The sequence below is a fragment of the Rhizobium giardinii bv. giardinii H152 genome, assembly GCF_000379605.1.
GTDB classification, from domain to species: domain Bacteria; phylum Pseudomonadota; class Alphaproteobacteria; order Rhizobiales; family Rhizobiaceae; genus Pararhizobium; species Pararhizobium giardinii.
In genome coordinates this window covers 55,699-110,837 of record NZ_KB902691.1, presented here as the reverse complement: position 1 = coordinate 110,837, position 55,139 = coordinate 55,699, and the positions used below count along the sequence as shown (strand labels likewise).

The 55,139-nt window shown below is 61.1% G+C and carries 57 protein-coding genes, 1 tRNA gene, 1 other RNA gene and 1 pseudogene (2 of these 60 only partly in view); 39 read left to right on the top strand and 21 right to left on the bottom strand.

Going from position 1 to position 55,139, the window contains the following annotated elements:
* Positions 1-659: the beginning of a transketolase gene (gene tkt, locus A3AY_RS0122125; protein WP_018327868.1), read on the bottom strand. The gene continues 1,324 nt to the left of window position 1, outside the view; only the first 659 of its 1,983 coding nucleotides appear in the window; the start codon lies at positions 657-659; its stop codon lies beyond the left edge, outside the window.
* Between the two features lie 341 nt (positions 660-1,000).
* Here tkt and A3AY_RS0122120 point away from each other — a divergent pair, with 341 nt between their 5' ends.
* The 3 genes from A3AY_RS0122120 to ssrS all read left to right on the top strand — a co-directional run bounded on the left by A3AY_RS0122120 (position 1,001) and on the right by ssrS (position 1,899).
* Positions 1,001-1,273 (top strand): DUF4164 domain-containing protein, encoded by a 273-nt coding sequence (locus A3AY_RS0122120; protein WP_018327867.1) that lies wholly within the window; start codon positions 1,001-1,003, stop codon positions 1,271-1,273.
* A 31-nt stretch (positions 1,274-1,304) separates the two neighbouring features.
* Positions 1,305-1,679, top strand: coding sequence for a cell division protein ZapA (locus A3AY_RS0122115; RefSeq protein WP_018327866.1), 375 nt, complete (start codon positions 1,305-1,307; stop codon positions 1,677-1,679).
* A 60-nt stretch (positions 1,680-1,739) separates the two neighbouring features.
* A non-coding RNA gene (gene ssrS / locus A3AY_RS38110) (6S RNA) lies at positions 1,740-1,899 on the top strand.
* Positions 1,900-2,399: 500 nt separating this feature from the next.
* On the opposite strand, the pseudogene A3AY_RS35840 reads toward ssrS, so the two are convergent.
* Positions 2,400-3,316: pseudogene (locus A3AY_RS35840) on the bottom strand (LysR family transcriptional regulator).
* Between the two features lie 520 nt (positions 3,317-3,836).
* Between A3AY_RS35840 and A3AY_RS35835 the strand changes: the two are divergent.
* From A3AY_RS35835 to A3AY_RS0122080, 5 genes are all read left to right on the top strand, one after another.
* Entirely contained in the window at positions 3,837-4,448 is a 612-nt protein-coding gene (locus tag A3AY_RS35835; protein ID WP_051108396.1) for a 5-formyltetrahydrofolate cyclo-ligase, read from the top strand.
* A complete protein-coding gene (locus A3AY_RS0122095) occupies positions 4,426-5,250 on the top strand; it encodes a TIGR00282 family metallophosphoesterase (protein ID WP_026203711.1) in 825 nt (274 codons plus the stop codon). The genes A3AY_RS35835 and A3AY_RS0122095 overlap by 23 nt, the downstream gene beginning before the upstream one ends.
* A gap of 120 nt (positions 5,251-5,370) precedes the next feature.
* Positions 5,371-6,207, top strand: a complete 837-nt coding sequence (locus A3AY_RS0122090; protein ID WP_018327861.1) for an MBL fold metallo-hydrolase — start codon at positions 5,371-5,373, stop codon at positions 6,205-6,207.
* Between the two features lie 31 nt (positions 6,208-6,238).
* Positions 6,239-6,715: a hypothetical protein gene (locus tag A3AY_RS0122085; RefSeq protein WP_018327860.1), complete on the top strand. Its 477-nt coding sequence runs from the start codon at positions 6,239-6,241 to the stop codon at positions 6,713-6,715.
* A gap of 88 nt (positions 6,716-6,803) precedes the next feature.
* Positions 6,804-7,550, top strand: a complete 747-nt coding sequence (locus A3AY_RS0122080; RefSeq protein ID WP_018327859.1) for a YebC/PmpR family DNA-binding transcriptional regulator — start codon at positions 6,804-6,806, stop codon at positions 7,548-7,550.
* A 43-nt stretch (positions 7,551-7,593) separates the two neighbouring features.
* On the opposite strand, the gene A3AY_RS0122075 is transcribed toward A3AY_RS0122080, so the two are convergent.
* Positions 7,594-8,595 carry an LLM class flavin-dependent oxidoreductase gene (locus A3AY_RS0122075; RefSeq protein WP_018327858.1) on the bottom strand — a complete coding sequence of 334 codons (1,002 nt, stop codon included), beginning with the start codon at positions 8,593-8,595 and terminating at the stop codon, positions 7,594-7,596.
* Between the two features lie 172 nt (positions 8,596-8,767).
* Between A3AY_RS0122075 and ruvC the strand changes: the two genes are divergently transcribed.
* The 6 genes from ruvC to A3AY_RS0122045 are packed head-to-tail and all read left to right on the top strand — an operon-like array spanning position 8,768 to position 12,613.
* The gene (gene ruvC, locus A3AY_RS0122070) at positions 8,768-9,280 is read left to right on the top strand and encodes a crossover junction endodeoxyribonuclease RuvC (protein WP_018327857.1); all 513 of its coding nucleotides are present in this window, start codon (positions 8,768-8,770) and stop codon (positions 9,278-9,280) included.
* 55 nt (positions 9,281-9,335) lie between these two features.
* On the top strand, positions 9,336-9,602 hold the full coding sequence (locus A3AY_RS0122065; protein ID WP_018327856.1) for an AbrB/MazE/SpoVT family DNA-binding domain-containing protein: 267 nt from the start codon (positions 9,336-9,338) through the stop codon (positions 9,600-9,602).
* A complete protein-coding gene (locus tag A3AY_RS38105; RefSeq protein ID WP_083926016.1) occupies positions 9,580-9,999 on the top strand; it encodes a type II toxin-antitoxin system VapC family toxin in 420 nt (139 codons plus the stop codon). The genes A3AY_RS0122065 and A3AY_RS38105 overlap by 23 nt, the downstream gene beginning before the upstream one ends.
* A 13-nt stretch (positions 10,000-10,012) precedes the next feature.
* Entirely contained in the window at positions 10,013-10,630 is a 618-nt protein-coding gene (ruvA, locus tag A3AY_RS0122055) for a Holliday junction branch migration protein RuvA (RefSeq protein ID WP_018327854.1), read from the top strand.
* 39 nt (positions 10,631-10,669) lie between these two features.
* The gene (gene ruvB / locus A3AY_RS0122050) at positions 10,670-11,710 is read left to right on the top strand and encodes a Holliday junction branch migration DNA helicase RuvB (protein WP_018327853.1); all 1,041 of its coding nucleotides are present in this window, start codon (positions 10,670-10,672) and stop codon (positions 11,708-11,710) included.
* The gene (locus A3AY_RS0122045; RefSeq protein WP_018327852.1) at positions 11,711-12,613 is read left to right on the top strand and encodes a metallophosphoesterase; all 903 of its coding nucleotides are present in this window, start codon (positions 11,711-11,713) and stop codon (positions 12,611-12,613) included.
* A gap of 102 nt (positions 12,614-12,715) precedes the next feature.
* On the opposite strand, the gene A3AY_RS0122040 is transcribed toward A3AY_RS0122045, so the two are convergent.
* Genes A3AY_RS0122040 through A3AY_RS0122030 form a run of 3 tightly spaced genes read right to left on the bottom strand, consistent with a single transcriptional unit; the run spans position 12,716 to position 15,706 of the window.
* Entirely contained in the window at positions 12,716-13,603 is an 888-nt protein-coding gene (locus A3AY_RS0122040; RefSeq protein WP_018327851.1) for an NAD-dependent epimerase/dehydratase family protein, read from the bottom strand.
* A gap of 13 nt (positions 13,604-13,616) precedes the next feature.
* Positions 13,617-14,489 (bottom strand): glycosyltransferase, encoded by an 873-nt coding sequence (locus tag A3AY_RS0122035; RefSeq protein ID WP_018327850.1) that lies wholly within the window; start codon positions 14,487-14,489, stop codon positions 13,617-13,619.
* A complete protein-coding gene (locus A3AY_RS0122030; RefSeq protein ID WP_018327849.1) occupies positions 14,486-15,706 on the bottom strand; it encodes an NAD-dependent epimerase/dehydratase family protein in 1,221 nt (406 codons plus the stop codon). The genes A3AY_RS0122035 and A3AY_RS0122030 overlap by 4 nt, the downstream gene beginning before the upstream one ends.
* Before the next feature lie 122 nt (positions 15,707-15,828).
* On the opposite strand from A3AY_RS0122030, the gene ybgC reads away from it, so the two are divergent.
* On the top strand, positions 15,829-16,272 hold the full coding sequence (ybgC, locus tag A3AY_RS0122025) for a tol-pal system-associated acyl-CoA thioesterase (RefSeq protein ID WP_018327848.1): 444 nt from the start codon (positions 15,829-15,831) through the stop codon (positions 16,270-16,272).
* On the opposite strand, the gene ligD is transcribed toward ybgC, so the two are convergent.
* Genes ligD through A3AY_RS0122010 form a run of 3 tightly spaced genes read right to left on the bottom strand, consistent with a single transcriptional unit; the run spans position 16,273 to position 19,376 of the window.
* The gene (gene ligD / locus A3AY_RS0122020) at positions 16,273-18,900 is read right to left on the bottom strand and encodes a DNA ligase D (protein WP_018327847.1); all 2,628 of its coding nucleotides are present in this window, start codon (positions 18,898-18,900) and stop codon (positions 16,273-16,275) included.
* Between the two features lie 9 nt (positions 18,901-18,909).
* On the bottom strand, positions 18,910-19,080 hold the full coding sequence (locus tag A3AY_RS39340) for a hypothetical protein (RefSeq protein ID WP_018327846.1): 171 nt from the start codon (positions 19,078-19,080) through the stop codon (positions 18,910-18,912).
* A 26-nt stretch (positions 19,081-19,106) separates the two neighbouring features.
* Positions 19,107-19,376 carry a hypothetical protein gene (locus tag A3AY_RS0122010; RefSeq protein WP_018327845.1) on the bottom strand — a complete coding sequence of 90 codons (270 nt, stop codon included), beginning with the start codon at positions 19,374-19,376 and terminating at the stop codon, positions 19,107-19,109.
* Positions 19,377-19,692: 316 nt separating this feature from the next.
* Between A3AY_RS0122010 and tolQ the strand changes: the two genes are divergently transcribed.
* From tolQ to A3AY_RS0121940, 14 genes are all read left to right on the top strand, one after another.
* Positions 19,693-20,415 (top strand): protein TolQ, encoded by a 723-nt coding sequence (tolQ, locus tag A3AY_RS0122005; RefSeq protein WP_018327844.1) that lies wholly within the window; start codon positions 19,693-19,695, stop codon positions 20,413-20,415.
* Positions 20,416-20,442: 27 nt separating this feature from the next.
* Positions 20,443-20,895 (top strand): protein TolR, encoded by a 453-nt coding sequence (gene tolR, locus A3AY_RS0122000; protein ID WP_018327843.1) that lies wholly within the window; start codon positions 20,443-20,445, stop codon positions 20,893-20,895.
* A 9-nt stretch (positions 20,896-20,904) separates the two neighbouring features.
* Positions 20,905-21,978 (top strand): hypothetical protein, encoded by a 1,074-nt coding sequence (locus tag A3AY_RS0121995; RefSeq protein WP_018327842.1) that lies wholly within the window; start codon positions 20,905-20,907, stop codon positions 21,976-21,978.
* 39 nt (positions 21,979-22,017) lie between these two features.
* Positions 22,018-23,322, top strand: a complete 1,305-nt coding sequence (tolB, locus tag A3AY_RS0121990; protein WP_018327841.1) for a Tol-Pal system beta propeller repeat protein TolB — start codon at positions 22,018-22,020, stop codon at positions 23,320-23,322.
* 177 nt (positions 23,323-23,499) lie between these two features.
* Positions 23,500-24,027 carry a peptidoglycan-associated lipoprotein Pal gene (pal, locus tag A3AY_RS0121985; RefSeq protein ID WP_018327840.1) on the top strand — a complete coding sequence of 176 codons (528 nt, stop codon included), beginning with the start codon at positions 23,500-23,502 and terminating at the stop codon, positions 24,025-24,027.
* Positions 24,028-24,206: 179 nt separating this feature from the next.
* Complete coding sequence (ybgF, locus tag A3AY_RS0121980; RefSeq protein WP_018327839.1) at positions 24,207-25,202, top strand: tol-pal system protein YbgF; 996 nt, start codon at positions 24,207-24,209, stop codon at positions 25,200-25,202.
* A gap of 73 nt (positions 25,203-25,275) precedes the next feature.
* Positions 25,276-26,550: a tRNA lysidine(34) synthetase TilS gene (tilS, locus tag A3AY_RS0121975; RefSeq protein ID WP_051108395.1), complete on the top strand. Its 1,275-nt coding sequence runs from the start codon at positions 25,276-25,278 to the stop codon at positions 26,548-26,550.
* Positions 26,551-26,649: 99 nt separating this feature from the next.
* Positions 26,650-28,593, top strand: coding sequence for an ATP-dependent zinc metalloprotease FtsH (gene ftsH / locus A3AY_RS0121970; RefSeq protein ID WP_018327837.1), 1,944 nt, complete (start codon positions 26,650-26,652; stop codon positions 28,591-28,593).
* Positions 28,594-28,885: 292 nt separating this feature from the next.
* Entirely contained in the window at positions 28,886-30,238 is a 1,353-nt protein-coding gene (glmM, locus tag A3AY_RS0121965; protein ID WP_018327836.1) for a phosphoglucosamine mutase, read from the top strand.
* Between the two features lie 234 nt (positions 30,239-30,472).
* Positions 30,473-31,294 (top strand): outer membrane protein, encoded by an 822-nt coding sequence (locus A3AY_RS0121960; protein WP_018327835.1) that lies wholly within the window; start codon positions 30,473-30,475, stop codon positions 31,292-31,294.
* Positions 31,295-31,480: 186 nt separating this feature from the next.
* On the top strand, positions 31,481-32,290 hold the full coding sequence (locus A3AY_RS0121955) for an outer membrane protein (protein WP_051108394.1): 810 nt from the start codon (positions 31,481-31,483) through the stop codon (positions 32,288-32,290).
* A 152-nt stretch (positions 32,291-32,442) separates the two neighbouring features.
* A complete protein-coding gene (locus A3AY_RS0121950) occupies positions 32,443-33,621 on the top strand; it encodes a phosphoserine transaminase (protein WP_018327833.1) in 1,179 nt (392 codons plus the stop codon).
* 76 nt (positions 33,622-33,697) lie between these two features.
* On the top strand, positions 33,698-35,293 hold the full coding sequence (serA, locus tag A3AY_RS0121945; RefSeq protein WP_018327832.1) for a phosphoglycerate dehydrogenase: 1,596 nt from the start codon (positions 33,698-33,700) through the stop codon (positions 35,291-35,293).
* A gap of 92 nt (positions 35,294-35,385) precedes the next feature.
* On the top strand, positions 35,386-35,910 hold the full coding sequence (locus A3AY_RS0121940) for a GNAT family N-acetyltransferase (protein ID WP_018327831.1): 525 nt from the start codon (positions 35,386-35,388) through the stop codon (positions 35,908-35,910).
* A 7-nt stretch (positions 35,911-35,917) separates the two neighbouring features.
* Here the strand turns inward: A3AY_RS0121940 and A3AY_RS0121935 are convergent, their stop codons facing one another.
* Positions 35,918-36,823, bottom strand: a complete 906-nt coding sequence (locus tag A3AY_RS0121935) for a DMT family transporter (RefSeq protein ID WP_026203708.1) — start codon at positions 36,821-36,823, stop codon at positions 35,918-35,920.
* 553 nt (positions 36,824-37,376) lie between these two features.
* Here A3AY_RS0121935 and A3AY_RS0121930 point away from each other — a divergent pair.
* Together A3AY_RS0121930 and A3AY_RS0121925 are read left to right on the top strand one after the other, a co-directional pair.
* Positions 37,377-38,675 (top strand): adenylosuccinate synthase, encoded by a 1,299-nt coding sequence (locus tag A3AY_RS0121930; protein WP_018327829.1) that lies wholly within the window; start codon positions 37,377-37,379, stop codon positions 38,673-38,675.
* A 62-nt stretch (positions 38,676-38,737) separates the two neighbouring features.
* Entirely contained in the window at positions 38,738-41,170 is a 2,433-nt protein-coding gene (locus A3AY_RS0121925) for a hypothetical protein (protein ID WP_018327828.1), read from the top strand.
* Positions 41,171-41,248: 78 nt separating this feature from the next.
* Here the strand turns inward: A3AY_RS0121925 and rpoH are convergent, their stop codons facing one another.
* The 3 genes from rpoH to A3AY_RS0121910 form a co-directional block, all read right to left on the bottom strand.
* Positions 41,249-42,154: an RNA polymerase sigma factor RpoH gene (gene rpoH, locus A3AY_RS0121920; RefSeq protein WP_018327827.1), complete on the bottom strand. Its 906-nt coding sequence runs from the start codon at positions 42,152-42,154 to the stop codon at positions 41,249-41,251.
* Between the two features lie 268 nt (positions 42,155-42,422).
* Positions 42,423-42,680: a DUF2171 domain-containing protein gene (locus A3AY_RS0121915; protein WP_018327826.1), complete on the bottom strand. Its 258-nt coding sequence runs from the start codon at positions 42,678-42,680 to the stop codon at positions 42,423-42,425.
* Positions 42,681-42,838: 158 nt separating this feature from the next.
* Positions 42,839-43,861 carry an RluA family pseudouridine synthase gene (locus A3AY_RS0121910; protein ID WP_026203707.1) on the bottom strand — a complete coding sequence of 341 codons (1,023 nt, stop codon included), beginning with the start codon at positions 43,859-43,861 and terminating at the stop codon, positions 42,839-42,841.
* 31 nt (positions 43,862-43,892) lie between these two features.
* On the opposite strand from A3AY_RS0121910, the gene A3AY_RS0121905 reads away from it, so the two are divergent.
* Both A3AY_RS0121905 and A3AY_RS0121900 read left to right on the top strand, forming a co-directional pair.
* The gene (locus A3AY_RS0121905) at positions 43,893-44,276 is read left to right on the top strand and encodes a hypothetical protein (RefSeq protein WP_026203706.1); all 384 of its coding nucleotides are present in this window, start codon (positions 43,893-43,895) and stop codon (positions 44,274-44,276) included.
* Between the two features lie 13 nt (positions 44,277-44,289).
* Positions 44,290-45,117: a TrmH family RNA methyltransferase gene (locus A3AY_RS0121900; RefSeq protein WP_018327823.1), complete on the top strand. Its 828-nt coding sequence runs from the start codon at positions 44,290-44,292 to the stop codon at positions 45,115-45,117.
* A 6-nt stretch (positions 45,118-45,123) separates the two neighbouring features.
* On the opposite strand, the gene A3AY_RS0121895 is transcribed toward A3AY_RS0121900, so the two are convergent.
* On the bottom strand, positions 45,124-46,287 hold the full coding sequence (locus A3AY_RS0121895; protein WP_018327822.1) for a hypothetical protein: 1,164 nt from the start codon (positions 46,285-46,287) through the stop codon (positions 45,124-45,126).
* Positions 46,288-46,443: 156 nt separating this feature from the next.
* Positions 46,444-47,034, bottom strand: a complete 591-nt coding sequence (locus A3AY_RS0121890; protein ID WP_018327821.1) for a DUF1134 domain-containing protein — start codon at positions 47,032-47,034, stop codon at positions 46,444-46,446.
* 278 nt (positions 47,035-47,312) lie between these two features.
* On the opposite strand from A3AY_RS0121890, the gene chpT reads away from it, so the two are divergent.
* Positions 47,313-47,960, top strand: coding sequence for a histidine phosphotransferase ChpT (gene chpT / locus A3AY_RS0121885; protein ID WP_018327820.1), 648 nt, complete (start codon positions 47,313-47,315; stop codon positions 47,958-47,960).
* A gap of 112 nt (positions 47,961-48,072) precedes the next feature.
* Positions 48,073-48,435 (top strand): response regulator, encoded by a 363-nt coding sequence (locus A3AY_RS0121880; protein ID WP_026203705.1) that lies wholly within the window; start codon positions 48,073-48,075, stop codon positions 48,433-48,435.
* 223 nt (positions 48,436-48,658) lie between these two features.
* Here the strand turns inward: A3AY_RS0121880 and ctrA are convergent, their stop codons facing one another.
* Positions 48,659-49,357, bottom strand: a complete 699-nt coding sequence (gene ctrA, locus A3AY_RS0121875) for a response regulator transcription factor CtrA (RefSeq protein ID WP_018327818.1) — start codon at positions 49,355-49,357, stop codon at positions 48,659-48,661.
* 443 nt (positions 49,358-49,800) lie between these two features.
* Here ctrA and A3AY_RS0121870 point away from each other — a divergent pair, with 443 nt between their 5' ends.
* The gene (locus tag A3AY_RS0121870; protein ID WP_018327817.1) at positions 49,801-50,151 is read left to right on the top strand and encodes a hypothetical protein; all 351 of its coding nucleotides are present in this window, start codon (positions 49,801-49,803) and stop codon (positions 50,149-50,151) included.
* A gap of 99 nt (positions 50,152-50,250) precedes the next feature.
* On the opposite strand, the gene A3AY_RS0121865 is transcribed toward A3AY_RS0121870, so the two are convergent.
* Together A3AY_RS0121865 and sciP are read right to left on the bottom strand one after the other, a co-directional pair.
* Positions 50,251-50,532 (bottom strand): GNAT family N-acetyltransferase, encoded by a 282-nt coding sequence (locus tag A3AY_RS0121865; protein ID WP_026203704.1) that lies wholly within the window; start codon positions 50,530-50,532, stop codon positions 50,251-50,253.
* 142 nt (positions 50,533-50,674) lie between these two features.
* Complete coding sequence (gene sciP, locus A3AY_RS0121860) at positions 50,675-50,950, bottom strand: CtrA inhibitor SciP (protein ID WP_018327815.1); 276 nt, start codon at positions 50,948-50,950, stop codon at positions 50,675-50,677.
* Positions 50,951-51,476: 526 nt separating this feature from the next.
* On the opposite strand from sciP, the gene A3AY_RS0121855 reads away from it, so the two are divergent.
* From A3AY_RS0121855 to A3AY_RS0121845, 3 genes are all read left to right on the top strand, one after another.
* Positions 51,477-52,223, top strand: coding sequence for a helix-turn-helix transcriptional regulator (locus tag A3AY_RS0121855; RefSeq protein ID WP_018327814.1), 747 nt, complete (start codon positions 51,477-51,479; stop codon positions 52,221-52,223).
* A gap of 148 nt (positions 52,224-52,371) precedes the next feature.
* Entirely contained in the window at positions 52,372-53,595 is a 1,224-nt protein-coding gene (gene mnmA, locus A3AY_RS0121850) for a tRNA 2-thiouridine(34) synthase MnmA (protein WP_040669126.1), read from the top strand.
* A gap of 160 nt (positions 53,596-53,755) precedes the next feature.
* Positions 53,756-53,832: transfer RNA gene (locus A3AY_RS0121845), tRNA-Met, on the top strand.
* A gap of 97 nt (positions 53,833-53,929) precedes the next feature.
* Here the strand turns inward: A3AY_RS0121845 and A3AY_RS0121840 are convergent.
* From A3AY_RS0121840 to A3AY_RS39335, 3 genes are all read right to left on the bottom strand, one after another.
* A complete protein-coding gene (locus tag A3AY_RS0121840; protein ID WP_018327812.1) occupies positions 53,930-54,196 on the bottom strand; it encodes a flagellar basal body L-ring protein FlgH in 267 nt (88 codons plus the stop codon).
* 159 nt (positions 54,197-54,355) lie between these two features.
* Positions 54,356-54,751, bottom strand: a complete 396-nt coding sequence (locus A3AY_RS0121835) for a DUF1236 domain-containing protein (RefSeq protein WP_018327811.1) — start codon at positions 54,749-54,751, stop codon at positions 54,356-54,358.
* Positions 54,752-55,018: 267 nt separating this feature from the next.
* Positions 55,019-55,139: the 3' portion of a hypothetical protein gene (locus A3AY_RS39335; RefSeq protein ID WP_018327810.1), read on the bottom strand. It continues 47 nt past the right edge of the window; 121 of the gene's 168 nt are visible here — the last part of the coding sequence; its start codon lies beyond the right edge, outside the window; it ends in the stop codon at positions 55,019-55,021.

Here is a 55,139-nt window from a genome sequence, read left to right as displayed (position 1 = left end):
TTGTGGCCGTCGACGCGGATGGTGTTCCAGTGCACGGCCTGGAAACGGGCGATCTGGTCGGTCGAATCCGACAGCGAGACGGCGCCGTCGATGGTGATGTTGTTGTCGTCCCAGAAGAGGATCAGCTTGTTGAGCCTCAGGTGGCCGGCAAGCGCGATCGCCTCGTGGCTGATGCCTTCCATCAGGCAGCCGTCGCCGCAGAGGACATAGGTAAAATGGTTCTGCAGGTCGCTGCCGAACTCTTCGGCAAGCTTGCGCTCGGCGATCGCCATGCCGACGGCATTGGCAATGCCCTGGCCGAGCGGACCGGTCGTCGTTTCGATGCCCGACGCATGGCCGTATTCCGGGTGACCGGCGGTCTTCGAGCCGAGCTGGCGGAACTGCTTGAGGTCCTCCATCGTCATGTCTTCGTAGCCGGTCAGATGGAGCAGCGAATAGATCAGCATGGAGCCGTGGCCGGCCGACAGGACGAAGCGGTCGCGGTCTGCCCAGAGCGGCGCCTTCGGATCGAATTTCAGGTAGCGGGAGAACAGAACCGTGGCTACATCGGCAGCGCCCATCGGCAGGCCGGGATGTCCGGAATTGGCCTTTTCGACGGCATCCATGGAAAGGAAACGGATCGCATTTGCCATCCGGTCATGTTGTTCGCGAGAGATCATTGACTGTTCCGCTTGAGTTCGGTGGACAGGGAACGGTCTCTATCCTCCAAAGACCGTATTAAGAAAGCGGGTGACACATAGCACCTGCTTCGACGGAGTCAACAAATACGGCCATTTTGAGTGTCTCGGCAGAGCCTTTTTCGGCCGCGCTTCGTTGGAGAAGATCAGGTGGCCGCAAGCGATGCAAATCGGCTCGAAGGGGCGTGATCCACAGCTTCTGCGGACCTGCGAAGCCCTTGCCGTTGTGGAGACGTGCCGAATGGGTCTAAGAATGTAACCAGCTTGAAATACAGAGGCCGGACGGCGATTCGAGGCCGTCTGGTGTGTATCGGGAAAGCGTGATGGCGGCAGGAAAGACAGTCAAGGCAGCGATCGAGGAGTTGCGCAGCGCGGTCAGCAGCCTTGAAAATGCCATTGACGGGCGCTTCGACCAGGAGCGTAATCACAGTGAAATCGAAGGCGAAGTGCGTCGGGTCAATACCGATCGTTCACGACTGGCGCAGGAACTCGACCAGTCGCAGTTCCGGGCAAACCGTCTTGAGGAAGTCAACCGCGAAGTCTCGCGCCGTCTGGTGACGGCCATGGAAACGATAAGGGCAGTGCTGGACCGCTGAGGCGCGGTCCGTCTGCGGGCAGGTGACGGGAATGGCACAGGTAACGGTGACGATCGACGGCAAGGCCTATCGCATGGCATGCGAAGAAGGCCAGGAAGATCATCTGACGGACCTCGCCAACCGCTTCGACCAGTATGTCAGCCATTTGAAATCCCAGTTCGGCGAGATCGGCGACCTCAGGCTGACCGTCATGGCCGGCATCATGGTCATGGACGAACTCAGCGAAGTGAACCGCAAGCTGAAAAGCCTGCAGACGGAGGCGGACAATCTGAGGCAGGGACGCGATGCGACCGTAGCTGACCAGCAGAGGGCGGAGGAAGCGCTGGCCTCGGTGCTTTCGGAAGTCACGTCACAGATCCATGGCATAGCGGCGAAGCTCAGCGGTAAAGCTGCTTCCGCCAACTGAATTTTGAGAAGTTGGGCGTTGGCACTGGCGCAAGCCGCTGATGCCCTCTATATTCTGTGTCGCGGTCTGCGCTTCCCGACAGGACACCACAATCCCTGGGGCCATACTCGATCCAAAGGGAGCTGTCCCTGACCAGGCTCGTGGGCCTGGACACACGGTGCCCACCTACGTTTGTAGGCACCCAGGATCGTAAACAGTCCATCGGCTGTGTGGATCGCACCTATTTCCTTTTGACTTCAATGATTTCGGCTCGCGATCACACCGGTGTGACTTGCGGGTTTGTCCTGGTCGATCAATATCGGGCACATTCGCCTGAGAGTTTTTCGTAAGCGCGCGCCTCGAATGCTATACGCTCCGCTTGCTTTGCACTGCCACACTCTCGGGTTAGGATGGCAGCTTGTGACATCAGTTCGAACCTTTGACGGTAGTAGCGGCATCGGGAACCTGGCGTAGCAGAGGAGAGCTTGTATAACTCTTCATCTGACGCGAGCACCTTGCGATCACTATCTGCCATCCGTGCCGCGCAGGCTGGAAGTCGGGCGAAGTGATGCGCTACATAAATTAGCAAGAGCGCCAAACCCAGGACGCTTATCACAGATTTGATTGCTCGCTGACGGGCAGTGGGAGAGACGCCTTCACCCATAAGTCTGATAGTCCCTTCTGTTCTCTATCGCCGGTATGCAACGATTTCCGTCAGGCACTTTATTTCCTTAAAAATGCTCAGGCCTGTGCGGCCGCCGGAGCGCGGAACGCCTCGCGAATGGCGTTGGCCATGCTTTCGACGATCCGGTTGTTTGCGTTTCTCGCCCTTGTCTTCAGCACGACATTCGAAAAGTCGATGACATCGTATCCGTCCGCGGCTGTCAGTTCCCGGCATCCGGCGGGAATGCTGCTGCGGGAAAGGGGCGCGATGGCAAGGCCGGATGTCACCGCGGCGATCAGGCCGCTGCTCGTGCGGCTGATAAAGGCGACGCGGCTTTGGACCCCGCGTTTCTTCAGGCCCTTCAGCGCCAGAACGTCACACCATCCGCCCTTCAGATAGGTATAGCTGGCGATCGGCACGGGGTTGCGCTCGTGGATATGATGCGTATCCGACGTCACCCAGACGGTGGGATCGACCATCAGGACTTCGTTCTTCGTCTGGCCGCCGGGCTCGAAAACGACGGCGATATCGATTTCTCCCGCCTCGAGCGCCGCCAGATTGGACATCGAGACGCCCTGCTGCACCGTCACCTCGACGCCAGGGTGAATGGCGGCGAACGCGCCGAGCGCCTTCGGCAGGGTCGAATTGATGTATTCCTCCGAAATTCCGATCCTGACCGACCCGTCGAGAATCAGGTAGCCGGATGGACGCAGCCGTGTCGTCGAGAAGGGAGATGATGCGACGGGCGTTGTCGAGAAGTCGCGCGCCGTGTCCCGTGATATTGACGCCGCGCGATCCGCGCTCGAACAGCGGCTCACCAAGAATATCCTCCAGTTTCTTGATCTGCATGCTGACGGCGGATTGCGTCCGGCCGACCGTCTCGCCCGCCTTGGTGAAATTCCCACTTTCGGCCACCGCGACGAAGGTTCTCAGGAGATCGCTTTCAAGAGCCGGAAACATCGCATCTTCCATCAGATTTTCTAATGGTAGGCATGTTTGCAATTCGTTGGATTGATGTCAACGCGCGTCCGATACTCAGGCGAGAACACTGCGGAGTTTCGGACATGAAGCAGCACCATCTGAGGACAAGGCGACGGCTCGTCACAATGACAATCGACCTTTGGCGGGCGATCGAGCAATGGCGGGCCAGACGTCGGGTGAAGCAGGCCCTGGCGCAGCTAGCGCGGCGCGAGACCGTCCATCTGCTTGATGACATGGGAATCGAGCCGGCCGGTGTAGACTGCCGGCGGCGGGGCCAAAACGGCGAAAGGCACCGCTTCTGGATGCTATGAAATCAGGTTCATGCGGACGGCGCGAAAAACCGCTTCGGCGACGTTGCCGGCCTGGAGCTTTTCCATGGCCGTAGCGAAGGCGTCGTCGATCCGGTCGCGGGGTGTCCGGATCGAGAATGAGACGTCTTTCGTCGCAAAAAGTTGTACAGCCGACGCGGCGCGGTTTCCCTCTTATGGTTCGATGCACTAGAAATGGACATCGGCAGGCAAGAGGGCATGTGCATGACACCGAGAGAACTGAAGGCTGCGCTAAGAATGGAGCGACTGGCGCTGCGGGATGCGATGCCGCCGGAAGCGCGCATGAAAGCCAGCCTTAGGATGCTTGATCATGCCGGCGACATCATCGAGTTCGAGCCCGGGCAGGTGATTTCCGGCTTTTGGCCGATCCGCTCGGAAGTCGATATCCAGCCGCTGATGGAGCGCCTGCGCGAACGCGGCGCGCGGTTGTGCCTTCCCGTCATTCTCGACAAGAAAACCATTGTCTTTCGCGAACTCGTGCCGGGTGCTGCGATCGTTGAAACGGGTTTCGGCACGACCGGGCCGGGCGAGGATGCGCCGGTGCTTGATCCCGACATCATGCTGGTGCCGCTGTCGGCGTTCGACAGAACCGGTCACAGGATTGGTTATGGCGCCGGATATTACGACCGGGCGATCGAACGTTTGCGCCGGAAAGGCCATATGCCGAGACTGATCGGGATTGCATTCGACTGCCAGGAAGTGGCATCAGTGCCGGCGGAGCCGCATGACGTGGCGCTGGACGCCCTGCTGACCGAAAGCGGGCTCAGGATCTTCGGGCTAGGAATAAGCAAATATGAGACTTTTGTTTCTGGGTGACATGGTTGGCAAGACCGGCCGGACGGCGGTCTGGGACCGATTGCCCGGTCTGATCAGCGATCTGAAGCTCGATTTCGTCATCGTCAACGGCGAGAATGCCGCCGGCGGCTTCGGCATCACCGAGGATATCTTTCTCGAAACCATCAATGCCGGCGCCGATGTGGTGACCACCGGCAATCACGTCTGGGACCAGAAAGAGGCCGTTACCTTCTGCGAGCGGCACGACCAGTTCCTGCGTCCGGCCAATTATCCGGCAGGCACGCCCGGCCGCGGCTCCAATCTCTATTTCGCCCGCAACGGCGCGCGCGTACTCGTCGCCAATGTCATGGGCCGCGTCTTCATGCATCCGGAACTGGACGATCCCTTCAAGGCGGCGGAGGCCATTCTTGACGCCTGTCCGCTGAAGGAACAGGCGGACGCCATCATCTTCGATTTCCATGCGGAAGCGACCAGCGAGAAGCAGTGCTTCGGCCATTTCGTCGACGGTCGCGCCAGCTTCGTCGTCGGCACCCATACGCATGTACCGACGGCCGACCACCAGATCCTCAATGGCGGCACCGCTTACATGTCGGATGCCGGCATGTGCGGCGATTATGACTCGTCGCTCGGCATGGAAAAGGAAGAGCCGCTGAACCGCTTCATCTCGAAGATGCCGAAGGGCCGCTTCGAGGCGGCGTCCGGCCCGGCCACCATCTGTGGCGTCGGCGTGGAGATTTCCGATCGCACCGGCCTTGCGGAAAATATCGCACCGCTTCGGATCGGACCAAGGCTGGCGGAGGCCATACCGGCCTTCTGGGCTTGAACTGCCGCATCGTACGGAAGCCAATGACGCGATTGTGAGCGACCGCACACAATCGCCGCTGGACGTCGCGTTCGTCCTGCCTATCCTCAAGGTCCATGCAAATCCTTGACTGCGGGGTGCATGATGCTGCGATATCTCCTCCTCCCGTTTGCCGCCATCTCGCTGTTGTACTTTCTCTCGCCGATGCCGGCGCTTGCGCAGGGATCGGCCCAGCCGATCAGCCAGTGCCAGGCGATCGCGCAGGTGCTTCCCGATGTCGCCTTTGCCAGTTTCAAGCCGCAGAGCGCGTTGAATGCGCATTTGGCGAGCGACGAGGTGAAGATCACCTATATCGGCCATTCGACCTTCCTCATCGAGACGCCCGGCGGCGTGTCGATCGCGACCGATTATAGCGGCTGGTATGTGCCGCCGAAGACGCCGGACGTGGTGACGATGAACAAGGCGCATTCCAGCCACTACACGCTGACGCCCGATCCGGCGATCCAGCATGTCTTGCACGGATGGGGTGACGACGGCGATCCGGCGGATCACGACGTCGTCATCGGCGACACCTATATCCGCAATGTGACGACCGACATTCGCGCCGGTGGCGGGATGATGGAGCCGGATGGCAATTCCATCTTCATTTTCGAGGTCGCAGGTCTCTGCATCGGCCATCTCGGCCACCTGCATCATGAACTCGACGAGAGCGACTATGCCGAGATCGGCCGCCTGGACGTGCTGATGGTGCCGGTCGATGGCGGTCTGACGATGGGCGCGGAAAGCATGAGCCGGGTGGTGACGCGGCTGCGCTCGGCCCTGATCCTGCCGATGCACCGGCGCGGGCCGCCGGTCACGAATTTCCTGCAGATGTTCGGCGATACCTTCGACAGGAGTTTTGCGGTGGAAGCAAGCGTCAGCGTTTCGGTGCGTTCCTTGCCAAGGAAGCCCTTGATTTATATCCTGCAGGGCGTCTGACCTTCGGGGACACATTGTCAGGATCGATGGAATGAGATTTTTCGCCGTCTGTACGCTTGCCCTCCTTCCCATGACTTCGCTTGCTATTGCTGATGGCGCCCCGCCGCCGCGCATGCCGACGGCAGAAGGCGACAAGGTCGTCGCCGTGCAGGAAACGAAATCGTTCGGTCAGCGGCAAGAATTCGTGCTGCCATCCGGCAATATTGGCTGTGTCTATACGCCGGAGGGTGGAACGGAGGTCTACCAGCCAGCCGACGGCGGCCCGGAGCTTTCCTGCGACCGCGTCGCGCCGCGCTACGTTCGGGCCGCGCTGGCGCGAAACGGTGCGGCGACCCTCCTTCATGATGTAGGCGACCAGGGCTGCTGCTCCGCCGGCCCGGTGCTTGACTATGGTCAGACCTGGGCGGCAGGGCCTTTCTCCTGCCGCTCCACCCGCAGGGGCCTTTCCTGCGAGCGTAATGACGGCCACTCCTTCTTTCTCAGTCGCCGGCGGATTGAGGCCAACTGAAAAAAAGCCGCCCCTGCTGGACGCAAAGCGCCAATGAAACTATAAGGCGCCCAATTCCAAAACATGACAAATATGCGAAGAGGGCGCCATGGCCGGCCATTCACAGTTCAAAAACATCATGCACCGCAAGGGTCGCCAGGACGCGGTGCGGTCGAAAATGTTCTCCAAGCTCGCGCGCGAAATCACCGTCGCGGTCAAGGGCGGCCTGCCTGACCCGACCATGAACGCGCGCCTGCGTCTGGCGATCCAGAACGCCAAGGCACAGTCGATGCCGAAGGACAACATCGAACGCGCCATCAAGAAGGGCTCCGGCGCCGATGGCGAAAACTACGAGGCCGTACGCTACGAAGGCTATGGCCCGGGTGGCGTTGCCGTCATCGTCGAGGCGCTGACCGACAACCGCAATCGTACCGCCTCCAACGTCCGCTCGACCTTCACCAAGGCTGGCGGTGCGCTCGGCGAAACCGGGTCGGTTTCCTTCTCCTTCGACCGTGTCGGCGAAATCTCCTACAAGCTGTCGGCCGGCGATGCCGACACGGTGATGGAGGCGGCAATCGAAGCCGGCGCCGAAGACGTCACGACCGACGAGGACGGCCATTACATCACCTGCGGTTTCGAGGATATCGGCGAGGTCTCCAAGGCGCTTGAAGCAACCCTCGGCGAAGCCGACATGGTCAAGGCTATCTGGCGGCCCCAGAATACCGTTCCGGTCGATGAAGAACGTGCCCAGTCGCTGATGAAGCTGATCGACACTCTGGAAGACGACGACGACGTGCAGAATGTCTACACCAACTTCGAAGTCTCCGACGAAGTCATGGCCAAGCTTTCGGCCTGATCGAGCCCTTCTTCGAAAAGCCCGGTATTAGCCGGGCTTTTCGTTATGCGGCCTTCGCCAAGTCCCGTTGCGCCTCGGCAAACCGGCGTACGGATTTCAGCCGCGCCTCCATGTCGTAGATCGGCATCGAGATGATCAACTCGTCGGCCTGCGTTTCTCCGAGGAAGCGGTCGAGCTTCGTCCTGAGCGTTTCCGGGCCGCCGACGACCGCATAGGTCATCGCGTGATCGACGAAGATCTTTTCCGTCTCGCTCCACAGCCCGTCCATGGAGAAGACAGGCGGCGGAAACTGGCCGCGCGCATTGCGGCGCAGCGCGACAAAGGATTGCTGCATCGAGGTGAAGAGGTGGTTTGCCTCGTCATCCGTATCGGCGGCGACACCCATGATGCCGACCATGGCATGCGGATGGTCGAGATATTGTGACGGCTCGAAGCGCTCGCGATAGATCTCCAGCGCCGACATAAGCATATCGGGCGCAAAATGCGAGGCGAAGGCAAAGGGCAGGCCGAGCATGCCGGCAAGATGGGCGCTGAAATGGCTCGAGCCGAGCAGCCAGATCGGCACGTTGCTGTCGGCGCCGGGGATGGCGATCAGGTCCTGCCCCTCGTTGACCGGGCCGAGCAGCGCTTGCAATTCGACCACATCGTTCGGAAAAGTGTTGGCGCTCGTCTCCATGTTGCGGCGAAGCGCTGCGGCGGTGCGCATGTCCGTTCCGGGGGCGCGACCGAGGCCAAGATCGATACGGCCGGGATAAAGCGCTTCGAGTGTTCCGAACTGCTCGGCGATCACCAGCGGCGAATGGTTCGGCAACATGATGCCGCCGGAGCCGACGCGGATCGTCTTCGTGCCGGCGGCCACGTGGGAAATGACGATGGAGGTTGCGGCACTGGCAATGCCTTTCATGCCGTGATGCTCGGCCACCCAGAAGCGCTTGTAGCCCGCCGCTTCCGCTTCCTGCGCCAGTCGGCGCGAGTTCTGCAGGGCCTGGGACGCGTCGGACCCTTGCGTGATCGGCGAGAGGTCGAGGATGGAAAAGGGGACCATGATAAGCCTTTGATCAACGATTTTGATAAAAGCCTATGTAAGATCGAATTCCGTAAATCCAAGCCCGGCGGAGAGAGTGGGTGCAGGATCAGTTCTTGCTCGCTCATGCGAATGTTTTTGTTTTGTTCACATTTCGCTGGCAGCGTCCTGGTATCGGGAATAGGATTTCAGCATGCAAAATACGATTCGTATCATCGGCATCGATCCGGGACTTCGCCGCACCGGCTGGGGCATTATCGACACGCTCGGCAACTCCTTGCGCTTCGTCGCTTCAGGCACCGTCATCTCCGATGGCGACATGGACCTTGCTTCGCGCCTTTGCCAGTTGCATGACGGATTGGCGGAGGTGATCCACGGTCACAAACCGGACGAGGCGGCGGTCGAGCAGACCTTCGTCAACAAGGATGCGGTGGCGACGCTGAAACTCGGCCAGGCGCGCGGCATCGCCATGCTGGTCCCGGCGCGGGCCGGCTTGCAGGTCTCAGAATATGCGCCGAACGCAGTCAAGAAGGCGGTCATCGGCGTCGGCCACGGCGAGAAGCAGCAGATCCACATGATGCTGAAAATCCTGATGCCGAAGGCCGAATTCAAGGGCAATGATGCGGCCGATGCGCTGGCGATCGCCATCTGCCATGCGCACAATCGCGGTGCGGCGCGGATGCGGCTGGCGGCGCTGGCGGGTTGATTTGTTCTTGACTTGTTCCGTTTTGGCGGCTAAGTAATACTGCAGAGGTATTACCATGCGCGTCACTGAAAAAGGCCAGGTCACCATCCCGAAGGAAATCAGAGATCGTCTTGGCATAGTGCCGGGATCGGAAGTGGATTTCGTTGCGTCGGGTGACGGCGCATTGCTGGTACGCGTCGACAATCCCGAAGATCAAAATGTCATACGGGATTTCGACGACTGGGCTTCGCGCGTCAAGGGAACATTTGATGCCGGTGGCATGACGACGGACGAGTTTATGCTTTGGCTGCGGGGCGAGCGTGACGATCTCCACTCTCGTTGATACGAATGTTTTTATCGATGTTCTTGGTCCTGAAACGCCTATTCGCAATTGGTCGCTGGAGGCGTTGCGGCAGTCATTGCATAATGGAATTTTAATCCTTAGTCCCGTCGTCTGGTCGGAACTTGCCGCTTCGCCCATTTCCGAAGGCGAGTTGCTTGCCGCTTTGGGATGGCTGGATGCGAAGCGCGAAAATATACCCTTCGAAGCCGCTTTCCGTGCGGGAAAGGCGCATCGCGCCTATCGTCTCGCGGGTGGTCAGCGGGAAAGAACCTTGCCCGACTTCCTGATAGGCGCCCATGCAGATTGGCGGCGCTATCGTCTTTTGACGCGCGATGGAGCCAGATACAGTTCCTATTTCCCTTCCGTCGAACTGATCACGCCGGAGACCCACCCATGAAGGATTTTTCGCCATGATCGGCAAACTCAAGGGAACGATCGACGAGATCGGCGACGACCATGTCGTCGTGGATGTCCACGGCGTCGGCTATGTCGCGCATTGCTCGTCGCGGACATTATCCAGAATAGGCTCGCCGGGCGAGGCGGTCGTACTCTTCATCGAGACCTATGTGCGCGAGGACCAGCTGCGGCTGTTCGGCTTCCTGACGGCGCTGGAGCGGGAGTGGTTCCGGCTCTTACAGAGCGTTCAGGGTGTCGGCTCCAAGGTGGCGCTGGCGGTGCTCTCGGTTCTCACGCCCGGCGAACTGGCGAATGCAATCGCGCTGCAGGACAAGACCTCCGTGTCGCGGGCGCCGGGTGTCGGCCCGAAGGTCGCGGTGCGCATCGTGACCGAACTGAAGAACAAGGCGCCCGCCTTCGCCGGCGAGGCGGCGGCCAATATCGGTCTGAAGCAGGAGCTTGGCGAAGGTGTCGCCGCAGCGCCGGTGGCTGATGCGGTGTCGGCCCTCAGCAATCTCGGCTACTCGCGTGATCAGGCGGCAAACGCGGTAGCGGCGGCATTGAAGAATGGCGGCGAGGGCGCCGACAGCGCCAAGCTGATCCGGCTGGGGTTGAAGGAACTGGCGCGTTAGTGCGTTGCCATCGTGTCCGCGGCATGAGATTGAGTTTTTATGAGTGAAGCACCGAGACTGATCACACCGGAAAAGCGGGGCGAGGACCTTGATACGACGCTGCGTCCGCAATCGCTCGACGAGTTTACCGGCCAGGCGGAGGCGCGCGCCAATCTGAAAGTGTTCATCGAAGCGGCGAAGAACCGCGGCGAGGCGCTGGATCACGTGCTGTTCGTCGGCCCGCCCGGCCTCGGCAAGACGACGCTGGCGCAGATCATGGCCAAGGAACTCGGCGTCAATTTCCGTTCGACCTCTGGTCCGGTGATTGCCAAGGCGGGGGACCTTGCGGCGCTTCTGACCAATCTCGAAGACCGCGACGTGCTGTTCATCGATGAGATCCACCGGCTCAACCCGGCTGTCGAGGAGATCCTCTATCCGGCGATGGAAGACTTTCAGCTCGACCTGATCATCGGCGAAGGGCCGGCGGCGCGCTCGGTGAAGATCGACCTGTCGAAGTTCACGCTGGTCGCTGCCACCACCCGGCTCGGCCTGTTGACGACGCCGTTGCGCGATCGTTTCGGCATTCCCGTGCGGCTCAGTTTCTATACCGTGGAAGAACTGGAACTGATCGTTCGGCGCGGCGCCCGGCTGATGGGGCTTGGCATCACCGACGATGGCGCCCGCGAGATCGCCCGCCGCTCGCGCGGCACGCCGCGCATTGCCGGCAGGCTGTTGCGCCGGGTGCGTGATTTCGCCGAGGTGGCAAAGGCCGAAGCCGTGACCAAGCAGATCGCCGACGAGGCGCTGACGCGCCTACTGGTCGACAATATGGGCCTGGATCAGCTGGACAAGCGCTATCTCACCATGATCGCGCTCAATTTCGGCGGCGGTCCCGTTGGCATCGAGACGATTGCCGCCGGGCTCTCCGAGCCGCGCGACGCCATCGAGGACATCATCGAGCCCTACATGATCCAGCAGGGTTTTATCCAGCGCACGCCGCGCGGGCGTGTTTTGACCGCAAATGCATGGAAACATCTTGGATTACAGGTGCCCAAGGATCTGGAAGCCACCCAGTTCCGCCTGTTCCAAGAGGACGATTGAGTGATCACACGGCGCGGCTTTCTGAAATTTCTCGGCGGCGGTGTCGGCGGGATGATGGCGCTCGGCGGCTATTCCTTCGCCTTCGAGCCGCTTGTCCGGTTGAATGTCACGCGCTACACGCTGACGCCGCCGGGCTGGACGCCGGGACTGAAGCTGCGGGTGGTTGCCCTGGCGGACATTCACGCCTGCGAGCCTTGGATGTCGGCCAGTCGCATCGCGTCCATTTGCGCTCATGCCAACACGCTCGGCGGTGACGTCACGGTTCTTCTCGGCGACTACGCCACGGGCATGAATCTGGTGACGCGCTACGTGCATTCGGACGAATGGTCGAAGGCGCTTGCAACCTTGAGCGCGCCGCTCGGTGTCCATGCGATCCTCGGCAATCACGACTGGTGGGAAGACAAGGCCGCGCAGCAGATCGGTAGCGGCGACACGTTCGGGCACCGCGCGCTGCGAGATGTCGGCATCCCGGTCTATGGCAATCAGGCGGTCCGCCTGGAAAAAGATGGACATGGATTTTGGCTTGCCGGCCTTGAGGACCAGTTGGCCCTGCTGCCAGGCAAGAAGTGGAACCGCCAATGGATGACCGGGCTCGACGACCTCGATGGAACACTGGCGCAAGTCACCGATAATGCGCCGGTCATCCTGCTTGCGCATGAGCCCGATATTTTTCCCCAGGTCCCGAAACGCGTCTCGCTGACGCTGTCGGGGCATACGCATGGCGGGCAGGTGCGTCTTTTTGGCCGTTCACCGGTCGTGCCGTCGCGTTTCGGCGATCGTTATGCCTACGGCCATGTTGTCGAGAATGATCGAAATATCATCATTTCGGGTGGTCTCGGCTGCTCCATCGCGCCCATCCGCTTCGGCTCGCCGCCGGAAATCGTCGTTATCGATCTCGGATAACCTGACCCCATACATGAGTTTCTGCTCCCCTCGGCGGGTGAGACCACCCGCCTTGGTTTGTCGAAGACCTAAGGGCATTGGCAACCTCATGTATGGGATCAATTAAGCCAGCCGTTCGATCGTCCGGCGCAGCAGATCCCTGCCGCCGGGCTTCCAGCCCAGCGCTTCGATCTTGCAGGTTGCCATCCGGTTACAGGCGCTGCCATCCGCTGGTTCCGGCAGCGGATGCGGACAGTGGGTCACCCGCTGAAGCATGGAGAGGATTTCATGGTTGTCGGTCAGGATATCCGACAGGTTGAAGGTCTCGCCATTGATTCGCACGGCGTCGGCCTCCAGCATCAACCGCACAGCTTTGGCGACATCCTCGCCATGCACTTCCGTCGCGGCACGAGGGCAGACGGCCTTTCCCGACAGGTAGTTCTCAAAAAGTGCTGCCCATTTGTGTTTTCGGCCCGGCCCGGCGGGACCGTAAATCCCCGTGGCCCGCAGGCTGACGCCGACGAAGCCATGGCCGCAAAGCGCAAGCAGGCTGCGCTCGGCCTGCAGCTTTACCTCGCCATAGAGCGTATCGGGCTTGGCCTGCATGCCTTCGCTCAGCAAAGCGGCGCCTGCACGAAGACCGTAGGCGGCGCGGCTCGACAGGAAGACACAGCGGCGAACACCGGCATCGCGCGCTGCTTCAAACAGCCTTACGCTGCCGTCCAGATTGGCGCGACGAAATCGATCGGGGTCGCTTCCTTCGCCGCCGCGAAATTTTCCGGGCAGGTGATCGAAGGCGGCGTGGACGAAATAGTAGACGTTGTCGAAGGCCTCGATCTGGTCTCCTTCGGGATCGAGGATCAGCGGAACGAAGGGAACGTCCTTCGAAAAGAAGCCTGGTTCGGGCGCGGTGCGGCCGCCAACGGTGACCTTGTAGCCGCCCGCCAGCAGGTGCTCGACGATGAAGCGGCCAACATAGCCTGTGCCGCCGGAAACGAGAACGCGGGTCATGAGCTTCCTGAATTCAGTCCGGGTTTGGCGGGCCCGGATTCGGCAGATTGGCAATGTCCGGGAGGTTCTCGCCTGTGAAGAAAGCATGCCACAGGTTGACCAGCGGTCGCAGCCTTTGTTCCTTTGGATGGTCCTTTTCCCAAGGTTTTTCATATTGGTAGTGCAGTACGCCGATCGAAGCCCAATCCCACAGCTCCGGCATGTTGAACCAGACATATTGCAGCATGTTCATCGTGACAGGCAGGCCGTGCCAGTCGGGGAAGAACTTCTCAAGAAAGGTCTGGTCGGTGCGCGGCCAGAAGGCATCGGGCGCATCAAGCCGTGTCAGCATGGTTTCGAACGTCCGGCGTGACGGCTGGGCGACGAAGACGCCCGAGTTCAGCCTGTGAAAGTCGGCAAGGCTCTCATAGACGTTGGGGGCTGCGGAAAATTCGGGATAGGCGAAAAACCGGTCGATGTTCTTCAACACCAGCGCGTCGGCATCGATGAAGATGCAGCGGTCGTATTCCGTGAGTTGCCAGAGCCGCAGCTTGCAGAAGTTGTCGAGCGGCGAGTGGAAGTCGGGTTTGCGGCCCTTGGTGAAAGGGGCAGTGTCATGAACATTCTTGCGGCCATGACGTTCGTTGAAGGCATCCGACAGCGGCAGGAGGTCGGTGGCAGCCAGCCGGCACCCAAGCGCGATCAATGGCTCCAATGCCGACGCGTTCACTCCCCCCGTATGGAGTACGACAATATCCGCCAGGGTGTTCGTCAGCCTGATGGAGCGGGCAAGCGCGGTCGCTCCCATGGCGTAGTCGGCGTTCGTCACCAGCGTGACGAACGCATTGTGCGATCCGGCGGGACCGGAAGGTGTGATGCCATCAGGAACCAGACCGGATTGCGTCATGAAACCGATTTCAGCCTCCGGCCTTCCGGATCGTGGTTGATCTTGGTGGCGATGCCCTTGGTCCAGGCCGAAACGGCCGGAATGCGGCTGCGGTCGACGCGATAGGCATATGTCCTGCCAACGTCGATGATTTCCGCAAGCAGGCCATCCTGCAGCCTCGTTGGGTTGAGGCCGAGTTCATGGAACTTCTCGTTGCGGACGACGAGATCGTTTTCCGCAGCTTCCTTGCGTGGGTTGGGCAGCCAGGCGATTTCCGAGCCCGTGAGGCCGGCGATCATTTCCGCAAGATCGCGAATCCGGTGGGTCTCGGTCATCTGGTTGAAGATTTCGACGCGGGCGCCGCGCTGGGGCGGGTTCATCAGGGCCAGTTCGATGCAGCGCACGGAATCCTGGATATGAATGAAGGCGCGGGTCTGGCCGCCGGTGCCATGAACGGTCAGCGGATAGCCGATCGCCGCCTGGATGAGGAAACGGTTGAGCACCGTGCCATAGTCGCCATCATAGTCGAAGCGGTTGATCAGCTGTGTGTGGCGGCGGGTCTGCTTGGTGTGGGTGCCCCAGACGATGCCCTGATGCAGATCGGTGATCCGCATGCCGTCGTTCCTGGCGTAGAACTGGAACAGCAACTGATCGAGGCATTTGGTCATGTGGTAGATCGAGCCGGGATTGGCCGGATAGAGGATGTCCTGGGCGACGGTGCGGCCATCCTCAATCTCGATGCCAACCGGCAGATAGCCTTCCGGGATCGCCGCGCCGACGGTCGAATAGCCGTAGACGCCCATCGTGCCGAGATGGACCAGGTGGGCGTCGAGGCCGATCTCGACCAGCGCGTTCAACAGGTTGTGGGTGGCGTTGACGTTGTTGTTGACCGTGTAGTTCTTGTGGCGGTCGCTTTTCATCGAATAGGGCGCGGCGCGCTGCTCGGCGAAATGGATGACCGCGTCCGGACGGTTTTCCGCAAGCCAGTTTTTCAGCAACTCATAGTCGCGGGCGAGATCGATCAGGTGAAAATGGATGCGGCGGCCGGTCTCGGCATGCCAGATGCGGGTCCGTTCCTGGATGGAATCCATCGGGGTGAGAGACTGGACCCCGAGTTCCGTGTCGATCCATCGTCGCGAGAGATTGTCGAGAATGTGAATGTCATGCCCGGCGTCGGACAAATGCAGGGCCGTCGGCCAGCCGACGAAGCCATCACCGCCAAGGACAGCAATCTTCATGCAGCGAATCTCCTCACGTGGAAAATTATGTGACGGTGATAGGGATGGAATGTGACAGGACGACAATGCTTGCCAAACGGCGTTTGTTCCGCCACAGGAAAAGAAAACTTCCGAGGTTATGAATGACGTTGATCGCGCTTTCCGGCGAACTGACAGATCACGGGCACCGGCTGGTGCAGCGGGTCTATTACGAAGACACCGATTTCTCCGGCGTCGTCTATCACGCCCGCTACCTGCATTTCATGGAGCGGGCCCGCACCGACTATTTGCGGCTTTTGGGTGTCGAGCAGGCGACGCTGGCAATCGAGGGGGATGCGGAAGGTCTCGTCTTCGTTGTCCATCGCATGGAAATCGACTTCAAGGCGCCGGCGCGCATGGACGACATCCTGACGATCACCACGACGACGGAAAAGGCGGGTGGCGCCAAGATGGTGCTGGGCCAGGAAATACGCCGTGAGGGCACGCTTTTGATCGCCGCCAAGGTGATCATTGCCGTGATCAACGGGCAGGGCCGGCCGCGCCGGCTGCCGGAAGCGCTGGGCAAGAAGTTTTTGGGGCAGGGCTGATCAGCTCTCCGCACCCGCCGCTTTCAGCATTGCCTTGGTGATGCTCTGCTTCCAATCCCTGGCTTCGGCCCAGGGGTCATTTCCATTATCGATCCTGCCAAGGATATCTGGAATATGGAAGCTGTTGGCGGCGTCCAGGCCGGTGAGTTCCTCCCAGGTGACAGGTGTTGCGACCGGACCGCTTTTGCGGGCCCGGATGGAATACGGAGCGACGGCGGTTGCGCCGCGTTCATTGCGCAGCCAGTCGATGAAGATGCGCCCCTTGCGCTTCGCCTTCGACATGGTGGCGATATAGTGGTCGGGGTCCTGGTCGGCGATCCTGACGGACAACGCCTTGGCAAAGGCCTTGGCATCCTCCCAGGCGGCTTTGCGCGATAGCGGCACGATAATGTGGATGCCCTTGCCGCCCGAGACCATGGCAACGGATTTCAAGCCGATATCCTCGAGTGTCTCGCGCAGAGCGACGGCCGCGGTCTTCACCGTTTCGAACGTGACGCTCGGATCGGGATCAAGGTCGAAGACCAGGCGGTCGGCCGCGTCGAGCCTGTCGATGGTCGAGCCCCAGATATGAAATTCGATCGTGCCCATCTGCACGGCAGCGACGAGGCCTTTCGCGTCATCGACATAGAGGTAGTTCGCGACGTCGCCGTCCGATTCCTCGATCGGCACCTGGTGGATTTCGTCCGGGAATCCGTCGCCGGCATGTTTCTGGTAGAAACATTGATGGTCTGGACCCTGCGGGCAGCGCAGGATCGATGCCGGATGCCTGGCGGCAAACGGCAGCATCCGGTCGGCAACGACGCCGTAGTAGCGGGCAAGGTCGATCTTGGTGATGTCCGGATCCGAAAAGAGCAGGCGGTCGGCATGGGAAATGCGGATGCCGAGCACATCGCCTTCGGCATCGGTTTCCTTGCGCTTGGTCGTCGTCTTGCTCGTCGAGGCTGTTGAGGGCGCCTCGCGTTCGGCCGCGTTCTTCCGCACGGATTTCGTCGAGACGGGTTTTTCCGATTCCAGTGTCACGGCAGTCGCCTCCTTGTCCTCGCGCAGGCCCTCGAAGGCCCCGTGGCGGATGTGGCCATCATCGGTAAATTCGGTGAAATCGATCTCGGCGACAAGCTTCGGCTTGAGCCAGACGGCGCCACGCGCGATCTCGCGCGGCACGGCGTCGAAGGCCGGCTTGTCGATTTTCAGCTTCGCGAAACAGGACGCGAGATCAGCCATCATGTCCTCATCGAAGCCGGTCCCGACGCGGCCCTGATAGACGAACTTGCCCCCTTGATAGGCGCCGACCAACAGCGAGGCGAAGGCGCGGCCGCGTTTGTCAGACGGCGAGTAGCCGCCAATGACGAACTCCTGTCTTTTGGTGCATTTGATCTTCAGCCAACTGCCGACGCGTCCCTCGCGATAGGGCGCATCCGCCCGCTTGGCGATGATCCCCTCCTGGCCGGCCCTGCACATGGCCTGGAAGACCTTCTCGCCATTGCCCTGGACATGCTCGCTGTACTGCACCGACCGGCTGCCGCCCAGCGTCTCGATCAGCGTCTTGAGTACCCGCTTGCGCGCGGTCAGCGGCTTGCCGCGCAGGTCCTTGCCGTCAAGATGCAGCAGGTCGAAAGCATAGAAGCGCGTTTCGCCACCGCTCTTCAGCGCCTTCTGCAAGGCGGAGAATTTCGAGCCTGTTTCGGAAGCTGCGACCGCTTCGCCATCGATCAAAGCACTCTTGCAATCGAGCTTGGAGAAACCCTCGACGATGTCGGGGAATTTTTCCGTCCAGTCGAGGCCGGTGCGGGTGAAACAGGTGACACCCCCCTTGCCGATGGCGACCATCAGTCGGTAGCCGTCAAATTTTACCTCGTTCAGCCAGTCCTCGCCTGCGGGGGCCCCGGAGACGAGGGTCGCAAGCTGCGGCCTTTGAAACGCCGGTTTTGTGCCCGTCTGCATCTTTGCGCTCGGGCGGGGCGGCGCGTTCTCCGTAGCAACGGCACCCGCCTTGACGTTTTCGGCAGTGCTTTTGTTGGACTGCCAGATGTGGGCCTTCGTTTCGCCGCGGCCCGAAGCGATCTCCTCCATCGACCGGCCGGTCTTGACGCTGGTCGTGTTTTCCGTAAGCAGGCTTTCGCCGTCGGGGTCAGCGTCCTCGTCGTCCTCCTTGATCAGCAGCCAGTTCTCGCGTTTTTCTCCCTCGCGAGATTTCATGCGTACGAGCGTCCAGCCGCCACGCAGACGCTGGCCATGGATGTGGAATTTCAGCTTGCCTTCCTTCAGCCCTTCATCCGGGTCGTTGTCCGGCTCCCACCAGCCGGTATCCCACAGCATCACGGTGCCGCCGCCATATTGGTCTTCGGGGATCGTACCCTCGAAATCGCCATAGGCCAGCGGATGGTCCTCGGTGCGCACGGCAAGGCGCTTGTCTTGCGGGTTGATGCTCGGCCCGCGCGTCACGGCCCAGCTTTTCAGCACCCCCTTCCATTCCAGCCGGAAATCATAGTGCAGCCGGGTCGCATCATGTTTCTGGATCAGGAAAAGCTTGCCGGGCTTCGACCGCCGCGCCGCGCCCTTCGGCTCCGATGTCTTGGTGAAGTCGCGCTTGCGATTATATTCGATGAGGGAATGGTGCTGCTGAACCATGGCCGGGCCTCAAGCAGGTGATTTCCCGCCGCCACCTTCGCGGCTGTTTTTCAAGGCGGACATCGTCGCATCGAAGGGGACGGTGTCGGCCTTCCTGCCGGAAGTCGCGCTGAAGACTTCGGTGGGTATGGAGACGAGGGCGAAGGGCAACTGCCCTTTCAACAATGCACGCGATGCCATGTTTCCACCTTTTGAGTTCAAGCGGGCTAGTGCGGAATGTTCCTGGTGGTGTCGCGGGCGAGCAGGCGCTCGAGCGCTGCCACATCCTCACTGGTAATGACCGGCACGGGGTCGGAGATCATGGCCTGCAGCACGTCGGGCGATATCGCGTCATTCTCGATCGCCCATTCCAGCGCCTCGCGGGTCTCCCGCTCGGCCCGGAGTTGCGCATAGAGTGCAAGGATAAGACGGTCGCGGTGATCGAAATGCGGCCGTGCGGGACGTTTCGGCGATTTCTTCGGCGTGTTGGTGCTCATGGGCGGCTAACGCGGCGGGCGGTGGAAGGTTCCCCGAGCGGCCTGCCGTCTGCTTTCGCCCATCGCGATTGCAGTGCAATAAAGTAACGCTCCCTTAACCATAATGATGTCTTAATGCCCGTATTAGGGTTTTGTGCGGTGCACGTCATCCTTTCACCAAGATTGAACGCAAGAAGGCAGACAGGAAGCTTAACGATCGGCATGAGGCCGGTTATCGGCAGCTGCCGGGTCAATCTTGCAACAATGACGTTTGAGCTACCTGGCTGTGAGCATGAGACTGCTCTTGCCGGGTGTTTGGATTCGGGGATTTGAGACTATGGAACAGGTTGGATTGGCTGCGGCGACGACGGACGTAACGCTGTGGTCGCTTTTCATGGAAGCGGGCTTCGTCGTCAAGCTGGTCATGTTGGGGCTGATTGGTGCCTCCGTCTGGACCTGGGCGATCGTCGTCGACAAGACACTCAAATACGGCAAGGTTCGCCGCCAGCTGGACGCCTTCGAACAGGTGTTCTGGTCGGGTCAGTCGCTCGAGGAACTCTATCGGACGCTGTCGGATCGTCAGACTTCCGGCATGGGCGCGATCTTCGTCTCGGCGATGCGCGAGTGGAAGAAATCCTTCGAGCGCGGTGCCCGTTCGCCGATCGGCCTGCAGATGCGTATCGACCGGGCCATGGATGTCACGCTTTCGCGGGAGTCCGAAGCGCTTGAAGCGCGGCTCGGTTCGCTTGCCACCATCGGCTCGGCCGGTCCGTTCGTCGGCCTGTTCGGTACGGTCGTCGGCATCATGACCTCGTTCCAGGCGATCGCCGGTTCGAAGTCGACCAACCTTGCGGTTGTCGCGCCAGGTATCGCGGAGGCGCTGCTTGCCACCGCGATCGGCCTTCTTGCCGCTATCCCGGCGGTCATCGCCTACAACAAGTTCTCCGCTGACGCCGGCAAGATCACCTCCCGCATGGAAGGCTTTGCCGACGAGTTCTCGGCCATCCTTTCCCGCCAGATCGACGAGAAGCTGCAGCAGCCGCGCCAGGCCGCGCAGTAACCGGGCCCAAGAGACGGAGTATTTGCTATGGGTATGGCAGTAGGCGGATCGAAGGGATCGGGCGGCGGACGCCGCCGGCGCGGCCGCGGCAAGGCCATCATGAGCGAAATCAACGTCACGCCCTTCGTGGACGTGATGCTGGTGCTCCTGATCATCTTCATGGTCGCCGCCCCGATGATGACGGTCGGCGTGCCGATCGACCTGCCGGAAACGCAGGCAAAGGCGCTCAATTCCGAAACGCAGCCGATCACCATCTCCGTCAAGAGCGACGGCCAGGTCTTCCTGCAGGAAACACCGATCCCGGTCGAGGAAGTCGCAGCCAAGCTCGAGGCGATCGCCACGACAGGCTATAGCGAGCGCATCTTCGTGCGCGGCGACGCGACTTCGCCCTACGGCGTGATCGCCGACGTGATGTCGCGCATCCAGGAGGCCGGCTTCAAGAACATCGGCCTCGTGACCCAGCCGAAGAAGGACCAGTAGAGCGCTGCGATGAAGACCAGTCTCGTCACATCCGCTGTGCTGCACGCCCTGGTGCTGACCTGGGCGCTGGTTTCGCTCGGCAGTCCGGCAGATTTCGAGGTCGCCGATGTCGAGGCAATGCCTGTCGATATGGTCCCCATCGAAGAGTTGACCAAGCTGCAGCAAGGCGACAAGGAAGCGCCCAAAGCCGAAATACCGTCGGTCACGCCGACCAAGCGCCCGGATACCGTCGAAAACGCGGAGAATGTCGGCGAGAACAAGGTCGACATAAAGACCCCGCCCAAGCCGGATGCCAAGCCCAGCGACAACGTATCGGCAGCCGCACCGGAAAAGACAGAGAAGGCTCTGCCGACACCCGATCCGGCGAAGGAAGACAGCAAGGAAATTACCGAGGAAAAACCGGCTTCCGAACCTGCGACGGAAGTTGCTTCTCTTCCCGAGCCTAAGCAAGAGGTAAAGCCGGAGCCCAAGCCCGAGGAACAGCCGGTCGAGGAGCAGCCGGCGGAAAATCCTGAAGCCGAAGCGCTTCCGGACAAGATCCCGACGCCGGTGACTAAGCCGAAGGTCGAGAAACCCGCCCAGACCGCAAAGACGCCGGACCGCAAGAACGAAGAAAACAAGAAAGAGAAGAAGAAGGCCTCGTCCCAGAACGAGTCAGACTTCAATGCGGACGAGGTGGCGGCCCTGCTCAACAAGACGGACCCCGCGAACGGCGGTGCAAAGAGCGGCAAGACCGAGAAGGCATTCGGAGCATCCAAGACGACCGGCAACACGCTTTCGCAGAACGAGATGGACGCATTGCGCGGGCAGATCCAGAAGAACTGGAGCTCCTTTGCCGGCATCGAAGGCCTGGACGGCATGAAACTGACGGTGAGCTTCGAGCTCGACCCGCAGGGCAACATTGTCGGCGAACCCGAGGTGGAGACCACGGGCGGCTCGGAAACGGCCCGCCGGACGATGATCGGCAGCGTGCGCCGCGCTATCCTGAAGTCGCTGCCCTTCCAGGGCCTGCCGGCAGACAAATACGATTCATGGAGAGAGATGGTCGTCAATTTCGACCCGAGTTCCATGTCGATCCAGTGACATAAAATGAATGAATGAATGGCTGAAAGGCTTCGATATATGCTGAAACGCAACCTTTTCCGTTTTCTCGTCGCACTCGCGGCAGTGGTCACATTGTCGACCTCGCCTGTTTCCGCGCGCGTCGAACTGAACATCAACAAGGGCAATGTCGAGCCCATGCCGATCGCTGTCAGTGATTTCCTGCAGGGTGAACTGGGGCGGAAGATTTCCGACGTGGTCGCAGCCGACCTCAAGCGATCCGGCCTGTTTGCGCCGATCGACCGGGCCGCCTTCATCGAGAAGATCTCCAATCCCGATGCCGCTCCGCGCTTCGAGGACTGGAAGGTCATCAATGCGCAGGCGCTCGTCACCGGCCGCGTGACGCAGGAAGGCGATGGCCGCCTGAAGGCCGAGTTCCGCCTGTGGGATACATTTGCCAACGAACAGATGACGGGGCAGCAGTTCTTCACCCAGCCGGAAAACTGGCGCCGCGTCGCCCATATCATCGCCGATGCGATCTACGAGCAGATCACCGGCGAAAAGGGCTATTTCGACACCCGCATCGTCTATGTCGCCGAAAGTGGTCCGAAGACGGCGCGCAAGCGGCAGCTGGCGATCATGGACCAGGATGGCTTCAACGCCCGCGCGGTCACCAATTCCAACGATATCGTGCTGACGCCGCGCTTCTCGCCGAACAAGCAGGAAATCACCTACATGTCCTTCGAGGGCAACGAGCCGCGCGTCTACCTGCTGCAGCTCGAAACCGGACAGCGCGAAGTCGTCGGCAATTTCCCCGGCATGACCTTTGCTCCGCGCTTCTCGCCGGATGGCCAGCGGGTCATCATGAGCCTGCAGCAGGAAGGCAACGCCAACATCTACACGATGGACCTGCGTTCGCGCACGACGACGCGCCTGACCTCGACGGCTGCGATCGACACCTCGCCGTCCTATTCGCCGGATGGCAGCCAGATCGTCTTCGAAAGTGACCGCGGCGGCCGCCAGCAGCTCTATGTCATGAGCGCTTCGGGCGGCGGTCAGAACCGCATCTCCTTCGGCGACGGGTCGTATTCTACGCCCGTCTGGTCACCGCGCGGCGACCTGATCGCCTTCACCAAGCAATCGGGCGGCAAGTTCTCGATCGGCGTGATGAAGCCGGACGGTTCGGGCGAACGCATCCTGACGACGGGCTTCCACAATGAGGGCCCGACCTGGGCACCGAACGGCCGCGTGCTGATGTTCTTCCGCCAGAACGCCGGTGCCGGCGGGCCGCAGCTCTACTCGATCGACCTTACCGGCTACAACGAGCAGCTGATCGCCACTCAGGGCTTTGCATCCGATCCGGCCTGGTCGCCGCTGCTCGAATAGCGTTGCTGCGATGCGGCAAGAAAGTGGCGAGCCGCCGCTTTCTTGCCGCAAAGGGCTGATCTAGCAAGGCTTCACGCATATTTTGACACTCTGTTAACCATACCTGTTGAAAGTGGATTAACCGCTTCCGGTTACAGTCTGGCAACCCTGAATTTAGACATCCAAGGAGACCGGCCCATGAGCCGCATTCACGCCAAGGCCGAAGGCCGCATGCAAACCCTCGCTCGCAATCCGGTCATGGTTGCCCTCTTCATGACGCTCGCGATTGCCGGCTGCGCCTCGAAGAAGAACAATCTGCCGAACAGCGCTGGCGAACTCGGCCTGAACGCAGCGACGCCGGGCTCGGCGCAGGACTTCACGGTCAATGTCGGCGACCGCATCTTCTTCGATACGGACTCCACTTCGATCCGTGCCGACGCGCAGGCGACACTCGACAAGCAGGCCCAGTGGCTGCAGCGCTACCCGAACTATGCGATCACGATCGAAGGTCACGCCGACGAACGCGGCACCCGCGAATACAACCTTGCACTCGGCGCACGCCGCGCTGCCGCGACCCGCGACTATCTCGCTTCGCGCGGCATCCCGGCCGGCAAGATGAAGACGATCTCCTACGGCAAGGAAAAGCCGGTTGCCGTCTGCGACGACATTTCCTGCTGGTCGCAGAACCGCCGCGCCGTCACGGTTCTCGGTGGCGCCGGCATGTAATTGCCGACATTCGAAAAATCTTATGGAAGGGCGGTCTTCGGGCCGCCCTTTCTTTTTTGTCACACTTTCACCGAACTCCGTTGCTTTTTGAGGCCAATTGGAAAACTGTGCGGCAATCGCCCGGCGCCTGATTTGCAACGGTTGCGGGCGAGAGTGGATACACAAACGGGACACATGACATGAAACATTTTGTCGTGGCGGGATTGATCGGCCTCACCGCCTTTGCGGGTTTCGGGCAGACAGTGACCGCCATGCCGCTTTCCGCACTTTTCAACCGCGCAATCCATGGCGAGACCAAGTCGCCGGGCGGAGCGCCGCTGCTCAAGGTCCAGTCCAGCGAGATTGGACGCATCGGGCAGCTCGAGGAACAGATCCGCTCGCTCAACGGGCGTATCGAGGAAATGAGCTTCCAGCTTTTGCAGATGCAGGAGCAGATCCGCAAGTTCCAGGAAGACAACGAGTTCCGCTTCCAGGACCTGGAAAGCGGCAAGTCGGGCTCGACCAAGAAGAGCCAGGCGGAAAAGCCGGCGACAGACGACACTGCATCCGCCGGCTTGCCGGCAACGGATGATCAGGCAGCGGCAACCGATCCCAACGCAGGTTTGGGATCGGACACGACTGCGGGCGGTAACACGGGTGCTCCGCCGACGACGCTTGGCGAAATCGTCTTCGATGAGAACGGCAACCCTGTTGCGGCAAATCGAAACGCGACCAATCTCGAAGCCCCGCTTCCGGGCGTCGATCAGGGTATCAACGAGACACCCGACAGCCAGCAGCAGACGGCAGCGCTCGACAATCCCGGCGATCTCTATCAGTCCGCCTACGGCCATGTGCTGACCGGCGACTACAGCCAGGCCGAAAACGAATTCCGCGACTATCTGGACGTCTTCCCGAACGGCGAAAAAGCCGCCGATGCCAGCTTCTGGATGGGCGAGGCGCAATATTCGCAGGGCAAGTTCAACGACGCGGCAAAGACTTTCCTGAATGCGCACCAGAACTACGGCAAGTCGCCGAAGGCGCCGGAAATGCTGCTGAAGCTCGGCATGTCGCTCGCAGCCCTCGACAACAAGGACACAGCCTGCGCGACGCTACGCGAGGTCAAGAAGCGCTATCCCAAGGCGTCCCAGGCGGTGAAGGCCAAGGTCACCAGCGAACAGAGCCGCCTTGCCTGCTGAGGCAGATGGCGATGCGCCGCTCGCCGTCGTCGAAGCGGCCAGACAATTTCTCTCGACGTTCAAGACACCCTGCATGATCCTGGTCGCGGTATCCGGCGGCAGCGATTCGAAGGGGCTGCTGCTTGCGCTGCACGAAGCGATTGCGCGCGGCTTTTCCGCATTTTCCCTTTCCGCCTGCACCGTCGACCATGGCTTGCGTCCGGAATCCGCCAGCGAAGCACATGCCGTCGCGCAGTTTTGTGCGGGCAGGAATATCCCTCATTTGACGCGTCGCTGGCTGGGTGAAAAGTCGGCGACCGGTCTTCAGGCTGCCGCCCGCGAGGCTCGCTACGTGCTGTTGGCCGATGCAGCGGAGGAGGCGGGCGCGCAATGCATCGTGACTGCGCATACCGCCGAAGATCAGGCTGAAACCGTTGTCATGCGGCAAAGCCGCTCGCGTCCGGATGCGCCAGGCCTGGCCGGAATGGCGGATGGAATGCTTGTCGACCGTCGCGTCTGGGTGCTGCGGCCTTTTCTGAATCAGCGTCGGGCCGATATCCGCGGCTACCTCGCGCTGCGGGGCGAAGAGTGGTTCGACGATCCCAGCAACGCCAATCCTCGCTTCGAGCGGGTCCGGGTTCGCCAGGCGCTCCACGACGACACTCGGTCGACCACAGATCGCTTCATGGCGGCGACCGAAGCGCGGCGCCGCTCCAGCGCACGCGTCGCCGATCTGCTGGAGCGGCATGTCGCGGTCTTCGAGCGGTCTGTCGCACGGATCGATCCGGCGCTTGCCGGAGATATGTCAGATCCGGATTGGCGCCGTGCAATCCTGTCGCTCACCGCAGTCCTCGGTGGCAGGCGCCATCTGCCGGGGCGCGAGACGGCGGCCCGGCTTGCCGCCTTCCTGGCCGAGGGACGGGACGGCCGAATGACGGCCGGGCGGGTGGTTTTCGACCGCCGCCGTTCAGGTCTGTATCTCTATCGCGAGGCAAGGAACTTGCCGGAAATCGTCATTCGGCCTCGCCAGAAAGCGATCTGGGACGGCCGTTTCCTCATTTCCAATATCGGGCAAGAGCCGGTGGCAGTCGCCGGTGGTGTCGACGCCAGGGAATTTGCGGCGAGACCGATTGCCGCAGGTCTGCCGGAGGCGATCGTCAAGCGCGCGGCGAAATCCGCTCCGGTCTTCTCTAAGGTGGGCCAGGGCGCCTTGTCCTCTAAGCCCTTGGTCGAAACCAGTATCGGCTTGTACGACACCTTTTTGCCGCGTTTCGACCTGATGATGGCCAATAGCATTGCTGCGCTCTTTGGCCGTGACCGGTATCTTGCTCCTCCGGTTCACGATGTTTTGACGGAAAAGACAGGTTGAACCTGAGTTTACCTTGGCAAGCCGGTCGCGCAACCCTATGTTAGACATAACAATGCAGCCACAAATCATTGAGGGTTGCGACAGGTTCCGGGGAGTTCGATGAACCCTAATTTTCGAAATTTTGCCCTTTGGGCAATCATTGCCCTGCTGCTGATCGCGCTGTTCAGCATGTTTCAGCAGCCGACGGAGCGCACCGGGTCCAAGGATATTCCCTTTTCCCAGTTCCTGAAGGACGTCGATGGCAGCCGCGTCAAGGAAGTGCTGATCACCGGCAACAAGGTGATCGGCTCCTACACCGAAAGCGGCGCGACCTTCCAGACCTATGCGCCTGCGATCGACACGGCTTTGACCGAACGCATGGAAGCCAAGAACGTAACCGTGACGGTTCGCCCCGAAACCGACGGATCCTCCGGCTTCCTGAGCTATGTCGGCACTTTGCTGCCCATGCTTCTCATCCTCGGCGTCTGGCTGTTCTTCATGCGGCAGATGCAGGGCGGCTCGCGCGGCGCAATGGGCTTTGGCAAGTCCAAGGCGAAGCTGCTTACCGAAGCGCACGGCCGCGTGACGTTTGACGACGTTGCCGGTGTTGACGAAGCCAAGCAGGATCTCGAGGAAATTGTCGAATTCCTGCGCGATCCGCAGAAGTTCCAGCGCCTTGGCGGCCGCATTCCGCGCGGCGTTCTGCTCGTTGGGCCCCCCGGCACCGGTAAGACGTTGCTTGCCCGCTCCGTGGCTGGCGAAGCCAATGTGCCCTTCTTCACGATTTCCGGCTCGGACTTCGTCGAAATGTTCGTCGGTGTCGGTGCATCGCGTGTCCGCGACATGTTCGAGCAGGCGAAGAAGAATGCGCCATGCATCATCTTCATCGACGAAATCGACGCCGTCGGTCGCCATCGCGGTGCCGGTCTCGGCGGCGGTAACGACGAGCGCGAGCAGACCCTGAACCAGCTGCTGGTCGAGATGGACGGCTTCGAGGCCAATGAAGGCATCATCCTGATTGCCGCGACCAACCGCCCGGACGTTCTCGACCCGGCGCTGCTGCGCCCGGGCCGCTTCGACCGCCAGGTCGTCGTGCCGAACCCCGACATCAACGGCCGTGAACGTATCCTCAAGGTGCACATCCGCAACGTGCCGCTGGCGCCGAATGTCGATCTCAAGGTCCTTGCACGCGGCACGCCCGGCTTTTCGGGCGCCGATCTGATGAACCTCGTCAACGAAGCCGCCCTGATGGCTGCGCGCCGCAACAAGCGCGTCGTCACCATGCAGGAATTCGAAGACGCCAAGGACAAGATCATGATGGGTGCGGAGCGCCGCTCCTCCGCCATGACCGAAGCCGAGAAGAAGCTGACTGCCTATCACGAGGCCGGGCACGCTATTCTGGCGCTCAAGGTTCCGGTTGCCGATCCCTTGCACAAGGCGACGATCATTCCGCGCGGTCGCGCTCTCGGCATGGTCATGCAGCTTCCCGAAGGCGATCGCTATTCGATGAGCTACAAGTGGATGGTGTCGCGCCTGGCGATCATGATGGGCGGCCGTGTTGCCGAGGAAATCACCTTCGGCAAGGAGAACATCACCTCCGGCGCATCGTCCGATATCGAACAGGCAACCAAGCTTGCGCGCGCCATGGTGACGCAATGGGGCTTCTCCGATGAACTCGGTCAGGTTGCCTACGGCGAGAACCAGCAGGAGGTCTTCCTCGGCCACTCTGTTTCGCAGACCAAGAACGTCTCGGAAGCGACCTCGCAGAAGATCGACACCGAAATCCGTCGCCTGATCGACGAGGCATACCTGGAAGCCAAGCGGATCATCACCGAGATGCATACCGAATTCGTTGCGATTGCCGAGGGCTTGCTCGAATACGAGACGCTGACCGGCGACGAGATCAAGGCGCTGATCCGCGGCGAAAAGCCGGCGCGCGACCTTGGCGACGACTCGCCTCCGCATCGCGGCTCCGCGGTTCCGTCGGCGGGCGCAAAGAAGGACGGTTCCGTCGGCCATAAGGGCGACGAGGCCGAAGGCGGGTTCGAACCGCAGCCGCAATAGGCTTACACCGGGTACAAATGCGTATTAAAACCGCCGCGCCGAAAGATGCGGCGGTTTTTCTTTGTCCTGAATAATTTGGTAACGCGCTGTAATGAATTCTGATGATACCACGGGATGTTGTGGCGCAGGTTTTATGGCAATAAAATACCCATGCGCAGTTTTCCGAGCGATCGCAGATTGACGCCTGAGCGCCTGCTATGTGACCCGGAAGGCCGGTGTCGCGGAAAAGCGCCTCCCTGGCGGGCCTGTGACTGACGTTGCGCCGGCGCCTTTGACAAGAATTGGAGTTTTTATGAAGCGCAAATATTTCGGGACGGATGGTATCCGCGGACAGTCGAACCTGTTTCCGATGACGCCGGATCTAGCCATGCGCGTCGGCGTTGCCGTTGGTACGATCTTTCGCAATGGCGCGCATCGGCACCGGGTAGTGATCGGCAAGGATACGCGCCTTTCGGGCTATATGCTGGAAAATGCCCTGGTGGCCGGTTTCACCGCCGCAGGTCTTGATGTCTTCCTGCTCGGACCTATACCGACCCCCGGCGTCGCGATGCTGACGCGCTCGCTGCGCGCCGATATCGGCGTGATGATCTCCGCCTCGCACAATCCCTTCGAAGACAACGGCATCAAGCTGTTCGGTCCGGATGGCTACAAGCTGTCCGACGAGATGGAAGGCCAGATCGAGGAACTGCTCGAAAAGGATATGACGGCGCAGCTCGCCAAATCGCAGGAAATCGGCCGGGCCAAGCGCGTCGAAGGCGACATCTATCGTTATATCGAACACGCCAAGCGCACATTGCCGCGTGACGTGACGCTCCAGGGCCTGCGGGTCGCGATCGATTGCGCCAACGGTGCGGCCTACAAGGTCGCGCCGCTTGCCCTATGGGAGCTCGGCGCGGACGTCGTGACGATCGGGAACGAACCGAACGGCATCAACATCAACCTTGACTGCGGATCGACCCACCCGGAGACCCTGCAGAAAAAGGTGCACGAGGTGCGCGCCGATATCGGCATTGCGCTCGATGGCGACGCCGACCGTGTGCTGATCGTCGATGAGCACGGCAAGATCGTCGACGGCGACCAGCTGATGGCGGTCATCGCCGACAGCTGGGCGGCCGAAGGCATGCTCAACGGTGATGGCATCGTTGCGACCGTGATGTCCAATCTTGGCCTCGAACGCTACCTTCAGGGACGCAGCCTCAACCTGCATCGCACCAAGGTCGGTGACCGGTACGTGGTCGAGCACATGCGCCAGCATGGCTTCAATGTCGGCGGCGAGCAATCCGGTCATATCGTCCTTTCGGATTTCGGCACCACCGGTGATGGCCTTGTCGCGGCGCTGCAGATTCTCGCCTGCGTCAAGCGCCAGGGAAAATCGGTCAGCGAAGTGTGCCACCGTTTCGACCCGGTACCGCAGGTTCTGAAGAACGTTCGGGTTTCGTCCGGCATGTCGCTCGATAACGTCACCGTCCGTCAGGCAATCGCCGACGCGGAGGCGGAACTTGCCAAGAACGGCCGCTTGCTGATCCGCCCGTCCGGTACCGAGCCGCTGATCCGCGTCATGGCGGAAGGTGACGACCGGCAGCAGGTCGAACGGATCGTCGACGAGCTGATCAGTGTCATCAGCGCCGTTCGCAACGTCGCCTGAAGCGCATTTGCGTCCGAGATGTAAGGAAGGCCGGGTTATGCCCGGTCTTTTTTTAGCTATTGCTAGGAAGGCATCTGGCGTTGCTTTGTCTTCAAGCAAACCCGTTAATAGTTACGGTAAATTTTTGTAGTTAATTGGACCTTAACCTTTCTTATTCATGATCCACTTCGACATCATTTATTGGAGGCCGCTCTCTCGGCTGACCAAGCAACAAAAAAATTTTGGAGTGAGGCCATGAAGTCTATTTTGATTGGCGTTGTTGCGGCGTTGCTCAGCGGCACCGCAGCCTTCGCTGCGGATCTCTACGAGCCGCCGATCGAGCAGCCGATTGCCGAGCCGGTTCAGGTCGCTTCCGCCAGCGGTTGGTATCTGCGCGGCGACGTCGGCTACGCCTTCACCGATCTTCGCGGCGCGCACTACTATCAGGGCCCCGGCCGCTTCGTTCAAGACTTCGACGATGCCGATCTCGATGACACCTGGACGGCCGGTATTGGTGTCGGCTACCAGATCAACGACTATCTGCGCACCGACGTGACTCTCGACTACATTGGAGACGCCGACTTCGAAGGCTCGACCACGGGTTCCTGCGGTGTTGCTGCTGCCTGTACGTCGCGTGACGTGGCGGCTCTGACGGCATGGAGCTTGATGGCCAACGCCTATGTCGATATCGGCACCTACGGTTCTTTCACGCCCTATGTCGGTGGCGGTATCGGTGGCACCCAGGTCCGTTGGGACAATCTGCGCAACACGAGCTGCGAGACGGCCGATCCGAGCAATTGCGATCCGACGATCGACCATGACGGCCGCGACAAGTGGCGCTTCACCTATGCCCTGATGGCCGGTACGGCGATCGATCTGACCTGCAACCTGAAGGCTGATGTCGGCTACCGCTTCCGCCACGTGCTCGGGGGCGACATGTTCGGCTATGCATCCAATGGCGGCCCGGGTTCGGATGAGGGCCTCTACCTGCACGAAGCCCGCGCCGGTCTGCGCTATTCCTTCAGCGGCTGCCAGGAAGCCTATGTGCCGCCGGTCGAGCCCGCCGTCTACAAGTAACCCGCATTCAGAGATTTCAGTTGAAGGCCGCCCGGTGTCCGGGCGGCCTTTTCCGTTCAGCCCGTCATCTGGTTAAGAAGCATGGTTAACCGATGGTTAACCAGCGGCTGCGATAGTTAATCCTCGTAAATGCGGCCGGCCAAGGTGCTTCGCGCCGCGACGGATAGCTTTTCCAAGGACGCGACGATGAACTGGCGACGTATTCTCCTCTCTGCATCCGCGCTGGCGCTGCTCGCTGCCAATCAGGCGATGGCGGCGGATGATCTGCTCGAGGCGCCCGAAGTCACCATCTCTGCCGCGCAAACGGGCGGCCAGGGGTTCTATCTGCGCGGCGATCTCGGCTATGCCGGCTGGACGCAGGAGGGCGATCCGTCGGTTCGCATCTTCGACGCCGGCACGGGTACGACGGGCACCGCGTCCTTCGACGACGCTCGCTTCGGCAAACCGTTCTCCGGCTCCCTGGGTGTGGGCTATCAGTTCAGCGACATGTTCCGTGCTGACCTAACGGGCGATTATTTCGACGGGGAGTTCGATGGTTCGGGCGAGGCGGACGTTCCCTGCGCCGGCGAGGCGGCTGGGACCTCCTGTGCCGCAAGCGAACGGGCCGACTACAAGGCAATCGGCATCATGGCAAACGGCTATGTCGATCTGGGCACGCTTGCCGGCCTGACTCCCTATCTCGGCGCCGGCCTCGGCGTGACGCGCCTGCGCTGGAGCGAGGTGTCGCTAAGCACCGGCTGCTTGCCGGGCGCGGCCGCCTGTTCGGGCGCTGGCGCTATCGACCAGTCCTTCAATGGCGACAGCAGCTGGCGCCTGACCTATGCGCTGATGGCCGGTGTTTCCTATGACGTGACGGAACGGCTGAAGCTTGACATCGGTTACCGCTATTCGCAGATCGATGATGGCGACATGTTCGGCAGCGGCGATACAAGCGGGCGCGACGACGGCCTCGGCCGTCATGAGGTTCGTGCCGGCCTGCGATTGGCGTTGTGGTAGGCAGGGACGCAAGTCTCCCTGCCATGCTGGTCGCGCCAAAAATCTTTTCAACAGCGACATAAGTTTATTGACTTCCTTCCCGGTCCGCCATATTGACGGCGGCAGGCCACCTCTCCCTAACGAGAGGCTTTCTATCTGGAAGGATAGCTCAGATGACGACCCCTGCTGCGCCGGACATCCGTCCGCAAAACACCCATTTCTCTTCTGGTCCCTGCTCGAAGCGCCCCGGTTGGTCGCTCGATGCGCTCTCTGATGCAGCCCTCGGTCGCTCGCATCGTGCCAAGGTTGGCAAGAGCAAGCTGAAGCAGGCCATCGACCTCACCCGCGAAGTTCTGGAAGTGCCGGCGGACTACCGCATCGGCATCGTCCCGGCGTCCGACACCGGCGCCGTCGAGATGGCGCTCTGGTCGCTGCTCGGGCCCCGCGGCGTCGATATGGTCGCCTGGGAAAGCTTCGGCTCCGGCTGGGTATCCGATGTCGTCAAGGAGCTGAAGCTCCCCGACACCCGCAAGATCGTGGCCGATTACGGCCTGCTTCCGGACCTCTCCAAGCTCGATTTCGACCGCGACGTGGTCTTCACCTGGAACGGCACGACTTCGGGTGTGCGCGTTCCAAACGCCGATTTCATTCCGGCCGACCGCAAGGGCCTGACGATCTGCGACGCCACCTCGGCGGCCTTCGCTCAGGAACTCGATTTCGCCAAGCTCGATGTCGTCACCTTCTCCTGGCAGAAGGTTCTGGGCGGCGAGGGTGCGCACGGCATTCTCATTCTCTCGCCGCGCGCTGTCGAGCGGCTGGAAAGCTATGAGCCATCCTGGCCGCTGCCGAAGATCTTCCGCATGACCAAGGGCGGCAAGATCATCGAAGGCATCTTCCAGGGCGAGACGATCAATACGCCGTCGATGCTCTGCGTCGAGGACTATATCGATGCCCTGCTCTGGGCCAAAAAGGTTGGCGGCCTCAAGGCGCTGATCGCCCGTGCCGATGCCAATGCGCAGGTCATCCATGACTTCGTCGCAAAGACGGACTGGATCGCCAATCTGGCCGCTGTGGAAGCAACGCAGTCCAATACGTCGGTCTGCCTGAAGATCGTCGACAAGGATGTTGCAGCCCTCGACGCTGCCGCGCAGGACGCCTTTGCCAAGGGCATGGTGGCGCTTCTGGAAAAGCAGGGCGTTGCCCACGATATCGGCGCCTACCGCGACGCACCGTCCGGCTTCCGCATCTGGGCCGGTGCGACCATCGAGACGGCCGACCTCGAGGCGCTGATGCCCTGGTTCGACTGGGCGTTTGCGACCCAGAAGGCGACGCTTTCCCAGGCTGCTGCCTGACAGGCTTATGGCCGCGCCGGCAGGGCGCGGTCTTCCATATCCTTTCAATTTTTGACGAAACCAATGGAGGCCTCTCATGGCACCTCGCGTACTCGTATCCGATGAATTGTCGGAAACCGCCGTCCAGATCTTCCGCGATCGCGGCGTCGAAGTCGATTTCCAGCCGAAGCTCGGCAAGGACAAGGACAAGCTGGCCGAGATCATCGGCAACTATGACGGTCTCGCCATCCGCTCCGCCACCAAGGCGACGGAAAAGCTGATTTCGGCTGCGACCAACCTCAAGGTCATCGGCCGCGCCGGCATCGGCGTCGACAATGTCGATATCCCGGCTGCATCGCGCCGCGGCATCATCGTCATGAACACGCCGTTCGGCAACTCGATCACGACGGCCGAGCACGCCATCGCGCTGATGTTCGCCGTTGCCCGCCAACTGCCGCAGGCCGATACCTCGACCCAGGCCGGCAAATGGGAAAAATCGAAATTCATGGGCGTCGAGATCACCGGCAAGACGCTGGGTGTCATCGGCGCCGGCAATATCGGCTCGATCGTCTGCTCGCGCGCCATCGGCCTGAAGATGCACGTGCTCGCCTATGACCCCTTCCTGTCGAAAGAGCGCGCCGAAGAAATGGGCGTCACCAAGGTCGAGCTTGACGAACTGCTGGCCCAGGCCGATTTCATCACCCTGCACGTGCCGATGACCGACAAGACACGCGGCATCCTGAACCGCGAAGCACTGGCGAAAACCAAGCCGGGCGTACGCATCATCAACTGTGCGCGCGGCGGCCTGGTCGACGAGCATGCGCTGGCAGATGCCATCAAGTCCGGTCATGTCGCCGGTGCCGGTTTCGACGTGTTCGAGGTCGAGCCTGCGACGGAAAGCCCGCTGTTTGGCCTGCCGAACGTCGTCTGCACGCCGCATCTCGGCGCTTCCACCACGGAAGCGCAGGAGAACGTCGCCCTGCAGGTCGCCGAGCAGATGTCGGATTACCTCGTCAAGGGCGCTGTTTCCAATGCCATCAACATGCCGTCGATCACGGCTGAAGAAGCGCCGATCCTGAAGCCGTTCATCAGGCTTGCCGACGTGCTCGGCGCCTTTGTCGGCCAGGTAACGGAAAGCGCCATCAAGGAGATCGAGATCCTCTATGACGGCTCGACTGCCTCGATGAACACCAAGGCGCTGACGAGTGCAGCCCTTGCCGGACTGATCCGCAGCCAGGTCTCCGACGTCAACATGGTTTCGGCGCCGGTGATGATCAAGGAGAAGGGCATCATCCTCTCCGAGGTCAAGCGCGACAAATCGGGCGTTTTCGACGGTTACATCAAGCTGACGGTGACGACGGCCAATCAGACGCGCTCGGTTGCCGGCACCGTCTTCTCGGACGGCAAGCCGCGCTTCATCCAGATCAAGGATATCAACCTGGATGCCGATGTCGGCAATCACATGGTCTATATCACCAATACCGACGTTCCCGGCATGATCGGCTTCATCGGTACGACCCTTGGCAATGCCGGCGTCAACATCGCCAACTTCCAGCTCGGCCGTCATCATGCCGGCTCCGATGCCATCGCGCTTCTTTATGTCGATGGTGCGGTGTCGGAAGAGGTGCTCGACAAGCTGCGGGCCAACCCGGCAATCCGCCAGGCCAAGCAACTGGTGTTTAACGTCGATTGATCAGCGCTGCGCGCGAGCGCGGAGCCCCAAACTGACAAAAGGACGCGCCGGACCTGTTTCCGGCGCGTTTGTCGTTGATGAAAGCGAGCGGCATGACCGAGAAAAATACGGCTCATCGTTGGCGCCCTGCCGATGCGGCGGACGTTGGTGTGATCTATGACATCCAGTGCATCTCTCATGCGCTTCAGCCCGAGGCGCATGATGTGCTTCTGGAACGGCTGCTGCTTTGCCCGCAGGGATGCTTTGTGTTGGAAAACGGTGGGGTGGTTTCGGGATATGTTCTGAGCCACCCCTGGGTCCGGCGGGCGCCGCCGCCGATCGACGTCCCGCTCGGGGCGATCCCTGCAGAGGCAGACGCGTGGTATTTACATGACCTGGCATTGCTGCCGGGTACGCGCGGCTCCGGCGCTGGGGCCAAGATTTCGGCGTTGCTTGCCGAGCAGGCCCGTTTGGCCGGTTATCGGACGGTCGCGTTGGTCTCGGTCAATGGATCGCAGGGGTTCTGGGAGGGCCAAGGTTTTTCGGTGTGCATGGATGATGCACTGGCTGCGAAGCTCGAGTGTTATGGCGGCCAGGCCGTCTATATGGAGCGAGATCTGCCCGGCCGCGGAAGCTGAGAGTGGTCTAACTCGCCTCGGCCTCTTGCTGCGGACGCGGCCGGCCCCTCTCGGCAACCGCGATGCCGCCCAGCACCAGCACCATGGCGACGACATGGAATGTCTGCAGCGCCTCGCCGATGAGCGCGATGGACAGGAGCGTGCCGAAGATCGGGATTGTGTTGATGAACAGGCCGGCGCGGTTGGGACCGATCAGTTCGACGCCGCGCACATAGAGTATTTGCGACACCAGCGAAGGCAACAGGCCGGCATAGGCGACGATGGCCCAGCCTTGAGCATCGGGCAAGAGGAGCCGGCCCGTGGAAAACTCCCAGACGATGAGCGGTATGCTGCTAAGCAGGGCGCCCAGGGCGGATATCGCGATCAGGCTTTTCCAGTGAATATTCGGCTTCCAGCGCAACGCCACGGTATAGCCGGCATAGACGAGCACGGCGGCCATCATCAGAGCATCACCCTGATTGAGCTGGAGCGACAGGAGCGTGGAGAGATCGCCATGCGACGCGGTCAGCGCCACGCCGAACAGCGTCAGCGTGAAGCCGGCGATCTGCGCCATCGAAAAGGCCGTGCGGAAGAGCAGGTAGTTCAGCACGAAAATCACCATGGGGATGCCGGCCTGCTCAATGACGGCGTTGATGGCGCTGGTATACTGCAGCGCTGAGTATAGAAACGCGTTGAAGGCGGTGAAGCCCACCGTGCCGTAGCCGAGCAGGAGCAGCCAGTTCCTGCGGATCGCGGGAAGGTCGCGGCGCACCTGCGGCGCCGCGAATATCAGAAGCACGGTACAGGCAACCACCCAGCGCAAGCTGGTCAGCATCATCGGGCTGACATGGCCGACCGCCATCTTGCCGGCGACCGAGTTGCCGCCCCAGATCAGGGTGGTGATGCAAAGAATGACATAGGCTTGAAGATTTATGGGCACGGCGTTCCTGGGCGAGGCAAGTGGAGTACGATGGCGACAGGCGGAATAGCGCGGTCAAATCGGGCCGTCATCACACCGCGTTCGCATTGAATCAATCCGGCGAACATAAGGCAACCCCGCATTATTAGCCGTGCCGGATGGGGACGGGTCTACAGGCGACGGAACGCAGGTATGTGCGGCGCTCTAGCGATTTGAAACTCCTGCATAATTCCTCCATAACTCGTCGTATAAGGAATATGCAGTAGCCGTTGGCTGCGAACAGGGGGTGACGGCGCGCGTTGTAAAATACCTTGGCGCAGTGTGCTTGCTGACGGATGCAAGGAGGGGCGAATAACCGGTCAATCCTGTCCGTCCGGCGGGTATCTGCTGTGATCCCGCACTGCCGAAGTCGGCCCTGCCTTTCTCTTCGAGGCTTAAATGCCCTCTTTGTCATGCAAAAAGCCCCGATCCAGCCCTAAACAGGGTCGCTTTCCAAAAAACAAAACAGTATAGATGCGCGGGTTTGAAGACAGCGCAATGACTGGCGCGTGGAAACAGGAAAACTGAAATGACGAATGTCGTGGTGGTCGGATCGCAATGGGGTGACGAAGGCAAAGGCAAGATTGTCGACTGGCTCTCGGAGCGCGCCGACGTCGTCGTGCGCTTTCAGGGCGGTCACAATGCCGGGCATACCCTGGTGATCGACGGCACCAGCTACAAGCTTTCCCTGCTGCCATCGGGCGTCGTACGTCCGGGCAAGCTCGCCGTCATCGGCAATGGCGTCGTCATCGATCCGCATGCGCTGATCGCCGAAATCGAGAAGCTCGACAAGCAGGGCGTGACGATCACGCCGGAAAACCTGCGCATCGCCGACAATGCGACGCTCATCCTGTCGCTGCATCGCGAGCTCGACGGTATCCGCGAAGACGCAGCGTCCAACAGCGGCACCAAGATCGGCACCACCCGCCGCGGCATCGGCCCTGCCTATGAGGACAAAGTCGGCCGCCGCGCCATCCGGGTCATGGATCTTGCCGACCTCGACACGCTGCCGGCCAAGGTGGACCGTCTCCTGACACACCACAACGCGCTGCGCCGCGGCCTTGGCGAGGCGGAAGTGAGCCATGAGGCGATCATGACGGAACTGTCCTCCATCGCAGCCCGGGTCCTGCCGTTCATGGACACCGTCTGGCTGCTGCTCGACCGTCATCGCCGCAAGGGTGCGCGCATCCTGTTCGAGGGCGCGCAGGGCACGCTGCTCGACATCGATCACGGCACTTATCCTTTCGTCACCTCGTCCAATACCGTGGCGGGGCAGGCAGCTGCAGGGTCAGGCATGGGTCCGGGTGCGCTCGGCTATATCCTCGGCATCACCAAGGCCTACACGACGCGGGTCGGCGAGGGACCGTTCCCGACCGAACTGCACGACGAAATCGGCCAGTTCCTCGGCGAAAGGGGCCACGAGTTCGGCACCGTGACGGGTCGCAAGCGCCGCTGCGGTTGGTTCGACGCAGCGCTTGTGCGCCAGTCTGTGGCGACCAATGGCATTACCGGCATCGCGCTGACCAAGCTTGATGTGCTCGACGGGCTCGATGAGCTGAAGATCTGCGTCGGCTATACGCTGGACGGCGTCGAGATCGATCATCTGCCGGCCGGCCAGGCGCAGCAGGCGCAGGCAAAGCCCGTCTACATTACGCTGGAAGGCTGGAAGGAATCGACTGTCGGCGCCCGCAAATGGGCAGATCTTCCGGCCCAGGCGATCAAATATGTTCGCCAGGTGGAGGAGTTGATCGGCGCGCCGGTCGCGCTGCTTTCGACCAGCCCCGAGCGCGATGACACGATACTTGTGACAGACCCGTTTGAGGACTAGTCTCGCGTTTGCGACTGGGGATGGGTCTGGCGTAAACACGCCGATTGTATGAGAAAGTTCTGATGGCGGATTTTGTTGCAGTCATTCGAAGGACCGTCGATGGTCTGTCGGACAACGTTCCCGAAATGCGGGCCAAGGTCTATGAAAAGGCCAGGGGCGCCGTCCGCCGTCAACTCGAAAGCATGAAGCCTCGTCCCTCCGACGAGATGATCGAGCGCCAGATGGTCAAGCTGGAAGCGGCCATCATGGAAGTCGAGAGCGATCACGCCGAAGCGCTTCCGGCGCTTGAGGAGGAACTGGCAGCGGCACCGCCCGAGATTGCTGCCGAGCCCGTCGAGGCCGCTGAGGAACCCGCTGTCGCCGAGGAAGCGCCCCCGGCTGTCGCTGAAGCCCACCCGGCTGTCGAAACAGACGCCGAGGACAGTCATGGCGACGTTGTCGAGGAGCCGTCTCACCAGCCGGTTGAAGCTCATGTCGATGCCGTCGCGCCTATCGACGAAACGGTTGAAAGCCCCGGCTACGAGGAAACGGCGGCGCCAGAGCCTGCGCCGGTTGCTGCCGAGGCGGGGGAAACTTACGGCGAGCAGGGCGAACCAGCACCGGCCGCGGAACCTGTCAGCCAAGCGGAGTTGGCCGAGACGGGCGAGACTGTTGAAGTGCCGGCCGAAGACGAGCCGCTGCAACACGAACTGCCGCAACACCAACTGCCGCTAGACGAGCTGCCGCAACCCGAACTGCGGCAAGACGAGCCGCCGCACGAACTGCGGCAAGACGAACTCCCGCAAGACGAGCTGCCGCAAGCTGCTTCCGAACCCCCTTATGCCGTTGCCGCGCAAACCTCGTCCCAGGACGACGCGCATGTGTCGAGTCTTCTGGAGGATGAGTTCAGCGCGCCGGCGACCGTCAAAGACAAGCCGATGCCCTCGGCGTCGTCCGAGTGGGAATTGCCGGAGTGGAACGATCCGGTTCCAGTCGTCGCGCACAGCCAATCTGTCTGGACCGAGGCGGCGGGCGAGAGTGCGATCACCGACGAAATTCCCGACCTCACAGACTATGAGCGCGCCGAACCGGCCGCGTCACCGCACGCCGCGTCCAGCGGCAAAGAGCAGGAGACCGCCGAACCCTCGCACTCCTGGGCATGGGACGACAGCGATCCCTTCACCCAGAAATCGGCAACGGGCGCGGACAGCACCGAGCCTGCCATTTCCGACTGGTCCTGGCCTGTCGAGAAACAAGCCCCGGCGGACGAGCAGAAGCCTGCCGGCGATGCCTGGAATGATGTCGACGACCTTCTCCATTACAATGCTGCCCCGGCGGCGACTGGTGCTGCAGCGGCCTTTCAGCAGAATCGGGAAGCGGCGGGTGTCGGGGAGGATCTGGCGGTTGCCTCCAGGCCCGTCTCCTACCGTGCCGAACCGAAGCGTTCTTCGATCAATCTAAAGGTCATCGCGATCGTAGCGGCTATTCTCATCATTCTCGGTGGCGCGACTTATGCGTATTGGCGAAACCAGGAGGCGGTGAACGCCTGGGTTACCGCCACGATTGATTCCCTGACTGCACAGATCCCGGCGCAGAAGACGCCGGATGCGACGGGCTCGCAAGCGACCAAGAACGTCGCCACGCCGGAGGCGAGCAAACAGGCTGAAACCCCGCCCAGCACTGAGGTGGCTTCAGTTGAAGGCAGCAGCACCAAATTCACGCAGCGGCTGCAGGCGGATGGTACGGAGGTCGATCAGGGACCTGCACCCGTGCCGGGCGGGGAAGCGGCCTCCGAGGAAGGCAAATCCGTCGCTGCGCAGACAGAGGCAGGCGCACCGCAGGACGTCGCGCAGGCAACGCCCGGCGGCCAGGCCGACAATGCCCAACCCGCCCAGGCGGTGCCGGAGCAGCAGAACGCAGTCAATCCCGCGACGCAGCAGATTCCTGCCGGCGCCCAGAAAATGTTCCTCTATGAAGAACGGCTCGGACAGTCCGCGCCGACGGCGATCGAGGGCAATGTCGCCTGGTCGGTGAAGGAGGAATCTCCGGGTGGCGACGCCAAACCGGAGCCGGTCGTCCAGGCGCAGATCAATGTTCCGGAACGCGGTCTGACGGCGTTGATGACGATCAAGCGCAATGCCGATACCTCGCTGCCGGCGAGCCATGTCATCGAGTTCGTTTTCTCCCTGCCGGAGAATTTCGAGGGCGGCAGCATCGAAAGCGTCCAGCGGGTCGCGATGAAGCGCAACGAGCAGGATCGTGGCGATCCGCTGATCGCTGTGCCGGCGAAGATCACGGAAGACTTCCACATGATCGCGCTCAACGATTTCCCCGAGGCAGTGGCGACGAATACAGAGCTGCTGCGCAGCCGCAGCTGGATCGATATCCCGCTGACCTATCGCAATGGTCGCCGCGCGCTGCTGACGCTTGAAAAGGGTCCTGCTGGCACCGAGGCCTTCGCCAAGGCCATGCAGGCCTGGAGCCTCGCCGCCAAGCCGAACCCCGCCGGCCAGTAATTTGGCAGGCGCCGCCTGAACGAAAAAAGCCCGGCTGGAAATGATCCAGCCGGGCTTTTTGTTGAAATGGCGATCCGATCAGGCGCTTTCGACGACGCGAAGGGCATTCTGCCGGTCGAGCGCGGCCTTGCGAACGGCGTCCTGAACCTTTTCGAAGGCGCGGACCTCGATCTGTCGAACGCGCTCGCGGCTGATGTCGAATTCCGTCGACAGGTCTTCGAGCGTCACAGGCTCTTCGGTCAGGCGGCGAGCCTCGAAGATACGGCGTTCGCGATCGTTCAGCACCTTCATGGCGCCCGACAGCAGGCTGCGGCGGTTTTCCAGCTCGTCCTGCTCGATGAGCATTTCTTCCTGTGTGTCGTGGTCATCGACCAGCCAGTCCTGCCATTGGCCGGACTCGCCTTCCCCCGCCTTAATCGGCGCGTTGAGCGACGCATCGCCGGAAAGACGCTGGTTCATCGACACGACTTCGGCCTCAGACACGTTCAGCGTCGTGGCGATCTGCTTGACCTGCTCAGGCTTCAGATCGCCCTCGTCGAGGGCCTGGATCTTGCCCTTGAGACGTCGCAGGTTGAAGAACAGCCGCTTCTGATTGGCGGTCGTGCCCATTTTGACGAGCGACCACGAGCGCAGGATATATTCCTGGATCGAGGCCTTGATCCACCACATGGCGTAGGTTGCCAGGCGGAAGCCGCGTTCCGGATCGAACTTCTTGACGGCCTGCATGAGGCCGACATTGCCTTCGGAAACGACTTCGCCGATCGGCAGGCCATAGCCGCGATAGCCCATGGCGATCTTCGCCACGAGGCGCAAATGGCTGGTCACGAGCTGATGGGCCGCCTTGCGGTCGTCATGCTCCTGGTACCGCTTGGCGAGCATGTACTCTTCCTGCGGCTCGAGCATCGGAAACTTGCGGATTTCGTCGAGGTAACGATTGAGACCGCCTTCTCCGGCGGTAATGGACGGTAACGTACTGCGGGCCATTATGCACCCCCCTTTCGCGTTCCGGCCTCCTTGTGGCAAGCCGGGCTTGTGGGTCTGTCCGACCCCACATGCTCATAGATAAGTGCGGCGAAAGCATGATTCAAGGACTCCGGTTTCACGCGGGCGCGAAGCCGGAGAAGCGAATGCTCCATGCAGGTTACCACATGTAAATCGTGTTCTCCGGCGAGATATCAAGGGCGGAATTGCACAAAATTCACCCATTTGTCCGGCCCGTCCCGCGCAAAGCGGGAATAAACGGCAATCCCGTTCAGTGAACCGAAGAGCCGCTTTCTTCCTCCTCCGAGGAGATCACATCTGCGCTTCTTGCAGTCAGGCGAACCCGGTTGTCGTCGACGCTTTCGACAAGGTCGATATCGATGAAGTGGTGATGGTCTTCGTGACCGGCGCCGCTGTCCTTCTTCGTGAGCTTTATCCGCTTTCCTTCGACGCGATCCACGGTCCCGATGTGCAGGCCGTCCGCGCTGATGATCTCGGCGTGTTCCTTGATTTGACTGACATCGAACATGGTTTTCTCCTTTTCACAGGTTGGTAAAACGCGCCAAGCCGCAAAAGGATGCATATGTCCGGACGTTAGGCCCCTAAGTCAGGTTGTACGCCACGCACGGTAGTTCGCTCGTGTTCTCCGGTTCGCTCTGGCGAATAGCAGGCTGTATTCGCCTTGCTTCAACCGCGCAGTGCCTCGACCAGTTCACGCATATCGTCGGGAACCGGCGATTCGAAATGCATGGTTTCGCCGGTTGACGGGTGCTCGAAGGCCAGCATGAAAGCGTGCAGCGCCTGGCGGGGGAAGCGGTTGACGACGGCTTTTGCTGCATCCGGCAGCAGATTGGCCTTGGTCTTGAACGCTGCGCCATAATCCTGGTCGCCGATCAGCGGATGGCCGATATAAGCCATGTGCACGCGGATCTGGTGCGTGCGGCCGGTTTCGAGATGGCATTCGACCATCGAAGCGAGCGCCGTCGCATCGGGCTTTTCGTGGTAGCGCTCGATGACCTCGTAATGGGTGATCGCCTCGCGCGCATCATCCGTGCCTTCCTGCTTGACGGCACGCTTGACGCGGTCGCCGGCGCGGCCGAGTGGTGCATCGATCGTCCCCTTCAGGCCGCGTGGCCGCCCCCAGACGACGGCCATGTAGGCGCGCTCCAGCGGGCCGGTGCGGCCGTGGTCGGAAAACTGGTCGGAGAGATGCCGATGTGCCCCGTCGTTCTTGGCCACGACCATGACGCCGCTGGTATCCTTGTCCAGGCGATGGACGATGCCGGGGCGCTTGACGCCGCCGATGCCCGACAGGCTGTCGCCGCAATGATGGATCAGCGCATTGACCAGCGTGCCGGTCCAGTTTCCGGCGCCGGGATGAACGACGAGGCCTGGCGGCTTGACCAGCACGATCAGGTCGTCATCCTCGTAGAGCACGTCGAGCGGGATATCTTCGCCCTTGGGTTCGGGATCTTCCGGTTCCGGCAGGCCGATCTCGAAGACGTCGCCCGGCTGCACCTTCTTCTTCGCCTCCGTCACGGTCTTGCCGTTGACGGTAACCTCGCCCTGCTCGATCAGGCCTTTGATGCGGTTGCGGGAAAACTCGCCGGCCAGCGCCTCCGTCAGGAACGCGTCCATGCGCCCGCTTGCGTCCTCATTTGCGGTCAGGACTTTCCTAATCGCCGGGGCTTGTTTAAAGGGATCGCTCATTCTTCGTTCCATTCCGCAGGTAAGGCCAGCCATGTCTACTCAGAAACCAGACGAACAGGAAGAAAAGCCGCTCGATCCGGTGATGGAGAACGTGCGCCGCAAGATGATCCGCCTGCAGCTTGTCTCGGCCGGTGTCATGTTGGTGATGCTTATGGTCGTGCTTGGAGCGATTGTCTACAAGCTAACACGGCTGAGCGACCAGGATGGCCCGCAAACGGCCGCCGTTTCAGTTCCGAGCGATGCGCCGCAGACTGCGGTTGCCGCCCTTCCGGCCGGATTTGAGGTTTCGGATGTTGCCCTGTCGGGCGGCCAGATCCTGTTCTACGGCGCGGTCGGCAGTGGCGACCGCAAGGCGTTCATTTTCGATATCGCGGCCGGCCGCATCGTCGCGGATGTGACTGTTAAGCCGAACTGAGCGGGACAGGCTCGTGACGAACGTCCCCGTCCGTATCGACGATCCGGCTGATCCGCGCATCGCCGGCTTCGTATCGATCAAGGAAAAGGATCTTACCGGGCGGCACGGCCGGTTCATCGCCGAGGGCACCGTCGTGCTGCGCATGCTTGCCGCCGCGCATCGGGCGGGCCGGGGTGTTGCGGCCGAGGCAATCCTGCTGCTCGAAAACCGGGTCAGCGGGCTCAGTGATATTCTCGCTGAATTCCCGGCCGATATTCCCGTCTACGTCGCCGATGCCCTGGTGTTCGATGCCATTGCCGGCTTCAACATGCATCGTGGTGTGATGGCGCTCGGGCGGCGTGATCAAGCCCCCCGAATGGATGTCCTGGTCGGTGGTCTACCCGTAAAAAGCCTGGTGCTGGCCGCCTGTGGCATCTCCAATCACGACAATATGGGGTCGATGTTCCGCAATGCCGCGGCATTCGGTGCCGATGCGGTGCTGATGGACGAAACCAGTTGCGATCCCATGTACCGCAAGGCGATCCGCGTGTCCGTCGGTTCGGTCCTGACCGTGCCCTTTGCCCGCGAAGGCTCGGTTGCCGCGCTGGTGTCGAAACTGCAGGCGGAGGGGTTCTCGATCTGGGGACTGTCGCCGCGCGGGCAAACCGATCTGCGCGACATTGCGCCTTCGCCGCGCACCGCGCTTCTGGTGGGTACGGAAGGCGAGGGGCTGCCGCAGCATATCCTCTCCTCGATCCGCACGGCCCGCGTTCGCCAGCGACCCGGCCTCGACAGCCTCAACGTCGCGACGGCGACCGGCATTGCGCTGCATCAGGTCGCGATGATCAACGGGTTTATTTGACGGCGTTTATGGCTGTTCGGGCGGCAGCATGTTCTTGACGCGGCGGGCGAGGCTTTTTCCGCTTCCGTCGGCTTGCGCGCCTGCGGGGTTGAGAAGGGCCGGTATCGGTGAGGCCGGGCCTTCCTTTGTCGCCGTCAACACCACCATGGTCGCCGCGATTTCGGCAATTTCTTCCCGCAGGGCGTCGTCGTGAGACGCCGTTCTTGAATTGACCAGTCGTTCCGACAGGGCAGCCGCCCGGTTGCGGGCGGCTTCCGCTGGTGCAGTCAGATCGATCGCGACACTTGTGGGGCCGGACTGGTCCGCTGTAGCCTTCGCGTCGACGGGCAGACCGCCAGCGGAGGATACTTCTGCCAGAGGCCTTTTATCTTTGCGCACGGGCATCGCCAGGCCGGCAGCGCCGGCATCCCTGATCTTTGCCTTCAACCGCTCGATTTCCGCTGCACGGCGCTCCAGGAAGTTATCCTTGTCCGCATTGGCCGCAATCGCCCTTGCAAGCTTGGCTTCGAACTGGCGGATGCGGGTTTCGTCGCGGGCAAGCCGGACTTCCAGTTCACGCGCCCTGGCGCTTTCCGCTCTCAGTTCGTTGCGCAGGTTATCACGCTCATCCTTCAACCCGGCAATGCGGCTTTTCAGGTTTTCCGCCTCCGTATCGGAGGTGACGGCGTCGATCTTCAGGTTATCGAGGTCGGCGGTGAAGTGGTCCAGTTGACGATGCAAAGTCCTGATGTCGGCGTTCTTCTTGACGTTGTCGCGCTCCAGGTCCGCCAAACTGGCTTTCAGCCGCTCGATCGTCTGCTCCAGTTGGCGGGCGGTGGAACGCAGGTCGGCAGCCTCGACATTCATGTCGGCGATCTGGGTGTGCAGATCGGCATTCTCGCCGGCGAGGCGCCGGGCGTCTTTCAGCACGGCGTCATTCTGCAGCATCAGGGTAACGGTCTTGTCGCGTTCGCGCTTCAGGACCTGGCTGGTGCGGGCGTTTTCCGCGGCATAACCGGCGCGGGCCGCATCCTTCTGTGCCCGCACTTCCTGTGGAGACAGCGGCATCGTCGCCTTCAGCCGATCTTCGGCGAAGCGGACAATACGTTTGTAAACGGCAGGCGCAGCCAGAAGGCCGAGAATGGCCGCCGTCAGGAAACCGAGCGCAAACAGGAGTGCGAATTCAATCAAGGGCTGGCCATTTCAATTCGAAGCACACGGCAATGGTTCTCGTCTCACCAGGTTCGCAAGCGTACCCACACTATCACTTCAAGTATTCGCGGACGCGCCTTTTTTGCAAGACGCGTCCGCTGAACAAATGATGGAAACAATAACCGCGCCTTTATCTCAGAAGGGGTTCCATGTCGGCTGCTCGGTGAGCTTCAAATAGCCGACATTGATGCCCAGTCGTGCGCCGATCCCGGTGCGGATCGGCACCAGCACGATGTTGTCATCGGTCAGCACGGTCATGCCGACGCCTGCGACCACATAGGCGGAGCCGGAGACGCCGCCGAAGCGCTTGTAGAGCGAGGGGACCGCTGGAAGGTTGTAGACCAGCATCATCGCGCGGCTGCCCTGGCCGCCCCAGTCGATGCCGAGCGACGGGCCCTGCCAGAACACGTTGTGCTGTCCGGCGTTCTTTGTGTAGAGGTCGCCTTCGCCGTAGGTGAGGCCGGCCACGAAAGCGCCGGAGCCTTCCTGGCCAAGGATGTAACCGTTCGGCAGGCCGTATTTGGAAAATGCGTTCTCGACCACCTTGGCAAGGCCGCCGGCGGTCGATCCGAAGAAGCCGTGACCGGCGTCGACGATTTCCTGCATGCTGTACTGGTTGCCGTTGGCACTCTGCGCATGCGAAGCGGTCACAAGGCTGAAAGCAGCCGTCAACGTCACGAGCGTGCGCAGGAGGATGGTTTTCACGGCATTGGCGATCCGTTGCATAGCTTTCTCCGTAAATCCGGGAGCGGCCACGCGCGTTCATTTGCGGGCCGTTGTCTTGCCCCGGTCCGCCTTGTCGCGGGTCCGGGCTGATTGTCAGCAATTTGAACCGATGATCTTAACAATCGGTTTACCAAATGTGGTGTCTTTATGGTCTTCGCCCTTGACGCTATGTCCGCGCAATCTTCGCGGGCTACACAAGTGCTGGGCAAAGCATCGCGCCAGCCGCCAGACCACGCTTTATGAGCCGGAAGCCGAAAGACGGCTATTGAGGAAACGATATGGGAAAGAACCCGAACCTGACCTTGACCGGTCCCGATCTCGCAGCGCTTCTGTGCAGCCGCGTTTGCCATGACATCATTTCTCCCGTCGGCGCCATCAACAACGGCCTCGAGCTTCTGGACGAGGGCGGGGCGGATGCCGATGCGATGGACTTGATCCGCACCAGCGCGCTCAATGCCTCCGTCCGGCTGAAGTTCGCGCGGCTCGCCTTCGGCGCTTCCGGTTCGGTTGGCGCCTCGATCGATACGGGCGAGGCCGAGAAGGCGGCGAAGGATTTCGCCTCCGTCGAAAAAAAGACCGAAGTCACCTGGACCGGCCCGCGTGTGATCATCGCCAAGAACCGGGTGAAGCTGCTGCTCAATCTTTTCCTCATCGCCTATGGCGCCATTCCGCGCGGCGGCTCGATCGAGGTCGTGCTGGAAAACCCTGAATATGACGCGGTCTTCAAGCTGATCGCCAGGGGCCGGATGATGCGCGTGCCGCCGAGGCTGATCGAGCTTCTGTCCGGCACCCTTGAAGAAGCGGTCGATGCACACACGATCCAGCCCTATTACACGGTCCTGCTTGCCGAGGAGGCTGGCATGGAGATCGCGGTCGATTCGACGCCGGAGGAGATCGTCTTTTCCGCCAGGGTGACCGAAGCCTGAGGATCGGAAATAAATCTCTTTTTAGCTGCTGCGGTAACAAAATCTTTGCCAAACCCGCATACGGTTGTTGTGAGGGAATGACTCCCGCTTAAGTATAAAGAAGGAGCTAGAGATGCAACGGTTAATGATTGCCGATGATTCTGACGTCGTACGCAAAGTCGGAAAGCGCATTCTCTCCGGCTTGAATTTCCTGGTGTCCGAGGCCGCCAACGGCCTCGAGGCACTCGTGCGTTGCGAAGCAGAATTGCCGAATATCATCATCGTCGATGCAGCTCTTGATGGCGCGTTGGACCTCATCGCCAATATCCGCAACCTGCCCAACGGCAAGACCGTGCGCATCTATTATTGCGTCGTCGAAGCCGACCTGAAGAAGATGATGGCCGGCAAGCGGGCCGGTGCCGACGACTTCCTTCTGAAGCCCTTCGATCGCAAGATCCTGACCAGCGTTTTCGGCAGCCCTTCGGTTGCCGCCTGAGCAAAATCTATTCCCTATCCGCCAGATGAAGCCGCTGCCTCGGGTCGCGGCTTTTTTAATGCGCGCTTTTGGCGGTTGGGGTGGCGTCTCGATGCATCCCGGGTCCAGAAACGGAAAAACCCGCCATTTCGGGCGGGTTTTCACATTCACTTTGGCACGACCAACCGCGGCGCCTCCACATATGCGGAATGCGGGCGCCGCCGGGTGATGGCACAGGCGAAAATCAGGCGCTTTCGGCGTAATCGCCGTCCGGCTCGCGCAACACATAGCCGCGGCCCCAGACGGTCTCGATGTAGTTCGCGCCGCCTGCGGCATTGGCCAGCTTCTTGCGCAGCTTGCAGATGAAGACGTCGATGATCTTCAGTTCCGGCTCGTCCATGCCGCCGTAAAGGTGGTTGAGGAACATTTCCTTGGTGAGGGTGGTGCCCTTGCGGAGCGAGAGAAGCTCCAGCATCTGGTATTCCTTGCCCGTCAGGTGAACGCGCTGGCCGCCGACTTCGACAGTCTTGGCATCCAGGTTGACGATGAGCTCGCCGGTCGAGATGACCGACTGCGCATGGCCCTTGGAGCGGCGGACGATCGCATGGATGCGGGCGACGAGCTCGTCCTTGTGGAAAGGCTTGGTCATGTAGTCGTCGGCGCCGAAGCCGAGGCCGCGAACCTTGTCCTCAATGCCGGCCATGCCGGAGAGGATGAGGATCGGCGTCTTGACCTTGGACAGGCGCAGCGTTCTCAAAACCTCGTATCCGGACATATCCGGCAGGTTGAGATCGAGCAGAATGATGTCGTAGTCATAGAGCTTGCCGAGATCGACGCCCTCTTCACCGAGATCGGTGGTGTAAACGTTAAAACTTTCCGACTTGAGCATCAGTTCGATGCTCTGCGCTGTGGCGCTGTCGTCTTCAATCAGTAGAACCCGCATAATTGTCCCCTTTTCCGCCGCCGAAAGGTCGTTGATGGCCCCCTTACGCGATACGGATCCAGTCGTTGCCTGATTTGGAGGCTGCCAGCAAATGGTTAACAAATTCTGATTCACTCTGGCAAGGTGAATCGAAAATGTTAAATATTTTTTGCAGTCCTCTGATTTTCAAAGTGAATCCGGAATGACATCCTTAATGCGCCACATTAAGAAAATCGGCTATCTGACTCATCCGACTCAATCTATGCCGAACATCAAATTTAACATCCGGCATTTACTGACCCTTAAATGATCGTCCCTATGATTAACGATGCCCGTAAACGAAAGGTTACCAGCGGTAGGATTTTGTTAAGATCGCTGGAAATTTTTTCATTTTCCGACACGGCAGGTCGGTTGGACGGGCCATAATCCGGTAACCGGGGTCTCGCATCACGGGAGTATTGCGTATGAAGTCACGTGAGAGCCTTGTTCGCCTGAAGGAATTTCAGGTGAAGGAGAAGCAGCGTCAGTTGAACCAGCTTCAAATGATGATGGCCGAATTTGAGCGGATGACCAAGGAATTGGAAAACCAGATCACGTTCGAAGAGAAGAAGTCTGGCATTTCCGATCCTTCGCATTTTGCCTATCCGACGTTTGCCAAGGCTGCCCGGCAGCGGGCCGACAACCTGCAGGTCTCGGTCCGGGAGTTGAAGGTGCAACAGGATGCGGCGGAACTGGCGCTGGAGGAAGTCCAGGCGGAATTCGCAAAGGCGGCCGCGCTCGAAGAGCGCGACAGTGGCGTTCGCATGCGCGCTTAAAGCATTCAGCGCGCAAAAAGGCCCTTCTGACGGACTTGTCTCAAGTTCGTGAGGAGGGCCTTGTGCGTTTTTGGCGCGTTGCGTCGGGGCGGCGCAGTCCTATCTCTGGACGACGTCCTGCCATTCGGCGTGGCGCAGCGTCTGGGCGCGCATGAAAGGGCAGAGCGGAATGATCTTCCAGCCCCCTTTGCGGGCCGCCTCGATCGCATGGGCAGCGAGCGCCTGACCGACGCCCTTGCCGCGCAGCGCGTCGGGGACGGCGGTGTGATCGATGATGATCAGGTGCGGCGATGACCGGGAATAGGTCATTTCGGCGGTGTGACCTTCAACCGTCACACTGTAGCGGCCGTGCGAGCCGGCTTCCTCAAGTTCGATATTCATGGGCCACCCATCCGGATTGTCTGCTTGTGGATATATGGCATGCCGCGAGCAGAACGCGAAGGGTAGCTGGTCGGTGAAAATGCGTCGGGCGGTTGCCGGGTTCATGGCAACCGCCCGAAAATGGTTTCGCTTGGCGCGTCGATTAGTGGCGGTACTGCTGGATACGCGTCGTGCGCAAGCCGGCGAGGCCATGGTCGTTGATGGAGGACTGCCAGGACAGGAATTCTTCGACGGTCAGGGTATAACGTTCACAGGCTTCTTCCAGGCTCAGAAGCCCGCCACGAACGGCGGCGACGACTTCAGCCTTGCGGCGGATGACCCAGCGGCGGGTATTGGCCGGCGGCAGGTCTGCAATCGTCAAGGGGCTGCCATCGGGTCCGATGACATATTTCACGCGGGGTCGTATCATTTCGGTCATTGGACTCTCTACACATACTCAAGACCATATACGTGCAACCTACCTTGCCACATTTAACATTTGCCTAAGCGCACGGTAACAATTTGCTAATAATTTTAGAGGCTTCCGGGGCGTCGCTGCCAATGGACCTGAGATTTGTCCGCCCCTGCAGTGCCAGCCGGTTGGGGGCGTGTCCCGCAAAGGCAAATAGTTTTTAACGGCCCTCTCTTATCCCCGTTGCAAGCTGATGGAGGCTCTCGACAAAGCGTCCGCATGGGAGCCATGCAAATATAGCAGTACAGTTTGATAGAAAATTTGGTAGATACGCCTCGTTATTGATAAATAGAGCATCTTTTCGATGCTCCGAATGCGCTCTGTGCATCACATTATTTCCAAGCTCCGGTCTGTTGCTTCGATCGTGTCTTTTCCCGGCGCTTTCGGAGTTTTGTCGCTGTTTGGCCAACCGTGCTGCTTTAAGAGAAAATACCCGAACGAGAATTTTTCTTGAGGCGCCGGCGGCCCGGGCCGGCAAGTGGTGACCGAAATTATGAGCGACCATGACAGGCTGGTCTTGCGGACCGAGGCGTATGCTGATTTCCTTTCCGGCATGAACAGTTCCGCAGTCCAGACGGAATATGAAGTGCTGCACCTGATGCGCCAGTGTACGGCGAAGTTTGGCTTCAGCCACTTCATGATCGCGCGCCTTCCCTCCGGCGAGCAACAGCGCTTTGCCGAGCGCCTTGTGCTGAGCAACTGGCCCTCCGACATGGTACGGCAATATGATGCGGCTACGGTGTTCCATGCCAGCATGCTGGTCGAGCGCCTGCGCCAGACAAAGCTGCCGATTTTTGCCGAAACGGTCCTCCTCGTGAACGCCGAGGGGGACAAAGCCGTCGATGCGATCGGTACGCTGTTTGCGGGCCCGGCGATGCGCAACGCCTTTGCCGTCCTCATGCATACGACGGCCGGTGAGGCTTTTGCCGTCCTTCTTTCCGGTACGCGCGCCGACCCGGACAGGGCAGAGACCGCGGATCTCTATCTGACCCTGCTGCAGTTGCTCGAAACCCTCGAGCGCACCTTCGAGGCCGGGACCTCGGTGCGCGACAAGCTGTCGGCCCGCGAGATCGAATGCCCGCGCTGGGCGGCGGCCGGCAAGAGCAGCGACGAGATCGCCATCATTCTCGGGATCTCCGTCTACACCGTCTCCAGCTATTTCAAGACCGCGACGCGCAAGCTCGATGCCGTCAACCGGATGCAGGCGATTGCCCGCGCCATGCGGATGAAGCTGATCTGAAGCACGCTTTCAGCGCTCTCTTGTCCATTCCCTCGCGACTTTCTATATAGCGGGCTTGCGGACAGGCGTCGCCCAAGCCCGCTTCGCTGCGGCGTTGGCCGTTTGCAGGAAACAGGGTATGGTCGCGCAGAAGTGCCGAAACCCGCCGATGGACCGGAACGCCGGATTGGAAGCCGTGAACAGTCTCGATTTTGACCGCAAGCCCGAAGATACGCGCGTCGTCGTTGCCATGTCCGGCGGCGTCGATTCCTCCGTCGTGGCCGGCATCCTGAAGCGCGAGGGCTACGATGTCCTCGGCATCACCCTGCAGCTCTACGATCATGGCGCTGCCGTGCACCGGGCCGGTTCCTGTTGCGCAGGCCAGGATATCGACGACGCGCGCCGCGTCTGCGAAGTCCTCGGCATTCCGCATTACGTGCTCGACTATGAACAGCGCTTTCGCGAGACCGTCATCAATCCCTTTGCGGAAAGCTATGTCGCCGGCGAAACGCCGATCCCCTGCGTCGCATGCAACCAGACGGTCAAGTTCGCCGATCTGCTCGCGACCGCCCGCGAACTTGGCGCCGATGCCCTGGCGACGGGGCATTACATCCGCTCCAGGGCAAATCCCCAGCCCGGCGCGCCCGACCGCCGCGCGCTCTTCCGGCCGGCCGATGCCGATCGCGACCAGAGCTATTTCCTCTTTGCCACGACTCAGGAGCAGATCGACTATCTGCGTTTCCCGCTCGGCAGCCTCACCAAGGCCGAAACCCGGGCGCTGGCCGAAGAGATGGGCCTCGTCGTCGCCAAGAAGGCAGACAGCCAGGACATCTGTTTCGTACCGCAGGGCAAATATTCCGATATCGTCTCGAAGCTGAAGCCGAATGCGGCGCTGTCGGGCGATATCGTCCATCTCGATGGCCGGGTTCTCGGCAGCCACGAGGGCATCCTGCATTACACCATCGGCCAGCGCCGCGGTATCGGCATCGCTACCGGCGAACCGCTTTATGTCGTGCATCTCGACGCTCGCTCGCGTCGCGTCATCGTCGGCCCGAAGGAAGCGTTGGAGACGCGCCGCGTCTATCTGCGCGACGTCAACTGGCTGGGCGACGGCGATATCCATGAAGTCGCGGCAGGCGGTTTTGCCTGCTTCGCCAAGGTGCGCTCCACGCGCCAGCCGGCACCCGCCATACTGCACGCCGATGCAGGCGGCATCTCCGTCGAACTTCTGGAAGGCGAGGCGGGCGTTGCCCCCGGGCAGGCCTGCGCGCTCTATTCCGGCACCGGCGAGGACGCCCGCGTCTATGGCGGTGGTTTCATCCTGCGCTCTGAACGCGAAGCGGCCGCCGAGGCGGCGTTGAAGGACCTGCTGCGCAGCTCGGCCGCTGCGTAAGTAGGCCGCAGCGCCGGGCCGCAGTTGCTCGGCGTGCACGGCCATTGGAAAACTTGCAATTTTTTAAAACGGCTCGGCTTGACACCGGCATGAACCGCACCTTATAAGCCGCCCCACTGACGGCGACGACAGCGGCCAAGGCCCATGTCAACGTTCCGGCGGCGGGGTAGCTCAGGTGGTTAGAGCAGCGGAATCATAATCCGCGTGTCGGGGGTTCGAGTCCCTCTCCCGCTACCATTTTCCAAATTGTCCGACCCGACTCATAGATCAGAGAACTCGCTGAGTGGCGGTCGCCCATGCGTTCGACATGTCCTTGATCGACGCAACCACGTCCTCAATCGTGTGAGAAAAAGTCGGGATGGATGCGTTGCCGCCTGATCAGCGTCAAAGAGCGGTCCGCCTCGATCCTGTAGGTTTCGATGGCCATACGGCCGGTTTCGTCCATGATCTGATTGGTGAACGTGCTGCCGATCGGGGCTTTCGTCAGCTTCGTGCGCGGCTGGTGGCCGCCGTAGGTGATGCTTCCGGGGATCGGTTCCACTTCTGATGACGTGCACGACGCCAGCGCGACGGCGCAGGCTAGAATGAGTATCTTCATCATATCGCTTCCCTCGTCCAAGCTCACTTTACACGTTATCTCGGCCAAATGTTCCCATTACCGGTCCATTGGTCGGCATATAAAGGGTGGCGAAGGGCCGGGGGTTCCTCAAACGAAAGGGCGGACCGCCGTCCGCCCCTTCAATTCGCTTGAGCTGCCGCTTTATTGCATGATCCGTACGACCGTATGGGTTCTCGGATCGACGATCACGCGCTGGTTGTTGACGACCGCATAGGAATAGCGGGTGTCTTCCGGCACGGGCATCAGGACGACGTCGCGCGGGATCGGCTTGCCGACCACCAGCGGCTGTTCGATGACCACCGACTGCTGCAGCGGCTGCTGTTCGACGTAGGTCACCACCCTCTGCGGCGGCGGGTCGAGAGCGGCGCCGGCCGCCAGGCCGACGACGCCGCCGACAGCAGCGCCGACCGGGCCGCCGACGATGGCGCCCGTAACCGCGCCACCGGCGGCACCGGTGATGGCGCCATCCTCTGCGAGCGCAGCGGTGGACATCATGCCGAGAGCGGCAGCGGAGAGGATCAGGATCTTGGTTTTCATGGCTCACTCCTTTCGTTTTGTCATGGCCATGTGGTCCAAAATGCGAGAGGAGGGGCGATCGTTCCGAAAAAAGTCATCGCAAATTGTTTCGCGCTGTAACGCCGTGTCAGCCGGGTTTTTCGAGCGCGATGGCGTCAAACTGCTTGGAGATACGCCTGCAAGGCCGGTCGCCGCTGCGGTTGCGGGCGTCGGAAAATGTGGCTTCTGGAGGTTCGCCAATCTACCGGGCAGCGGCACGGCACCGGTGCCGAGGCGGGCAACGCAGCCTCAGCGGATGATGAAATAGATCACCGCGCTCCAGAACAGCGCGCCGGCCAGTACGGCGGCGGCCAGCGCCCTTATGCGCAGCGTCGGCGAGAGGGGACCTTTCGCGGCTCCCAGTTGCCGA

Coding starts and splice junctions, on each gene's coding strand:
- A3AY_RS0122075 (WP_018327858.1), bottom strand. CDS start 8,595: ATGGTCCCCTTTTCCATCCTCGACCTCTCGCCGATCACGCAAGGGTCC.
- A3AY_RS0122030 (WP_018327849.1), bottom strand. CDS start 15,706: ATGAAGATTGCTGTCCTTGGCGGTGATGGCTTCGTCGGCTGGCCGACG.
- chpT (WP_018327820.1), top strand. CDS start 47,313: ATGGGAAAGAACCCGAACCTGACCTTGACCGGTCCCGATCTCGCAGCG.
- A3AY_RS0121995 (WP_018327842.1), top strand. CDS start 20,905: ATGAAGACCAGTCTCGTCACATCCGCTGTGCTGCACGCCCTGGTGCTG.
- A3AY_RS0122095 (WP_026203711.1), top strand. CDS start 4,426: ATGAGACTTTTGTTTCTGGGTGACATGGTTGGCAAGACCGGCCGGACG.
- A3AY_RS0121930 (WP_018327829.1), top strand. CDS start 37,377: ATGACGAATGTCGTGGTGGTCGGATCGCAATGGGGTGACGAAGGCAAA.
- ruvC (WP_018327857.1), top strand. CDS start 8,768: ATGCAAAATACGATTCGTATCATCGGCATCGATCCGGGACTTCGCCGC.
- A3AY_RS0121940 (WP_018327831.1), top strand. CDS start 35,386: ATGACCGAGAAAAATACGGCTCATCGTTGGCGCCCTGCCGATGCGGCG.
- ligD (WP_018327847.1), bottom strand. CDS start 18,900: ATGGTTCAGCAGCACCATTCCCTCATCGAATATAATCGCAAGCGCGAC.
- A3AY_RS0121905 (WP_026203706.1), top strand. CDS start 43,893: ATGTCTACTCAGAAACCAGACGAACAGGAAGAAAAGCCGCTCGATCCG.
- serA (WP_018327832.1), top strand. CDS start 33,698: ATGGCACCTCGCGTACTCGTATCCGATGAATTGTCGGAAACCGCCGTC.
- tilS (WP_051108395.1), top strand. CDS start 25,276: ATGATCCTGGTCGCGGTATCCGGCGGCAGCGATTCGAAGGGGCTGCTG.
- A3AY_RS0121910 (WP_026203707.1), bottom strand. CDS start 43,861: ATGAGCGATCCCTTTAAACAAGCCCCGGCGATTAGGAAAGTCCTGACC.
- A3AY_RS0121865 (WP_026203704.1), bottom strand. CDS start 50,532: ATGAATATCGAACTTGAGGAAGCCGGCTCGCACGGCCGCTACAGTGTG.
- rpoH (WP_018327827.1), bottom strand. CDS start 42,154: ATGGCCCGCAGTACGTTACCGTCCATTACCGCCGGAGAAGGCGGTCTC.
- A3AY_RS0122115 (WP_018327866.1), top strand. CDS start 1,305: ATGGCACAGGTAACGGTGACGATCGACGGCAAGGCCTATCGCATGGCA.
- sciP (WP_018327815.1), bottom strand. CDS start 50,950: ATGACCGAAATGATACGACCCCGCGTGAAATATGTCATCGGACCCGAT.
- A3AY_RS0121925 (WP_018327828.1), top strand. CDS start 38,738: ATGGCGGATTTTGTTGCAGTCATTCGAAGGACCGTCGATGGTCTGTCG.
- A3AY_RS0121915 (WP_018327826.1), bottom strand. CDS start 42,680: ATGTTCGATGTCAGTCAAATCAAGGAACACGCCGAGATCATCAGCGCG.
- A3AY_RS0121890 (WP_018327821.1), bottom strand. CDS start 47,034: ATGCAACGGATCGCCAATGCCGTGAAAACCATCCTCCTGCGCACGCTC.
- A3AY_RS0122035 (WP_018327850.1), bottom strand. CDS start 14,489: ATGACGCAATCCGGTCTGGTTCCTGATGGCATCACACCTTCCGGTCCC.
- A3AY_RS0122090 (WP_018327861.1), top strand. CDS start 5,371: ATGATGCTGCGATATCTCCTCCTCCCGTTTGCCGCCATCTCGCTGTTG.
- A3AY_RS0122085 (WP_018327860.1), top strand. CDS start 6,239: ATGAGATTTTTCGCCGTCTGTACGCTTGCCCTCCTTCCCATGACTTCG.
- mnmA (WP_040669126.1), top strand. CDS start 52,372: ATGGACCGGAACGCCGGATTGGAAGCCGTGAACAGTCTCGATTTTGAC.
- A3AY_RS0122040 (WP_018327851.1), bottom strand. CDS start 13,603: ATGACCCGCGTTCTCGTTTCCGGCGGCACAGGCTATGTTGGCCGCTTC.
- ftsH (WP_018327837.1), top strand. CDS start 26,650: ATGAACCCTAATTTTCGAAATTTTGCCCTTTGGGCAATCATTGCCCTG.
- ybgC (WP_018327848.1), top strand. CDS start 15,829: ATGACGTTGATCGCGCTTTCCGGCGAACTGACAGATCACGGGCACCGG.
- A3AY_RS0122080 (WP_018327859.1), top strand. CDS start 6,804: ATGGCCGGCCATTCACAGTTCAAAAACATCATGCACCGCAAGGGTCGC.
- A3AY_RS0122010 (WP_018327845.1), bottom strand. CDS start 19,376: ATGAGCACCAACACGCCGAAGAAATCGCCGAAACGTCCCGCACGGCCG.
- glmM (WP_018327836.1), top strand. CDS start 28,886: ATGAAGCGCAAATATTTCGGGACGGATGGTATCCGCGGACAGTCGAAC.
- A3AY_RS0121840 (WP_018327812.1), bottom strand. CDS start 54,196: ATGATGAAGATACTCATTCTAGCCTGCGCCGTCGCGCTGGCGTCGTGC.
- A3AY_RS39340 (WP_018327846.1), bottom strand. CDS start 19,080: ATGGCATCGCGTGCATTGTTGAAAGGGCAGTTGCCCTTCGCCCTCGTC.
- tolR (WP_018327843.1), top strand. CDS start 20,443: ATGGGTATGGCAGTAGGCGGATCGAAGGGATCGGGCGGCGGACGCCGC.
- A3AY_RS0122065 (WP_018327856.1), top strand. CDS start 9,336: ATGCGCGTCACTGAAAAAGGCCAGGTCACCATCCCGAAGGAAATCAGA.
- tolB (WP_018327841.1), top strand. CDS start 22,018: ATGCTGAAACGCAACCTTTTCCGTTTTCTCGTCGCACTCGCGGCAGTG.
- pal (WP_018327840.1), top strand. CDS start 23,500: ATGAGCCGCATTCACGCCAAGGCCGAAGGCCGCATGCAAACCCTCGCT.
- A3AY_RS0122120 (WP_018327867.1), top strand. CDS start 1,001: ATGGCGGCAGGAAAGACAGTCAAGGCAGCGATCGAGGAGTTGCGCAGC.
- A3AY_RS0121855 (WP_018327814.1), top strand. CDS start 51,477: ATGAGCGACCATGACAGGCTGGTCTTGCGGACCGAGGCGTATGCTGAT.
- A3AY_RS0121955 (WP_051108394.1), top strand. CDS start 31,481: ATGAACTGGCGACGTATTCTCCTCTCTGCATCCGCGCTGGCGCTGCTC.
- ctrA (WP_018327818.1), bottom strand. CDS start 49,357: ATGCGGGTTCTACTGATTGAAGACGACAGCGCCACAGCGCAGAGCATC.
- A3AY_RS0121960 (WP_018327835.1), top strand. CDS start 30,473: ATGAAGTCTATTTTGATTGGCGTTGTTGCGGCGTTGCTCAGCGGCACC.
- tolQ (WP_018327844.1), top strand. CDS start 19,693: ATGGAACAGGTTGGATTGGCTGCGGCGACGACGGACGTAACGCTGTGG.
- A3AY_RS35835 (WP_051108396.1), top strand. CDS start 3,837: ATGACACCGAGAGAACTGAAGGCTGCGCTAAGAATGGAGCGACTGGCG.
- ruvB (WP_018327853.1), top strand. CDS start 10,670: ATGAGTGAAGCACCGAGACTGATCACACCGGAAAAGCGGGGCGAGGAC.
- A3AY_RS0121880 (WP_026203705.1), top strand. CDS start 48,073: ATGCAACGGTTAATGATTGCCGATGATTCTGACGTCGTACGCAAAGTC.
- ruvA (WP_018327854.1), top strand. CDS start 10,013: ATGATCGGCAAACTCAAGGGAACGATCGACGAGATCGGCGACGACCAT.
- A3AY_RS0121870 (WP_018327817.1), top strand. CDS start 49,801: ATGAAGTCACGTGAGAGCCTTGTTCGCCTGAAGGAATTTCAGGTGAAG.
- A3AY_RS0121950 (WP_018327833.1), top strand. CDS start 32,443: ATGACGACCCCTGCTGCGCCGGACATCCGTCCGCAAAACACCCATTTC.
- A3AY_RS0121835 (WP_018327811.1), bottom strand. CDS start 54,751: ATGAAAACCAAGATCCTGATCCTCTCCGCTGCCGCTCTCGGCATGATG.
- ybgF (WP_018327839.1), top strand. CDS start 24,207: ATGAAACATTTTGTCGTGGCGGGATTGATCGGCCTCACCGCCTTTGCG.